Here is a 56,828-nt window from a genome sequence, read left to right as displayed (position 1 = left end):
AGAGAAGATTTCTTCTTCGGAACGGGGCGAGGATGGAGTTTGCGATCGAGGAGCGAAGCGCCGCCGAAGGAAGAGAAGATCACAGAATCCAATGCCTCCGGAGACGGAATTCGCCCGCTGTCAACGCTGCCCAGCGAACCCAAATCGAGCTGCCGCCAGTAGCGGAATAAACTCACGGCACGCGTCGATCGTATCGTAAAATGGCCAGCCCGGGCCGGCTCGGAGCGCCCTGCAACACTCACCTGGATCCGGTCCTCGCCCGCCGCCTTTCCAAACCGGAAAACGTCTGCCCCTTCTACTTGCCGTTCCGACATGGTTCCGCCCACCTCAGGGCAAATGAGGATAGCGGAGGCGCGCCCTCTCTTCGCCAGATTGGCCAGTTCACGTGCATCCGGAATTGCGCGGCACTTGACCACCTCGTATTCGCGGGCCAGCGGCAACAATTGTCGCACCGTCTCCAGATCACGGCGGTTGCGAACCAGAACGATCCATTTATCCTTTGCCTGCAAATCAGCCAGCGGCAGCGGCATCGTACCGCGCTTCTCAAAGCCCGCCATCAGTTTGCGCAGATGGCGGAAGTTGGAACGCGGCCGGAAGTATCCTTTTTCAGGCCTCCGCGGATGCCAGAGATGAACGAGATAGAGGCCGCGGATGAAGGCATCGAGGCCATAAAGGGCAAAAAACGGTCGAAAACCCCAGTAGCTGCGGACGCCATTGTCCCTGTAGTCCCGTAAATAGTCGTTGGGACGCGGACCTTTCGGTGCAAGCGCGGACAGCCGATGCAAGAGATCGTAGTCCTCGCCCCCGTGCCCGGAAAACCGCGTGTCGTGCCCCCCCAAAGACAGGTAGTGATGCCTGTTGACCACCATGGCCGAGCTGCCGAAAGCCGTGAACTGGATACCGGGGTCATCTCGTTCCAAGCTTTCGAGGGTGACGGCGTCAAGAAATAGCTGGCCTGTCGAAAGCCTCGACCTCCAGCGACCGGTCCCCTCCTCCGTCAGAAACAGCACCGGCACGCAAAAGAAATCGAACAGATTGGTCGCGATGTCGCGACGCTCGACCTCCGCATGGATCTGGCGATACATCTCGACGGTACCAGAAAAGTCGATGTCGTTGAACATCACGACGCGTCCGCGCGCCATCTGGACGCCGTAGTCCCGGCTCTGGCCGATCGAAAAAATGGCTGCTGGCGAAGGGTGGCGCACCACCCGGATCCCTTCGGCTTCCAAACCACAAAGCGGACCTGCAAACGCCTCGTCCGTGCCATAGTCGGAGATGACGATCTCATAGAGGTCGCGAGGAACCGTCGCACAGATTCGTCGAAGCCGCGCTTCGCCCTCGAAGGTACCCGCAGTCAGTCTAAGCGGGATGATCAGGGAAATCTTTTCCATGGAATACGGGTAGCGGTTCCTGTTCAGAGTTGATCGTAGCGGCTTCCGCTACGAGGTTTCCATGCCACGCATGCGAGGGCCAATGCAACACCGCGCCAATGCCGTCACCATTCCAAAACTATAAATCAGAGGCTGTCACGCAAGCGGGCCGATTGTTAAATTGCGTTAAATCAACGTGTTCTAAACCATATTGTTGGCACAATGGAAATATAATAGATTGCACCGCGGTTCCGGGCATCGTGCGGCAGTAGCTGGATCGGTGACCAACAATCGGTTCCGGACGTAATCCGACCGGGAGGGAAGAATGAAACATTGCGGGGCACCATAGAAACTCGTATCCGCCGCAGTATTTTCGACCTTCTACCCGATCTTCACCCGTTCCGACTCGATAGCGTCAACTGGATTTTAATATGACTGTTTTGGAAACAACTCGCACCGGCGAACCTGAAGTCAACGAGCCAATCAAATTCCCGGGAACCAAGGACGAACGACGTGAAGAACGTTTGCGCCGGCGGTTGGAGCGCAAGAACTCCGCAGAGACGGATTCCACAGCAGAAGCGCTGAGCGTGCGTGCATTTCAAAACCGCAAACGGGCGCAAGAGACCGAGGCGCCTCAGGAAGAAACTCCGGTTGGGCGGGGCCGAGGGCTACGTCGCAAAAAGCAGCGTGCGGAAGCAGAGGCAGCCGAAGCTGCAGCCGCTATCGCACCGCTAGCTCCGATGAAAATCACGAATCGGCTGTCCTGGACCGCCGTATCGTTTCTGCTGATGGTGTTGATCCCGGCTGCAATCTGCGGGTTTTATTACACCTTCATCGCCAGCCCCCAATATCAGGTCGAGACGCAATTCTCCGTCCGGGGCTCCAGCCAGTCGTCCATGTCGAGCTTTGGCCTCTCTGGTCTGTTTGGAAGCTCCGTGCAATCTGGCGATTCCTACATTGTCGCGAGCTATGTTCAATCTCTGCAGCTTATTCGCGACGTTCAAAGCCAACTCGGTATCGACTTGCGCAAGTATTACTCGCGGGACAATGTTGACTGGCTCTACCGGATAGAACCGAACATGCCTCTCGAAAAGTTCACGGAATACTGGCGTGACATGACAGAGGTTAGCTTCAACTCTACGACCGGCAATACTACGCTCTACATCTACGCTTTCTCCGCTGACGACACCAAAGCCATCGCCGATGCGGTGCTCAAGGTCTCTGAAAAGCTCGTCAACGACCTTTCGGAGAAGAACCGCCAGCAGATGACGATCATGGCATCCAAGCAGGTCGATCGCGCCGAGGACCGGCTGCGGAAAGTCCGGGAAGGCATCCGTGAGCTGCGGACGAAGGAAAAGACGATCGACATCAGCACGATCAGCGCGACTGAAACGCAGCTTACCCAATCGCTCGAAAATCAACTGCAGAACCTAAAAACCCGCCGCAGCGCCCTGCTGCAGAGTGTTTCGGCAGACTCTCCGTCCGCCCGGATGCTGCATAAGCAGATCACCGCAGCCGAAGAGGCGCTCGCCTCCCAGAAAGACAAGCTTGGAGACCCAACGGTCGACGCCAAACACGCCAAGCCCGGAGACGACAGAAATGTTGCCGAAATCCTCAACAAGTTCGAGGAACTGACTGTCGAGCAGGGCTTTGCGACCCAGGCCTACACGACCGCGCTAGCCGCATTCGAAACCGCACTGGCGGAGGCGCAGAAGCAGGAACGCTACTTTGCGACCTTCATCGCACCGACCCGGCCGGAAATCGCGCTTTATCCGATGCGCCTTCTCGATACGTTTATCGCGTTGCTGGTTTTCCTGGCCGTGTGGATGCTTAGCCAGTTCCTCTACCGCTCGTTCCGCGACCACGCGATCTAAGATGAACGCACATAGATGCTGAAACCAGCGCGCGGAAACTGCCGACAGGAGATATAATGGCGACGACCGAAAACGACATGCGGCGCATGTCGGCCGGCAGCGACGCCCTGCGGGGTGCTGCAACGAACCTCAGAGTCATCGTTGCGCTGATTTTCCGCGAAGCGGCGATGCGCTTTGGGTCGAGTCCATTCTCTTATGTCTGGACGCTGGTGGAGCCGGCGATCCTGATCAGTCTTCTGCTGTTTGCCCGTATCTACATCAAGAATGTCAATCCGGCGTTCGGCGAAAGTTCGATTCTGTTCCTGCTCACCGGGATCGTGGCGCTGCGCGCAACGCGCAACATCATCAACAAAGGCGGCAGGGCCATAATGTCAAACAGTGCGCTCTTCGATTTCGGCGCCGTCAAGCCACCGGATGTGGTGATTGCCCGGACCACCGTGGAGTTCACAATCTGGGTCCTTATCCTGGCGTGCTTCTTCACAGCCGTCAGCCGTATCATGGGTCAGGAGGTCATCACCGACTTCCAGGGCTTCGTCATCTCCTTGCTGCTGATATTCTACTTCTGCATCGCCATGGCCATGTTCAACGCCACGGTCGGGGCGCTCGTCCCCATCTGGCGCAGCATCTGGAAGATGATGTCGATGCCGCTCGTGATCACCTCGGGCATCTTGTTCGTGCCGGCACAGATGCCACCTGAAATCCTCAACATCATCATATGGAATCCTTTCCTGCATTGCGTCGAGGCGCTCAGGTCGCACTCCTACCTCGACTATCTCTCGGTCTACGACCCGGAATATTTGCTTGGCTTCACAACAGTGGTTTTCCTGTTTTCGCTGTCGATTGAACGACTGTTCCGAAACGAAATCATCCGCTCCAAGGCCGACGACGACGACGAGGACGAAATTTGATTACCTTCGAGAACACCGGAAAAGCCTATCGCAACCGCAAAGGCGAAATCAGCTGGGTGCTAAGAAATATCAATCGCACGTTTGCCGACGAGGTAAGTAGCGGCATTTTGGTTCCGGAAGGCCAGGGGAAAACGACTTTCATCAATCTGGCTTCCGGCAACATATCACCCAGCGAGGGTCGGATCTTCCGCAACGGCGGCATATCCTGGCCCTACACGTTCAAAGGCAACATTTCCAACAAGCTGACCGGCAAGCAGAACCTCCGGTTTCTGACGGATGTCTATGGTCGCAACTTCGACGAAGCCTATGAATTCGTGCAGCAGTTTTCCGAACTTGGGCGTTATCTGGACCAACCGATGCGGCAATATAATTTCGAGATGCGCTCGCGTCTCTCGATCAGCGCGTTGTTTTCCATGGGCTTCGACCGGATCCTGGTGGACGAAGGTATGGAAGGCGGCGATTCCGCGTTTCGTCGACGCTGCGTGCAGCATCTGGAAGAGAACCGCGACAGAGTCAAATTCCTGATCGCCTCCTCCAAGCCCGAAATAATCACCAAATACTGCCAGGAAGCAGGCGTGCTCAATAACGGCAAACTGACCTTCTATGAAGATATGGCCGAGGCCGTCTCCGTGTTCAACAAGGTCAACCGGATCTTCGCCTGACCCGCCTGCACTCTTGCGTTTCTGACTGAGGGGCGGACGAATTCAGCGCATTAATCGCTTTTTTTCAACGACTTACAGCACGTCGACAAAGACAGATATTTTTTTCGAGTTTTGGCTTGTGGAATTAAAGAAGCTGGTCTATATCACCCTCGCTTGAGTTCGGAGTGTAGCGCAGCCTGGTAGCGCACCTCGTTCGGGACGAGGGGGTCGGATGTTCGAATCATCTCACTCCGACCAAGCTTAAATCCCGATACCCCCCAACATTTCAGAGTAGACGTACAGCGCACGCTGGCGCCGCCTGTCGATGGCCAATGCGCGGTCGTGCGCCTCGTATTACCGAAATTCACACTTCACTAAATTTCTAACCATTACTTTTCGCAGACATAAATTCTCCCCTGCCATGCTCCGGCAACAAACCAACATGTTGGGTGGAGAAAGCGCGTGTCTCAACGTCGCGAAAAATGGCCGGGTGAATGGTCAGGCAATGCCGATGGCTGGAACGCGCAGTCTTGGGCTTGGGCACTCGACTTACATCGTCCGGGCGCTACCAGGATTTTCCAAGACGAATTTGTCTTCAACATGCGGTCCGACGCACTATCCGCGACGCATGGCTTTCACGATGACCGAGGCGCCCTCTCCCCGTATGGCGGCGACCGACAGGGCGCGCATCTGTCTGCCAGCATCGACGGCGGACAGCACGACACCGACCTCCTCGACCTGGTGACCGCCACACACCAAAGCTTACGCGCGCCGGAAGATCATCACGCCGCTCGCCACGACCGGACCAGCCATCACAAGCCCGATGACGGCATCCCGATGGACGCGCCCGCCTTTGCGGCGGCAAAGATGCACAATCCCGCCCGCAGCGCCGGCCTGATCGAACAATCCGGCAAGATCGGCATCGGCACATGGGATTTCGATGCCAACGGCACCGCCCAGGAAGATCTCGGCAGGTTCAATTTTGGCTGGTACTACAACTGGCAGCCATCGCCCCTCTGGTCGCCGACCGCCACGGGCAGGCTTGCCGCTGACGACAGTTTTGTCCCGATGATCTGGGGTGCCGATGACGTAAACAGGGCAGACCTGCGTAGCGCCAAAAATTCATCGTCGAACTACCTGCTCGGCTTCAACGAACCGGACAACCACAGCCAATCCGACATGACGGTCGCCGAGGCTCTGAAGCTCTGGCCCAAGCTGATGGCGACCGGCAAGTTGCTTGGCTCCCCGGCAACGACCCAGGACGAGACGCTGGGCGCGACGTCGTGGCTTGGCAAGTTCATGAGCAAGGCGGAGGCTAGGGGATACGATGTCGATTTCGTCACCGTTCACTACTATTCGGATGACGGCAACCTCGGCGACTTCAAGAACTTTCTGCGCGACGTCTACAAAGAGTATCACAAACCGATCTGGGTGACCGAATGGGCGCTGATTGACTGGGAAAATCCGGACCGCTATTCGGCAAGGGAGGCTGCAAAGTTTGCCGAAGCCGCCACGCAAATGCTTGATGACCTCAGTTTCGTCAAGCGGCATGCCTGGTTTGGAGCCTATGAAGGCGGTGATGGCTGGAACGTCAATACCGAACTGCTTGACAGCAACGGGCATATGACGGCCGTTGGCAACACTTTTGTCGACCTGGCCATTTAGAACTGACTGGAACCTGCTCTTGCCGGCGATGTGGCATGTAAAAGGATTGCATGCTCGGCAGATTTGCAGTTCCCGACAAAAAAGCCCGGCTAAGCCAGGCTTTTACAGACAATGCATGGGATTGTTCAGCAACAGCCGCAATCCTGTTTACCTACATTCTCGGTACGCATTGCGACCTGTGACCGAACCCACTCGGTGAACAGATGTATGGCCCCTTGCCGTAATAGCCGACCACAGACGCGCTCTGTTGCAGGTCCACGTCAACATTGTCGGTTTCGGCCGTAGCGAGTTGCGTCTGGGTGGTCTGCATGCGCCCCACGGTCGCAACCTTGTTGTTCAATGAGTTTGCACCCACAACAGGGGAACCAGCCTTGGCTTCCGGCTGCAAGGAGCAGGATGCCAGCACAGCGACAAGCCCGATCGCCGCTGCAACCTTCACTCCACGCCCAATATCGAAGGAATACGTGCAGCACTCTGCCGCGGCGGTTTTAAACGAATGCATCACGATCCTCATAAAAGCAGTCAACATCAGGATTGGCCGCCCGATTACCGCTCATATTATCCTAGCCATTCATTAACAAGGGCTTCATTAGAGATCCTTCGGAGGTGAGCATGTCGCCTGTTCACAAAAAGAGTCTCATTGTTGCTCCAAATCCGTACGGCAAGGCTTTGCGTGTAAACATAAGTGCCCGGAAAGCGCAATATTTTGATACTAACGACGAATTTTATTCCCAATTTCGCACTAATTTGAAACAGAATATCACCGAAGCTTCACCAACGTGCAACTGGCTGTTGCTCAAAGCAAGTAATACTTTGCAATCTTCAGTAATGTATGAATGCAATTTTTTGTTGATTTTTACCTGCCACTAAAGAATCTTTTATATCAAAAGGTTAAAAATGATTTACCGCTTTGACAGCCTCAGATTTATACTGCATAGTGAATTTAATGTATAGGTAACTATAACTACTTAATCGGGCCGATTTACCTGCCTGACCATTTCAAGTTTATTTTTCACGCAAATGCCAGACCGCTCACTCAGACCATGTTTTGAGAGTGGAAAAGTATTGCCATGAGTTCATGTGTTCATATTTGAGAATGCGCAGTCAAGACTTTGGTTAGTGTATCCATGTAGGAGGCGTATTCATGACGAATACAGGCAGCGTTAATTCCAGTAAAATTGGAAATGTCATTGATTTTCCCAAAGTAAATATTGATAAGCCACTAAAAGTACTTGTCGCCGGCGGCGCCGGTTTCCTCGGTTCACATCTTTGTGAGAGATTGTTGGAACTGGGCCACGAAGTTATCTGCATCGACAATCTCTCGACCGGCAGAATTGACAATGTCCGGCACCTTCTCGACCTGGAAGGCTTCACATTCCGCAAACACGACATTCGTAATCCGTTGCATCAGAAGGTTGATGCGATCTACAATTTTGCCAGCCCCGCTTCGCCGCCGGCCTATCAGGCCGACCCGATCGGCACATTGATGACAAACATCATGGGCACGAAGAACCTTCTGGATCTGGCGCGCCGACGCAATGCAATCATTATTCAGGCATCGACCTCCGAGGTCTATGGCGACCCCCTGATCTCGCCGCAGAAGGAAGACTATCTCGGCAATGTCAGCACCACTGGTCCCCGCGCCTGTTACGACGAAGGCAAGCGTTGCGCTGAAACGCTCTATTTCGACTATGCGCGCCTCTACGGCGTCAAGATAAAGGTCGCAAGGATCTTTAACACATACGGTCCGCGCATGCGGCTGGATGATGGACGGGTCGTGTCCAACTTCATGGTCCAGGCGCTCAGCAATGCACCCATCACGATCTACGGAACGGGCCTTCAGACGCGTTCCTTCTGTTATGTCGACGACCTGATCGGCGGCTTCCTGAAGTTCCTGTCGACGGCACCCGACGTGACGGGGCCGATCAATCTGGGCAACCCTACGGAATTGACGATGATCGACCTCGCCGAGAGGATCATCCGGTTGACCGGTTCCAAGTCCGAAATCGTGCATATGCCACCGGCCGTGGACGACCCCCAGCAACGCCGGCCTGATATCAGCCGCGCCGCTGCCATGCTCGATTGGCGCCCTTCAATCGACATCGAAACGGGGCTTTCGGCGACTGCAGCCTACTTCGGCAGCGCGTTGAGCCGCGCGGCGACCGGGAACTGAGGGCGGTCACATGGACAATATTCTCGTCACCGGTGGCGCCGGCTATATCGGCAGCCACACCTGCAAACAGCTCTACAAGGCGGGCTACATGCCCGTCGTCTACGACAATCTCGCCACCGGCCATGAAGACAATGTCCGGTGGGGGCCGCTGGTCCATGGAGACATTCGCGACCGCGACCAGCTTCGCCATGCGATAAAGCGCTGGCAGCCGCAGTGCGTCATTCACTTTGCGGCATCGGCCTATGTCGGCGAATCCACGGTGGATCCCCGCAAGTACTACAACAACAACGTCGCCGGTAGTCTGGCGCTTCTGGACACCTGCGTGGATACAAATCTCCGCAATGTCGTGTTCTCGAGCAGCTGCGCCACCTATGGCATTCCTTCGAAACTTCCCATCACCGAAGACAGTCCGCTAGCGCCGATCAATCCATACGGGCGCACCAAGCTGATCGGCGAGATGATGTTGCAGGACTATGTCGATGCCTACAGGATGCGCTATGTCGCGCTCCGCTATTTCAACGCTGCCGGCGCCGATCTAGACGGCGAACTGCGGGAAAAGCACGACCCGGAAACCCATCTCATTCCTCGGGCGCTGATGGCTGCCGCAGGCCGCATCGATATGCTCAAGGTTTTCGGCGACGACTATGAGACCCCCGACGGCACCTGCATCCGTGACTACATCCATGTCATGGATCTGGCCCAAGCCCATGTTTCGGCAGTGGAACACCTGCTCGACGGAGGCAAGAACATGGTCGCAAATCTTGGCTCCGGCCAAGGCGCCTCGGTCAAGCAGATCATCGACACGATCGAGCGGCTGACGCATCGCCGCGTGCCGGTGCAGTGCGAACCGCGCCGGGCGGGCGACCCACCTGCCCTTTATTCCGATGTGCATACAGCGACGTCCGAATTGAAATTCATGCCGCGGTTCTCGGATCTCGAGACGATCATCAGGACCGCCGCCCCGACTTTCGGGCTGGAGGTCGCCCATGAACTCGTGGCATGACAACCCACCCCTGAGCGGCGCCGTGCCGTCAAGGCCCTTGCCGGGCGAGGTCGAGGTTGGAGCCAGCCTCGTCCCGGTGTTTTGCGGCAGCAGACGGCTCGCTTATATGGCGGGCGTCGGCTGCTGGCTGGGCGCGCTGGCCTGGTTCTGGGTCTGGTGGTTCCAGCCGGGCCACGCAGAGGGGATCGTCTGGTACGTGGTCCTGAGCGCCATCATGGCCTGGATAACCCTGTTGCCCGGCTATTTCATCTACATGTTTTCGGGCAGCACGGCACCAAAGCCAGTGGCCCACCAGATCGTGCCCGGACGTATCGCCATGGTTGTCACCAAGGCGCCGTCCGAGCCGTTCCATATCGTCCGCAAGACGCTTGGCGCCATGCTGGATCAGATCGATTACGATTTCGACGTCTGGCTCGCCGACGAGGCGCCGGATGCTCAAACCATCGCTTGGTGCCAGCGCAACGGCGTCTATATCTCCTCCCGCCAGGGTGTCGAGGACTATCACCGCAAGGCCTGGCCACGCCGCACACGTTGCAAGGAAGGCAATCTCGCCTATTTCTACGATCATTATGGCTACGAGCGCTACGACTTCGTTGCGCAGTTCGATGCCGACCATGTACCCGAGATCACCTATCTCAGGGAAATCATGCGCCCATTCGCCGATTCCGAAGTCGGCTATGTTTCGGCCCCCAGCATCTGCGATTCCAATGCCGATGAAAGCTGGTCGGCGCGTGGCAGGCTGCAGGCGGAAGCCAGCATGCACGGTTGCCTGCAGATCGGCTACAACAACGGCTGGGCGCCGCTCTGCATCGGTTCACACTATGCTGTCCGCACTGCAGCCCTGAAGGCGGTCGGCGGACTGGGACCGGAACTCGCCGAAGACCATTCCACCACGCTGATCATGAATGCCGGTGGATGGAAGGGCGTGCATGCGGTCGCCGCAATCGCGCACGGCGAAGGTCCCGGCACATTCGCCGACCTCGCTGTGCAGGAGTTTCAGTGGTCGCGAAGCCTGGTCATGATCCTGCTGCGCTATTCCGGGGATTACATTCCCCGTCTCAGCGGCAAGCTGCGGTTCCAGTTCATCTTCTCCCAGCTCTGGTATCCACTGTTTTCGACGTTTATGGCGCTGATGTTCCTGCTGCCGATCATTGCGCTGACGACCGGTCGCAACTTCGTCAACATCGAATATCCGGACTTTCTGGTCCACATCGTACCCTTGTCGCTGGTGCTCGTCGCCCTTGCCTTCTACTGGCGCTCGACCGGCACGTTCCGGCCGCACGATGCCAAAATCCTCGGCTGGGAAGCAACGGTCTTTCTACTGGCCCGCTGGCCGTGGTCGTTCTTCGGTTCGTTGTTTGCTGTCCGGGACGTGCTGGCCGGCTCGTTCGTGGATTTCCGCATCACGCCGAAGGGAAACAAGGTGAGCGCCTTTCCGCCCATCCGAGTCCTGGCGCCCTACATCGTGCTTTCGGGGACCTCCGCCGCGGCGGCACTGCTGGTCTCCGATCCCGGATCAGCCCAGGGCTATTACCTGTTCGCAATCCTCAACTCTGCCGTCTATTTCGCGGTTCTGGCCGTGATCATCATCAAGCACGCCAGCGAAAACGGGCTGTCTTACTTTTCTCGGGCGAATGCCGGTGGATACGCGGCAGCAACAATGGCGCTCTGTCTCAGCCTCACCGGAACCGCAGTTTATGCACGCGGCCTGTCCGGGCTCGAGGCTGTCGCTCATGGCCAGGATGTCGTCACTTTCACCGAAACGCGCTTTGCCGTTGCCGGCGCTGGACAGGGCGGTTCACGTGTCAAGCTCACCCACTTCAAGATCAAATGGCATGGTCTACATTGACAGAAGGAAACGGGAATGAACAAGTTTGCTAAGGCATGCATGCTGGTCGTCACCGCCGTGGGCATAACGGCCGCGACCCTTCCGCCGCTCGCCATCGCCCAACCCAGCAGGATCCTTCCGCGCAACACAGTGCCGATGACCGCGATGGAGTTGAAGAAGCTCTATGGCGACAGGACGTGGCAGTGGGACGCAGGCGGCGGACGCTTCATCAACAAGGATCGACGCTTCATAGCGTGGTCCGAAAAAGATGGTACGCCGACCGTCGCTGAAGGCCACTGGCAGATCAGCGACAAAGGACGCCTGTGCCTCGTCGCCGTCTGGGCTACCAAGCAGGATCAGGCACCAAACAGAACATGTTTCGCACATGTCCGCGACCGCGGAACCATTTACCAGCGGCGCGAGCCGGCGGGACAATGGTACGTCTTCAAGACATACAAGCCGCAGCCGACGGATGAGTACAAGAAACTCGTGAGGGAAGACACAATCTCGCCGAATGTCGCTAAGCTCAAGGAGAGCTTCTGAGCATTCGGCAACCCCAAAGGAGGGTGCCATGAGACATAGATTTACGACAGCAGCAGCAGCTGGAGCCCTGTTCGTGATGCCGATTTCCGGTTTCATCGCGGGCACCGCGGCATGGCCGGCGCAGGCGGAGCAGAAGACCTGCAAACGGCTGCCTGACGGCGACAAACGCCCGGTCGTTCACACCAATGCGACCAAGTTCGGCGCCTACGATCCGCACGGCGACTTCAGCGCCCAGAAGGACGTCGCCACCGAAGCGCTGTTCCTGCCATGGGAGGATGTCGAGCTCGGAACCCTGCAGGTGGCAGACAACTACGCCCACGAACGAAACCGCAAGCTGCTGATCAGCATAGAGCCATGGTCATGGAACGAGGACTGGCGGCTGAGCTCCGACCAGTTACGCCGCAAGGTGCTGGCCGGCGACTACGACGCCAACATCAAGGCGATCTCGGCGATCATCAAGACGATGAAGAGCCCCGTTATCATTCGCTGGGGCCAGGAAATGGAAGACAAGACCGGCCGCTTCTCTTGGTCGGACTGGCCGGCGCAGGACTACATCACCGCCTACAAGCGGGTCGTGGACCAGTTCCGCGCCGACACGCCGAGCGTACAGGTCATGTGGTCCCCGAAGGGGCTTGATGGTCTGGAGAAGTACTATCCCGGCGACAGTTATGTCGACATCGTCGGTCTGTCGGTATTTGGTCTCGAAGCCTATGACGACAAGGCATATGGCGGGCCGAAAACCTTCGCTGAAGCACTGGAACCCGGCTACAAGCGCGTCTCGCACTACGGCAAGCCGATCTGGGTGGCCGAACTGGGATATGAGGGCTGCAGCGACTACCTTCAGTCATGGATGGAAGCGGCCACCGCGAAGAACGACAAGTTCCCCGCGCTCAAGGAAGTCGTCTATTTCAACGACCGCGACGTTCATCCCTGGCCATTCGACCTCGGCAAGCCGAACTGGCGCGTGCGGGACGATACGACCACCAACTGAACCGGCAACAAACAAAAAGAGGGCGGGAACCCCGGGGTTCCCGCCCTCTGGCATTGATCAGATCCGCTGAGATCAGGCGGCAACCGACACGGCGGTCGGCACTTCCGAGATCGTCTTCAGGATCTGCGATGCGATCTGGTATGGGTCGCCCTGGGAATTCGGGCGGCGGTCTTCCAGGTACCCCTTGTAGTCGTTCTTGACGAAGGAATGCGGAACGCGGATCGAAGCGCCACGGTCGGCCACGCCCCAGGAGAACTTGTTCCAGGGTGCAGTTTCATGCTTGCCGGTCAGACGCAGGTGATTGTCCGGGCCGTAGACGGCGATGTGATCCATCAGGTTCTTTTCGAACTGAGCCATCAGCGCTTCGAAATAGGCCTTGCCGCCGACTTCGCGCATGAACTTGGTCGAGAAGTTGGCATGCATGCCCGAACCGTTCCAGTCGGTGTCGCCGAGCGGCTTGCAATGGTACTCGATGTCGATGCCGTATTTCTCGGTCAGGCGCTGCAGGAGGTAGCGCGCCATCCAGATTTCGTCGGCGGCCTTCTTGGAACCCTTGCCGAAAATCTGGAATTCCCACTGGCCCTTGGCCACTTCGGCATTGATGCCTTCATGGTTGATGCCGGCAGCGAGGCAAAGGTCGAGATGCTCTTCCACGATCTGGCGGGCAATATCGCCGACAGCGGCATAACCGACGCCGGTGTAGTATGGGCCCTGCGGAGCGGGAAAGCCCTGCTCGGGGAAACCGAGCGGCCGGCCGTTCTTGTAGAAGAAGTACTCCTGCTCGAAGCCGAACCAGGTGCCTTCATCATCGAGTACGGTGGCGCGGGTGTTGGAAACATGCGGCGTGACGCCATCGGGCATCATCACTTCGCACATGACAAGCACGCCGTTGGTGCGGGCCGGATCCGTATAGATGGCGACGGGCTTGAGCACGCAATCCGAGCTGCGGCCTTCGGCCTGCTTGGTCGAAGAGCCATCGAAGCCCCAGAGCGGCAGTTGCTCGAGCGTCGGGAAGGATGCGAATTCCTTGATCTGGGTTTTCCCGCGGAGATTAGGCGCCGGGGCATATCCATCGAGCCAAATGTACTCGAGCTTGTATTTGGTCATTGCGAACCTCTGATAAGTTACAGTGCGAGGCAGGAAAAAGATCCCAGGACGCCACCCTGTCGAACCGAGGTCCAACGAGGCGGCTTGCATCCTGATATGCAGGAGCCGTGCCAAGTCGGGGCCTTGCGGCATTCCATCCACAGGAATCACTTCGCAGCGCAGCATGAAAATATGCGACAGGCTGCCGCACCCGCTTCCTGATTTTTCTGGTTTTCCAGCACCTTGCGAGCCGCTTGCCTAAAGCCTGAGCGTACCGAAAAGTACACTTCAGACATCAGGGCAAACAGGAGGTTAAGTGCCTCGTTTCACACCAATTTCAGGATATCAGCGATTTCCCGCCGGAGAACAATCTTTCCTGCCGATTGCGACTGCTCGACCGACGGACCAGGAAAAGCGTCCATGCTGCACATTTTTTAGCCAGAATGGATTTTTTTTAGTCAGGTCACGCATTTCTAATGTGCCTGTGCTATGATCGGAATGTGCAATCCAGTTCCCACGGGAGAGGGAGTGAGGTCGGAATGACTACAGGTGTAAACAGGCCCTCCGCAACGATCTACCAATTTCCCGTTGGCGGACGAGCCACGCTGGCGCTTGGCAAGGCTGCCGAAAAAGGCCCGACGGCTCCGATCGAGCCGGTCATTTATGAAAGCGCCTGGTATCACGAGGAAGCCATCAAGGAGTCCGACCCAAAGCGTCCGCAGTGAGCGGTCGCTGCCGAGACTGGCTTGTCAGGCTGATGTTGATTGAATTTCAAAGGGCCTGATTTCGGCCAGTCGATGTGAGGCGCTACATTGCCTCGCCATTGGCGCACCGGATTCCCGAGGGCGATGCTCAAGGCCTTGGCGCTCATCACACCAAACTTTCCGGTACAATCATTCAAAGATGATCACCGCATTCTGTGCGGCGAGGCGCGCGGACGCGCCCCGCCAATTCTCGTTCAGGCCTTGCCGCGCGTGGCGTCGAGGCTGAGCGGACCTGCGCCTGCGAAGACGAGGTAGAGGAAGAAGAAGCAATAAAGGATCGCGGCGTCGCCACCATTCAGAACCGGGAAGAAGTTCTGCGGCGCGTGCGCGATGAAATAGGCAAACGCGCACATGCCGGAAGCAACGAAGGCGGCCGGACGGGTGAAGAGGCCGATTGCGATCAGCGCGCCGAAGACCAGTTCGATGACGCCGGCAATCCACGGCAAGCTACCGGCCGGAGGATTCATATCCGAAGCGGGGAACCCGAGGAGCTTGGCAGTGCCATGCGCCAGAAAGATCAGGCCGGCAACGATCCGGACGATGCTGAGGATGTGCGGCGAGTAAGGGCTCAACCGGTCGAAAACGTTCATGACTTCTCCATGGGTCAGGTGGTGTTAGGATGCGAATCCTATGGCAGAATGTCGCAGGCCTGTCAGTTCAACCCGACATCACGATTGCGTGAAAGCTTCCTTTTGCAGTCATATTTTAACCAGCAGGGCATGAAGGACGAAAGTGGTTGGCTGAACCGACCCCCAGGCCGCCCTTCGACACGGGCAAAAAACGCTACCCCTTCGCTGCAGTGTCGATCTGAACGATCACTGACATGCCTGGAGCCAAGCGCTCGGCGACGGTCTGGCCCGGGTCGATAGCAATGCGGACCGGCAAGCGCTGGGCGATCTTGGTGAAATTGCCGGTGGCATTGTCGGCCTTCAGCACCGAGAATTCGCTGCCGGCAGCTGGCGAGAAGCTTTCGATCCTTCCCGTGAACCTCTCGTGGTTCAGCGCATCGACCGTGAAGGTGACCTTCTGGCCGACTTTCATGCCGGCAAGCTGGGTTTCCTTGAAGTTGGCCGCAACCCAGATCTTTTCCGGCACGACCGCCATCAACTGCGTGCCAGCGGTGACATAGGCGCCGACGCGGGCACCGACCTCGCCAAGACGTCCATCCGCAGGTGCGACGATGGTGGTGTTGCTCAGATCGATCTCGGCCAGCTGCAGGGCGGCCTCGGCACCATCGACGGCCGCCTCGTGGCTCTGGCGCGAAACCTCGATCGAAGCGAGATCCTGCTCGGCGACCTCAACATTCGCCTGGGCTTGCGCCAGCGATGCACGTGCCTGCTCCAGGGTGCTGGCAGCCTGCTCGAAGGAGCTCGTGGCGACGATGCCGCGCTGGGCGAGTGACTGGTTGCGGTCGAAATTGGCTTGCGCCGTTTTCAATGTCGTTGCCGCACCTTCGACGCCCGCCTTGGCCGCATTCAGGCGTGCCCGACCGGACATGCGCTTTTGTTCGAGCGCCGCGACCTGCGCCTTGTTCGAGTGGAGCGTTGCTTCGGCCTGCTTGACTTTCTGGCGATAGATGCGGTCATCGATCCTGACAAGCACGTCACCCTTGCTGACCTTGTCATAATCCTTGACCGGCACGTCGGCGATGTAGCCGGCGAGCTGCGGAGCGACGATCGTCAGTTGCCCCTTCACATAGGCATTCTCGGTCGTCTCGACCGTGCCGTGAAAGGGCGGCAGCTGCCAGGCATAGAGAACGAGGGCGACGCCGGCGATACCAACGAGGATGGCAAGCGCGGTTGCTGTGTGGCGAACAAAACTGGACATTTCAATTACCTGATACTCAAGATTGCGCTGCGGTCGCGGGGTTGGGCTGAAGGCGCGCCTTCAGCGCGTCATACAGAACGTGGATCAGCAGTGCCGCGAGCGCGGCGACACAGATGATGAACGTCAGATAGTAGAGATCGTTGTAGGCGAGGATGTTGGCCTCCCGAGTCGCGAGCTGGCCGAGCAGCTGGACGCCTTCGGCGTTCTGCAGCGCCTTGTCGGTCAGCACCCTTCCATAGGCGCCGCCGAGCTGGCTCACGCGGCTTGCGACCAACGGGTCGGTAAACGGAAGCTGTTCCACGAGATAGCTCGAATGAAACTTCTCTCGCAACGTCACGAACGAGCCGAGCAGCGCTGATCCCAGCAGTCCGCCCAGACTTTGGGTAAACAGGAAGATGACGATGAAGCTGAGAATGTAGTTGGGACCGTTCTTCAGCGCCGACATCAGGCCGAGCCTGAGCGCTGGCGGCAGGAAGAAGGCCCCGCCTGCCGCGATCAGCATCTGGCTCACGATCATCTGGTCGGGCCGTGTCAGGTTGGTCGCGAATGCATCCATGTAGGAGCCGGCAGCGATCAGCACCAGCGCAATAATATGCAGCAGGGGCTCCCTACCCGGCTGCATCAGGAAGGCACAGCCGAGCCCTGCAATGATCGACACGGCGAGCACGGCAACCCACATCCATTGCGCGGTCTCGGGAGCCAAGCCGAGAACCTGAGAAAAACCGGTCGATCCTGAGGTCTGGGCGGTCAGGGCGACGCGGAAGATCAGCAGCACCCCGGTGAGATGCAGGATTTCGCGCGACGTGATCCAGCGGATATCGAGCAGCGGCGATTTGCGGTTCAGCTCGATGACGGCCGCGGCGGTGAGCGCCACGATCGAGGCAACCAGCAACTCGCCCAGCCAGGGCGCTTCCGTCCACCAGTAGAGACGGCCGAGTGTCAGCACGATCGCAAGGCAGCCAAATCCCGCACCGATGAAGAGATAACTGACGATATCCATCACGCCGATAACCTTGGCACGCGGCATCGGCGTCAGCTTGACGAGATAGACGAAAGCAAAGGCAATCAGGGCCAGCGCGACTTCGAACATGTACATCGCGTGCCAGCCGCCGATATCGAGCAGCGTCGGCGAAAGGATGCGGGCGAGCGGCGCGGCAATGGCTATATTGGCGAGCGAGGCGCACAGGCCCCAGTTCATCTTCCTGGCGAGCGGAAAAGCTTCCAGCATGTAGAGGAAGCCGAGCGAAGACATCGGCGAAGCGGCGGCCCCGGCGAAGAAGCGCAGCACCAGCGCGGTATTGAAGTCATCGACGAAGAGGTGGACAATCGAAATCGCCACGAACACCAGAATGCCGATTTCGGCGAAGCTGCGCAAACCGTACTGGTTGCGCACCTTGACCATGATCAGCGAGAGGCTTGCGTTGGGCACCATGTAGGCGGCGAGCAACCATGTCGCCTCGTTGGTGGTGGCGCCGAAAGAGCCCTGGATCTGCAGAATGTTGGCGGCGATGAAATTCATCCCCAGGCCTTGAGAGAGGCTGAGGAAGACAGCTGCAAGAATGCAGACAACCGAGCGCGACAGGGGGATGGGCGCCGGCGCTGCGGCAGGTGCAGGCTTGGCCGGCTCCGGAACAGATTCGGCATCGGATACGGGCTGATCGATGGCCGCCCCGCCAGCAACGGGCAAAGCCGCGCCCGGATGCGCGGCTTCATCGACCTCGGGCGTTGCCGCCTGGTCTTCCGGTTCAGTCGAGGCCTTGAGGACCGTGCCGCTCACTGAAGCAACTCCAGATTCCGGTTCATCTGGGCGATGACCCGGAGCACAACCTGCAGATCATCGGGCGCGATGTCGCCCTGGATGGCCGCCCGGAAATGCTCGACGATTCCCTCTACCTCGGCGGCCTGCCGGATGCCTTCCTCGGTCAGCACGATCTGCTTTGCGCGACGGTCGGTCGCGACTGCGAGGCGCTCGATGCAGCCCTGCGCTTCCAGATTGTCGAGCACACGCACCAGCGTCGGACCCTCGATTTCGAGTTCATGGGCCAGCGTGCGCTGCGTGGCCCCGGCATTGGAATTTGCCAGAAGACGAAGAATCCGGGCCCGCGCCAAGGTCAGTCCCTTTTCCTTGACATGATTGTCGAACAATGTCCGCGCCTTGCGGGTAACATTGTTCATTTCCTCGAATAGCGACGGCGGGGCTGACACTTAATAAGATCCTATATAGTTAGGCAGCTATCATATAATTGACATCAAGCGAAATAGGAAGCCCCCTATCGATTTTTTGAGATACTCAAATCCAGCGGCCCGTCATGCACTGAGCCTCGTGGGCGCCCGCATCCCCAAGCAACATCGCCGGCTGGGGATAAATGACTTTTTCGCGGACTGGTTAATTCGTCGGCATTGGCGACTTAAAACGTTTCAATTTTGCGGTTCCCGATGGTCTATGCAGAGAACCTTACATACAATCGATTTAAACTACTGGCGGCTCTGGCAGTATGGAATGGGATTGGATTTATCGTGGGTCCGGAATGTCGAAATGGGTGCTAAGGTAACCTTGACTTTCCCTGCCCTGCACTGCACCTAGACCCAGACCTAAATATTTTTAGGAAGTTTAAAGCCTTTTCAAATCGTCGTGAGCGCGAAAAAAGGCCTTGAAGTTCGCACTGTCGCTGGCACTATCTATCGAAGGAGGATTTTTCGTGGCACGCATTACCCTAAGACAGCTGCTGGACCACGCTGCTGAATACAGCTATGGCGTTCCGGCTTTCAACATCAACAACATGGAGCAGGGTCTGTCGATCCTCGAAGCGGCGGCGGCAACCCGTTCACCGGTGATCCTGCAGGCGAGCCGCGGTGCCCGCGCCTATGCCAACGATGTGGTACTTGCCAAGCTGATCGACGCGCTGGTCGAAGTCCATCCGGACATTCCGATCTGTATGCATCTCGACCACGGCAACAACGAAGCCACCTGTGCTACCGCCATGCAGCACGGTTTTACCTCCGTGATGATGGACGGCTCACTGAAGGAAGACGGCAAGACCCCGGCCGACTACGCCTACAATGCCGGCATCACCCGCCGGGTGGTCGACATGGCCCATTGGGGCGGCGTCTCGGTCGAAGGCGAAATCGGCGTGCTTGGCTCGCTGGAATCCGGTGAAGGCGAGCAGGAAGACGGCCACGGCGCCGAAGGCGTGCTGAGCCACGACCAGTTGCTGACCGATCCGGAGCAGGCAGCCCAGTTCGTCCGCGACACCCAGGTCGATGCCTTGGCCGTCGCCATGGGCACCAGCCACGGCGCCTACAAGTTCTCGCGCAAGCCAGACGGCGACGTGCTGGCCATGAACGTCATCGAGGAAATCCACCGCCGCCTGCCGGATACCCATCTGGTCATGCACGGCTCGTCCTCGGTGCCGGTAGAACTTCAGGAAATCATCAACAAGTTCGGCGGCCAGATGAAGCCGACCTGGGGCGTACCGGTCGAGGAAATCCAGCGCGGCATCAAGCATGGCGTGCGCAAGATTAACATCGACACCGACAACCGCATGGCGATGACCGGCGCGATCCGCAAGGTTCTGACAGAAAACCCGTCGGAATTCGATCCGCGCAAGTATCTCGCACCGGCCATGGCGGCGATGAAGAAGCTGTGCATCGAGCGCTTCGAAGCCTTCGGTACCGCCGGCAACGCCGACAAGATCAAGATCGTTTCGCTGACCGAGATGGCCAAGCGCTACAAGTCCGGCAGCCTGGCGCCGAAGATTTCCTGACATCGGCTCGCTTGCCCCTCATCCGGCTGCCGCCACCTTCTCCCCGTAAGGACGGGGAGAAGGTGCTCGCGGCGAACTCGGAGCAGATTCCCACTCCCCGTTCTTACGGGGAGAGGTTTGGAGCAATCCGATTGCTCCGGGGTGAGGGGCACCCCTCGACCAAGCCTCAGTGCTTCGTCATTGCCGCAAACACCACGTCATAACCTGGCCGCCGAAAGTGGCCGAAATCGTCGGCATAGTTTTCGCAGCGGCTGCCTGTCGCAACCTCGGCGCCGGCCGCAGCCACTTCCACAGCATCCCCATACCGGCCGCATGTCATTTCCGAGGCATCGACCTCGAAATAGTGCATGAACGGATATTGCCCGCTCCAGTTTCGGATCTCGGCATTGACCGACAGCCGGTCGGCATCCCGGAAGCGGAAGTCGGCGCCACGTGGCGGAATGCCCATTATATCCACCCTCGCTGCCGGCCATTTTGCATGCGCCGCCGTGACGACAGTCTTGATGCCCGCGGCGATGGCGCAGGCCGGCAGATAGTCATGCGTCAGATTGTTGGTGCCGATGAGAACGAGCAGCCGCTTGGGCGCAACCGATGGCGCGTCAATTCTCTCGAGCTGCCAGAGCACTGTCTGGGTCTCGGCCCCGCCGACACCGATGTTCCAGACGCTTTCGGACTTGAACTGCCTGATGACAACGTCCTTCGGCCAGAATTCCACTAGCGAATCCCCGATGAGTATCGTGTCTGCCCGGGCGGGTACCTTCGCCAACAGCAATGCGGCCTTCTCCAGCCCATGCGGATACTGGTACGGCACCGGCGAAGTTGCGACCTCTACAGCATAGGCGTTGCATTCCCCTGCCTGCAGGTCGGCCGCACCAAGCAATGAAAATGCCACGGCCAGCATGATTGCCAAGACCAATCCCGCCCCCCTGAAATTTGCACTCCGCACGTTCAACCCCGCATTACATTGTCAGAAGACGCTGGTTTCCCCGCATCGTCGGCGACTGCCTCCGCCTGATGCCTGTGGCCGAGCAGTTCATAGCCGACGACGGTAACGACAGGCGCCAGCATCAGGATCACCAGACATATCGCCATGTCGACACCGGCCCAGGCGGCTGCGACCGACAGCAGGATGACCAGCGCCGTTGCTCCCAGAAGCAAGGCATGGAACGGATCCCATCGACGGACGAGATATGTGTAGATCGCGTAGATCGACAGCAGATAGACAGCAACAGGCATGGCGACCGTCAGCACGGTCGCCACCGGGCCGATATGCGCCTTGTGCTCGATATAGTAGGCGGCGACGTGCAGGCCGGCGCCGGTCGCCACGATCGAAGCGAAGATGATGATATGGCCATAGCCCCAGGCGAAGGCACGCTTGCGATGCGCATGCAACATCCTGCCGGCAGGGACGATGTAGTAGACCCACCACATGCCGAATGTGAGGCCGGTGCCGGCGATGCAGACCAGCGCCGTATCCATCGTCCAGCCCTGCGCGTCGACCACTGCCGACAGGCTGGCGACCGTGCCGACGACGCCTTCGCCCAACGCGATGATCGCCAGCAACCCGTAGCGTTCGGCGATGTGGTGGGCGTGCCAGGGCGTACCACCATCCCGGGTTTCGGCAATTACCGGCCCGGCCAGCTCGATCAAGATCAGGATGGCGGAGAAGATAAATGTCACGACCAGCGAGAAATCGACAAAAATCAGTACGGTCCAGCCGATCTGGGCGATGGCGATGGCTGTCGCATAGGTCAGGCAGGCGCGGCGGCGGGCCGGATCCTGCCTGGCGGCGCGCAGCCATTGGAAGATCATCGCGACCCGCATGATCACATAGCCCAGCACCATGATGCCGTTGTCGAGATGGGAGCCCTGCTCTATCGATGCGAACATCCTGGGCAGGCCGATCGCCAGGATCAGCACGCCGATCATCTGCACCATGGTGACGACACGGAAGATCCAGTCGTCGGTATCGTAGGCCGAGGCGAACCAGGAAAAATTGATCCACGCCCAGCAGATGGCGAAGCTTACAAACCCGAAGCCGATCAGCGCCGTGCCGTAGTGCCCCTCCGCGAGATAGTGGGCAAGCTGCGATGCGGCAAGCCCGAACGCAATGACAAAGGTCAGGTCGAACAGCAGCTCGAGCGGAGTGGCGGCCCGATGGACCTCATGCGGGTCCCGCCCAAGCATGCGCGCGGCGTGATGATGCAACTCTTCTGGCGTCGGCGCGGTATGGTTCATGCGAGGCCTCTCGATGCGGAACGAGCCACCGACACTAGAGAAATATCCAGCGGGGCGTCAATTGTCTGCGTCTCTCCCGTCCGGCACTTGGTGCTCCCCACCGGTCCGTCACCAGTTGCCCCTCACCCCAACCCACTCCGACGGAAACGCCGCCTCGTGAACCTCGCAAGACTTTGTTGAAATTGTATTTCCCTTTTCAAAGAAACTCAGTGCCGGAGGCGAGGCGCATGAAAACAGCCGGGCCACGACGCAAGGCGGCGGCGCGTAACGCTGGTACGAAGTTGCCGATTGTGGAACCGGCTCTCCAACAACCGGCTTTCACACAGTTTTGAAGCGGGTTTTCTATTGATTGTTTGTCGTAAACGAGGTTAATGCGATCTCACTGCTGACTGCGCAAACGACTGAGATGCAGAGTGTTACACCGATATCAAACCGGCCGTCACAATATCGCGTGCATCCGTCACATATGACCGAGAGAGACCTGATTTGAGTGCTGCCCCGAAGAAGAACGGCGTAGAGGAACTACGCGCAGCCCTAGCCGATAGCCGCTTTGCTTTCATAGCCATCGGGATATTTTCATTTTTTGTGAACCTGCTGGTTCTCACCGGATCGATCTACAGCTTGCAGGTCTACGACCGGGTGCTGTCGAGCCGTTCCGAGCCGACGCTGGTGGTGCTGACCGTGCTGCTGGTGGCGCTATATGCGATCATGGGTGTGCTCGACCACATGCGCGGACGCCTTGCCGCCCGCATCGGCGCCCGATTCCAGTCCAACCTGGAAATGCGCGTGTTCCGCATAGTCACCGACCGCACCATGCTTGCCTCGCAGGGCATCAACGCCACAACCGCGATGCGCGATCTCGATTCGGTGCAGCGGGCGCTTGCCTCGCCGGCGGCGTTTGCGGTTTTCGACGTTCCCTGGACCCCGATCTTCGTCGTCATCATCTTCATATTCCATCCGTTGATGGGCGTGATCGGTGTGGTCGGCGGTCTCATTCTTGTCGCACTCACCTGGCTCAATCAGAACGGCACCAAGGGCGACCAGGAAAAGGCGATGAATACGGCCCGTCTTTCGGAGGAAATGACCGGCACATTGCAGCGCGAGGCTGATACCGTGCGGGCGCTCGGGATGCGGTCCTCGACCGCTACCCGCTGGAAGGCGCTGCGCGAAGATACGCTGATGGCCAATATCCACTACAGCGACAACAACGGCTTTTACTCCACGACATCAAAGACTTTCCGCATTTTCCTGCAGTCGGCCATTCTCGGCGCCGGTGCCTGGCTGGCCATTCAGGGCCACATCTCCTCGGGCGCGATGCTTGCAAGCTCGATCATCATCGGTCGCGCGCTTTCGCCGATCGAACAGGTGATCGGCCAGTGGTCGCTGATCCAGCGCGCGCTGCAGGGCTGGAAGAACCTCTCCGACGTGCTCGCCAAGGTGCCGCCGGAAGGCGCTCGCACCACGCTTCCCAAGCCGCGCGCGATCCTGGAAGTGCAGAACATTTCCGTTGTGCCGCCGGGCGAGCGCATGCCGACGCTCCGCAACCTGTCGTTCGAACTCGGACCCGGCCAGGCGCTCGGCGTCATCGGCCAGTCCGGTTCCGGCAAATCGACGCTTGCCCGCGTGCTGACCGGCGTCTGGCCGATCCAGGCCGGCAAGGTCAGGCTCGACGGCGCCTCGATCGACCAGTACAGCGTCGACGACCTCGCAAACTATGTCGGCTACCTGCCGCAGGACGTCGTCCTGTTCGAAGGCACGATCGCCGAGAATATTGCCCGCCTGGCACTCGAACCGGACTCGAAAAAGGTCGTAGCGGCAGCGCAGAAAGCGGCAGCCCACGATCTGGTGCTCAGGCTCGGCAACGGCTACGACACCAAGCTGCCCGCCCAGGGCCAGCGGCTTTCCGGCGGCCAGAAGCAGCGTATCGGCCTTGCCCGCTCTCTCTATGCCGACCCCGTGCTGCTGGTGCTGGACGAACCCAACGCCAATCTCGACGCCGAAGGCTCAGCCGCGCTCAACATCGCCATCCGCAACGCCAAGAAGGAAGGCCGCTCGGTCGTCATCATGGCGCACCGCCCGGCAGCCATCGAGGAATGCGACCTGATCCTCATTCTCGAAGGCGGCAACCGCGTAGCCTTCGGACCGCGTGACGAAGTGCTCAAGCAGCACCTGCGCAATTACCAGCAAATCGGCACCAAGCCGGCCGATGGACCGCCAGCAGCTGGACCACCGGCAACCACTCCCGCCGCACCTCACCCGACGCCACCCAGGCCTTCCGGCCAGGGAGGAGCCCAGCCGCTGCCGGGAATCCTCGGCACCGGACTGTTGTCCGGCGCAGCAGGGCTGGCGCCGCCGCGCAAGCAGATTGGCGGACCGGCGTCCGACAAGCCTGCCGGCGAAGGCCAAGTTGACGTGAAAGAAGGCACCGAGTCGGGCAAACCCGAGAACGGGGGCGAAAAGTGACTGCAGAAAGAACCCCGCTCCAGACCTGGAGCATGAAGCGCTACCTCATTATGGGTTTCTTCACCCTCTTCGTCCTGGTGTTCGGCTTCGGCGCCTGGTCGCTGTTCACCCAGATGGCGGGTGCGGTGGTGGGCATGGGCGTCATCGAAGTCGAGACCAAGCGGCAGATCGTCCAGCACGCGACCGGCGGCGTCGTCGGCGAAATCCTCGTCAAGGAAGGCGATATCGTCAAGGCCGGGCAGACCGTGCTTGTCTTCGACGATGCCTTCGACAGGGCTGAGCTCGCCGTTATCGAAAGCCAGCTTTTCCCATTGCTCGGCACGCGCGCCCGTTCGATCGCCGAACAGGACGAAGCGCCGAAGGCTACCTTCGATCCGGAGCTAGTCGAACGCGCCAAGACCGACCCGACTGCAGCCGAGATCATTCGCAGCCAGTCCGAACTTCTGCTTGCTCGCCGCGAGACCCGCGACAAACAGATGGAACAGCTCGGGGAACGCCAGGCGCAGATCGGCAAGCAGAATGAAGGCCTCACCGCCCGCATCGACGCGCTGACCAAGCAGCTCGGGCTGCTCGAAGAGGATATCGAGAGCCAGAAGAAGCTGCTTGCAAAGGGGCTCACGCAGAAGAGTCGTGTTTTCGCCTTCCAGCGCGAGGCGGCCCAGGCACGCGGCAGCATCGCCGAATCCCAATCATCGATCAACGAGAACAAGGCGCGCATCGCGGAAATGGAACTTGCGATCATCAATGTCGGCGCACAGATGCGTGAGGAAGCGATCAAGACGCTCTCCGAGACAGATGCACGCGTTTCAGAACTGAAGGAACGCCGGAACTCGATCCAGGAAACGCTTTCGCGCATCGAGGTCAAGGCGCCGATGGAAGGCAAGGTGTTCAACCTCGCCGTCCGCACGGTGCGAGGGGTGGTGCGCGCCGCCGAGCCGATCATGGAAATCGTACCGGATCAGGTGAAGCTGGTCATCAGCGTCCAGGTTTCGCCGGCCCAGATCGATCAGGTACATGAAGGCCAGGACGCGGTCATCCGCTTCGAGGCCTTCGACCGCCGCCACACACCTGATCTCAGGGGTACGGTCAAGCGCGTGTCCGCCGACATCATCACCAATGAGCGTTCTGGCCAAAGCTTCTTCCAGGTCACCCTGGCGCTCAAGCCGGGTGAGGAAAAGTATCTCGGGACGACGGCGGAGATCAAACCGGGCATGCCGGTCGAGGCGTTCATCCAGACGACCATGCGCACGCCGTTCGACTATCTCGTGCGCCCGCTGACCAGCTACTTCGGCAAGTCGATGCTGGAGCGGTAATCAAGCCTCCTCCCCTGCGGGGGAGGAGAATGCTTCCGGATTCTCGCTCGGTTGACCTATTGGACCAGCGTGAACGTGTGATCCACTCGGTCCGCCCAGACGCTTGGGCTGCTAGAGGATGAAATCAGACTTGGCGAGTGCAAGGAGCCCGGACAGTTCGATCTGCAGATCGGCTGCACCGTCTCCGTCAAGGTCGGCCTCCACCAGGGTGTAATCATCGTTGGTGCCCGCATTGTCGACGCGAACAAAATGCACTTCTCCTGCAACATTGTGGAAATTGCGGGCGCCTATATAGGTAAAGTCCTGGTCTCCCTTCCTCGTGCGCGTATCGATATCGCCGAGATCGATGATGTCGGCGCCAATGCCAAAATCTGCAATCAGGTCGTGCGTGACGCCGTCGCGGGAGTCGGCGACGACCCGAAAGATGAACCTGTCGCCAGCCCTACCGCCGGCCAGCGTATCCTGCCCCCTGCCGCCGGCAATGAGGTTGGCGGCGTTGTTGCCGGTCAGCAGATCATCGCCGTCGCCACCGAAGACGGACTCGATGCCCTTGACCAGCATGCTGACGCCATCGACAAGCGCGGTGCCGGCAGCCAGGTCAACCGTCATGGCTCCGGTCACCGCAGCTGCGTTCATGAGGTCTCGCCCGCCATCCCTGTCGTTGAGGTTATTCGAGTGGCTGCCGAGGAAATCCGAAAATTCGTTCGTGTATAAGTAGGTGTCATTCGCTGTGGGCTTGCTGCCATAGGCTCGCACCTTCACATCGGAAACAGCCGTCTGATAGCCGAAGGCATCATCGACAATACGCACCTTCCAGTCGCCATTGCTCATCTCGCCGCGGAATGCCTGGCTGTGGAAAGTATATTTGCCGTCATAGGTCCAGGCCTGGGCATCGGCGATCAGTCTTTGCCTATGCCCCTCCGGCCCGATGAGAAAGACACGCAGATCCGCCGTGTTGGCTACGTCCAGATCGAGGGTCACGGTTACCCGTTCGACCACCAGCTTGCCAGTGAGCCTGTCGGAGAAAAGCTTGCCGTTCAGATCGCCGTCCGGGATGATGACCCGTCGGTCGAGAAGGTCGGCAGTCACGAGTCTCTCGTTGGCCGACGTGGATTGGTCAGTCCAGCTTTCGGCCATGCGAACTGCAGCCAGCGCATCCACCAGGCCGTAGCCGTAATCCTCGCTGTAATGCATGCCACCGCCGTTCCAGTTGGCAGCGCCGTTCCAGTTCCAAGGATTAAGCTCGCTGCCGGCGAGGCTGGATCCATCGACATTGGAGCCGACATGGCGCGCCGAAGCCGCCAGAATACTCTGTATGTCCCGCCATCCGAGCTGGTCATTGGCTTCAAGCATCAGAGCCACGATACCGCTCACCATCGGCGCGGCAGCTGATGTACCGGAGAAGTCAAAAGTAAAATCGCCGGCGTCGTAGCCATCGGCGCCGAGACGATCTGTTGTGACGACCTCGAACTGCGAACCGAACCCCGAGACAAGAACGGGCGCACCATAGCTGCTGTAACTGGAAACATAGCCGTTGCGGTCCACGGCCGCCACCAGGATGTGCCGGCTGTCGTTGTCGGCCTGGTTGTGATTGACGTCGGTGAGCGACGTGCGGAAATTCCCGGCCGACTTGACCAGCGCCAGACCCAGGCCGTCGCGCCCTTCGGAAACGGCATAATCCAGCGCCTTGTGAAACCGCGCAATGTTGGCGGCGCCGTCATAGCTGTCGAAATCGCCGGCACCGCCGAAACTCATGTTGACCACGCCGACGTCGAGATCCACCGCATCCCGAAGCGCACCAATCAGATTTGTCGTCCAGTCGTTTGCGTTCAAGTTGTAGTCGATGCGCGCACCGATCAGGGTCGAATTGTAAGCCACGCCGACCGCGCCGGTACCGTTATTGGCCGCGCCGATCAGACCCATGACCGCCGTTCCATGATTGTCTGATGTATAGAATGGGGCGGCATTGGCGTCGTCATTGCCATAATCGTGGTCATTGGCGGTGTCGTAGTTGGGCAAAAGATCCGGATGGGCGTGATCGAAGCCGTCGTCGATCACCATGACCTTGACACCCCTGCCGGTGAATTCGTCCCAGACGCTGGTGACGTTGAGGTCGTATTCGCCGGCCACCATGTTCAACAGATGCCATTGCTGGGAGAAAAGCGTATCGGTGGGGATGCTCATTGGAAATCCTCCGAATGAGCCTGCATTAGAGCATGGTAATATACCGGCCTTCAAATAAACAATTGGGAGTAATTCAGGCCCATGCATGCAAGGCTGGCTGCCCGTCAGTCAGGCAAGGGCAATGCAAAAAGGAGCCAGAAGGCTCCTTTTTGACAATTTAGGCTAGACGCCGGCTTCTCAACCGTCGATGCCGTCCAACACGTCCCTCGCCTTGCCGGCGCTGAGGCGGCGGATTTCCACTTCGTCGCGGCGGGCAGCGAAAAGCTCGCCACTCATCAACTGGTCGGCGAGATCGGCTGGAAGCGACAGGATCACACGGGCATCGCCGTCATGGATCGAGGACACCGAACTGCGCTTGCCGGTGATCATGCCGCCGGCCACCGTGTTGTTGGTGTCGGGATCGATGAGGATGAAGGCGCCGGTCGAGCGGTTCTGCTCGTAGGTGTCGAACACCGCCTGCTCTTCGAATGCCAGATGCACCTTGCCGATGCCGTTCATCGGCAGGCGTTCGGCGGTGTTCCACTTACCCGACTTGAGGTCGAGTTGCTGGGCCGGTTCGACCAGCACGCGCTGGCGGCGCGAACCGGATTTCAGCCAATAGCGCTTGCCCGGTTCGATGCCTTCCGGCTGCAATGCCACGAGCTGGGCGTCAAAGCCCAATCCCTGCATCGGCTGGCTGTCGATGGTGACGATCATGTCGCCACGGGCAATGTCGACCTGCCGGTCGAGCACCAGGGTGATGGCGTCACCGGCCACCGCCGCATTGCGCACCAGATCGAAGGTGACGATCTTGGAGACATTGGCGATCATACCGGACGGCAGCACGACGATCGAGTCGCCCGGCTTGACCGAACCGCCCGAAACGGTGCCTTGATAGCCACGAAAGCTTTCGCCCGGGCGCGACACGCGCTGGACGCTCATGCGGAAGCCGACAGTCTGGCTGGACCGCACGGTGGCCTTTTCCAGCGCCTCGGCAATGGTCGGGCCGTCATACCACGGCATGGAGGCGCGGCCGTCATAGACGACGTTTTCGCCCTTGAGCGCAGAAACCGGAATTGCGGTGACCTGACGGACGCCGAGCGACAACGCAAGCTCCTTGAACTCATGGGAGATTTCGTCGAAACGCGCCTTGTCGTAGCCGATCAGGTCGATCTTGTTGATAGCGAGCACAAACTGGCGGATGCCCATCAATGTTGCGATCGTGGCATGCCGGCGGGTCTGCTCGAGCAGGCCGGTGCGGGCATCGACCAGCAGAACGGCCAGATCAGCCGTCGAGGCGCCGGTCGCCATGTTGCGGGTATATTGCTCGTGGCCTGGCGTGTCGGCAACGATGAACGAGCGCTTTTCGGTGGCAAAGTAGCGATAGGCGACATCGATGGTGATGCCCTGCTCGCGCTCGGCCTGGAGACCATCGAGCAACAGCGCGAAATCAGGCAGGCCGAGATCGTTCTGCTTGGCGGAATCCCGGTTCAGCGCTGCAGCCTGATCTTCCTTGACCGCCTTGGTGTCCCAAAGCAGGCGCCCAATCAGCGTCGATTTGCCGTCATCTACCGATCCGCAGGTGATCAGGCGAAGCGGACGGGAATCGCGGGTGACTTTCTGGGTTTCCGAAGCCAGCTGCTGCTGTTCGGCAAGATTGGAAACAGTGGTCATGATCAGAAATACCCTTCGCGCTTCTTCTTTTCCATCGAGCCGGCCTGGTCGCGGTCGATGGCACGGCCCTGACGTTCGGAGACAGTGGCGGTTTCGAGCTCGGCGATGATTTCATCGAGCGTGGTGGCGGTGGAGCGGATCGCGCCGGTCAGAGGGAAGCAACCGAGCGTGCGGAAACGAATGACTTCCTCGCGCTTGACTTCGCCGGGCTGCAACTCCAGCCGCGGATCTTCCGCGAGGATCATCATACCATCGCGTTCGACGACCGGGCGTTTGGCGGCGAAGTAAAGCGGGACAATCGGAATGTTTTCGGCCTGGATGTAACGCCAGATGTCGACTTCGGTCCAGTTCGACAGCGGAAACGCACGCACGCTCTCGCCGCGGCGGATCTGGCCGTTATAGATATTCCAGAGTTCCGGACGCTGGTTGCGCGGATCCCATTTGTGATCGGGCGTGCGGAACGAATAGATACGCTCCTTGGCGCGCGAAGCTTCCTCGTCACGACGGGCGCCGCCGAATGCCGCATCATATTTTCCGGCATCAAGAGCCTGCTTGAGCGCCTCGGTCTTCATGATGTCGGTATAGAGTGCCGAGCCATGGGTGAAGGGCGTGACGTTCTCGATCGCACCGCGCGGATTGGTGTGGGCGACCAGATCGAGATCGTAGTCTGCCACCATCTTGTCGCGGAAGGCGATCATTTCCTTGAACTTCCAGCCGGTGTCGACATGCAGCAGCGGAAACGGGATGCGGCCGGGATAAAACGCCTTGCGCGCCAGATGCAGCAGCACCGACGAATCCTTGCCGATCGAATAAAGCATCACCGGACGCTCGAACTCACCTGCCACTTCGCGGAAGATGTGGATGGCTTCGTTCTCCAGCGCCTTCAGATGCGGATCGAGCGGCGGCCGCGCAGCGGCATCCCGCGTGTGGGCATCGAATTCAGAATGGGACATTTCACTATTCCAATCTCCCGGAAATGCCCGGGAATTACGTTATCCAGCTTTCAAGATTTGCCCCTCATCCGCCTGCCGGCACCTTCTCCCCGTTAAAACGGGAGAAGGGACGCGTAGCACGGTCTGCGCTTCTAGCGTCCCCTCTCCCCGAGTGCGGGGAGAGGGTTAGGGTGAGGGTCAATCGACGAATTTCAAAGTTCGCTCGATTCCAGCGACGGTAGGGCCGCCTCCGGCACGTGCAGGCCGCATTCGCGCTTTTCGTCGTTTTCCCACCACCAGCGGCCGGCGCGTTCCGGCTCGCCCGGCTTGATGGCGCGGGTGCAGGGCTCGCAGCCGATCGACGGGTAACCACGGGCGTGCAGGGGGTTGATCGGCACAGCCTCGTCGGCGACGAGACAGTTGATCTTCTCCATGTCCCAGTCGGCGAGCGGGTTGATCTTGATGAGATTGCGTTCGCCATCATACTCGGCAAATGGCGTGTCGGCGCGATTGCCGGATTGGCCACGGCGCAGGCCGGTAACCCAGATCGAAGCGCCGGCAAGTGCGCGTGCCAGCGGCTTGACCTTGCGGACGCCGCAGCAGGCGTGGCGCGCCTCGACACTGTCGTAAAAGCCATTCAAACCATATTGGGCCGCATAGGCGTCGATATCGGCTTTTTCCGGAAAGAAGCGGCGGATTTCCATACCGTAGCGGCTTTCCGTATCGGCGATAAGCTGCACCGTTTCAGGGAAGAGCCGGCCGGTTTCGAGCGTGACGACATCGATATCGAACCGGTTTTCACCGATGAAATGGGTGATCACCTGATCCTCGATACCAAGGCTGGTGGTGAAGACGACACGCCCACCAAGGCTGGCGGCCAGGGAAAGCCGTCCCGCAAGATCCAGTTCCTGCATCCGCTCGTTCAGGGACTGAGCCTCGGTGGAAAGATTGATCATGGTCATTTTTGGATTGTCCTGCATTTCCAATTGGCCGGAATATCGCAGGTCGAGCCGGCCGGGGACAGAAAACGGTTTTCCCTTCCGGATGAATGCAGAGCAAATATCACTCCCGGTTCCGGATTCAGCGAAAAACCTGCTGCATGGCTCGAATTTTTGCCTGATTATGCGGGGACAGATAGGCTTGCGGCGCTGCGTTTGACCCAGAAGAAGGGTAACGTATGCGTGTGCAATAGAATCAATTGTCCAGGCGTCCGGTATGATCTCCCAGAAAGCAAAATATGCATTGCGCGCACTCGCTGCGCTGGCGCGGTCGAACGACAAGTCGCCGATGCTGATTGCCGAGATCGCCGACCAGCAGAAGATCCCGAAAAAATTTCTCGAACAGATCCTGCTCGACCTCAAGCATCGCGGCTTGGTGATGTCCAAACGCGGCAAGGACGGCGGCTATCTCCTGCTGAGACCGGCAGAGGAAATCACCTTCGGCGAGGTGCTCAGGATGATCGACGGGCCGATCGCGCCGCTGCCCTGCCTGTCGCAGACCGCCTACCGCAAATGCGACGACTGTCTCAACGAAACCGAATGCGAGATCCGTCACGTCTTCGCCCGCGTTGCCGACGCCACCCGTGAAGTGCTGTTTTCGGCGACCATTGCCGATACGCTGAACGAGAAGAACCGCTTTACCGTGATGCTGGCTGGATAACCGGCTGGAATGGACGACAAGTTCTTTATACCCGAGCGCCCCACTGCCTATGAACAGCGGACGATTGAGGCGCAAAGCGTTCCGAAATTCGTCGACACCCACCCTCCTGGCCATCAGCCAGAGAGACGCACGCTGTCTGGCGGGCGTATGACTGTCCTGGCCATCATCACGGCGCTGATCCTCGGAAGCATCTTCGGCGGCATCACATGGCTGGCCAGCGCACGAGAAGCTGCCAGGGGCCAAGCGTCAAATGCCGCGTGCCGGAGCGCGACAATAGAGCTTGAAATCGCCCAGTCGGCGGGGCCCTTGGTCTCGCTTGCAAGGCAAGGCGCAGATGTCGTCGCCAAAGTCTCCTGGCGTAGCTGGACAAGGATCAACAGGCAGGCCCAGATCAGCGTCGCCATGGCCGTCTATTGCCTTGCCTCAGGTGAACGGAACGGCGGCATCGCTCTCATTGTCGACCAAAATGACACGGAACTGGGGCGCGTGGTCGACGGCAAGTGGGTTAGCAAACTGTTTGCCGAATAGCCCTGCCCTGCCGAGCGACAACGACGCTGCGACAACACAATTGCGGGCTGGCAACTGGTCCGAATCCCACCGCTTTGACGGCCCGAACAACCCGGATTTCGGACTCCACGCCGCTCAAACGGCTGGCTAGCACGAAATTTCGTACCCCGCCCTGCCACTTTTCCGCCATCTTTATTCCAGCCAATTCGGGCGCGATCTGTCTTGCGTTCCAAAAAACCGGCGCGAAACGAACCCGTTTTGCTTTTTATGTTTAGTTTGTTGACATACTCTACCTACCAGATAGAGTTTAAGCACTAACCAAACTGGAGGGTGACCAAATGGTTTCTGTACTCAACCGACGCAACACGCTGAAGAGCCTGGGCGGCGCGGCACTCGGCCTCGCACTCGCCGTAACCACGGTGCTGCCGGCCTATTCGGCGACCACGCTGCTCAACGTCTCCTACGACCCGACGCGCGAGCTCTACAAGGAATTCAATGCGGCGTTCATCGCCCATTACAAACAGGAAGCCGGTGAGGACGTGAGCGTCGAGCAGTCGCATGGCGGCTCCGGCAAACAGGCGCGCGCCGTCATCGACGGGCTCGATGCCGATGTGGTGACGCTGGCGCTCGAAGGCGATATCGACGCCATCGCCAAGAAGACCGGCAAGATCGCGGAAGACTGGAAGAAGCGTCTTCCGCATGATTCCGCCCCCTACACCTCCACCATCGTCTTCCTCGTCCGCAAGGGCAATCCGAAAGGCATCAAGGACTGGGGCGACCTGGTCAAGGATGACGTGCAAATCGTGACCCCGAACCCGAAAACCTCGGGCGGCGCCCGCTGGAACTATCTGGCCGCCTGGGCCTGGGCCAACAAGGAATTCGGTGGCGACCAGGAAAAGGTGAAGGCCTACATTGCCGACCTCTACAAGCGTGCCCCGGTTCTCGACAGCGGCGCCCGCGGTGCCCTGACCTCTTTTGCCCAGCGTGAAATCGGCGACGTTCTGCTTGCGTGGGAAAATGAAGCCTATCTCGCCCAGGACGAATTCAAGGACGAAGGGTTTGAAATCGTCACCCCCAGCCTTTCGATCCTGGCCCAGCCGTCCGTTGCCGTAGTTGACGGCAATGTCGACGCCAAGGGCACGCGCAAAGTCGCCGAAGCCTACCTCCAGTATCTCTACACTGCTGAAGGCCAGACGATTGCAGCCAAGAACCATTACCGGCCGATCTCGCCCGAACTGGTCAAGGGCATCGCGGAACTGCCGAAGATCAATCTCGTCACCATCGACGATCCGCTGTTCGGCGGCTGGAAGAAGGCTCAGCCGGAGCATTTCGGCGACGGCGGCATCTTCGACCAGATTTACAAGCCAGCAAAGTAAGTTAGTATCCGCTAATTGAGACGGAGGGGTCGCGCTGCTCGAATGGCAGCGCGACTGCTTGAAAAACAACAAAATAAAACTGTTAGGAGAGACACAGGCAAAGCCGGCTCTCCCGCCTCAAATTCAACGGGGAATACCTAATGTACGAACAACCTCTGACCGAGCGTATCGGTTTCAGGAGGCACAGCGTCATACCGGGCTTCGGGCTCAGTTTTGGCGTGACTGTCGCTTGGCTGACGCTGATCATCCTGATTCCACTCGCCGCGCTGGTGCTGCATTCAGCAGCGATCGGCTTTTCCGGCTATGCCGAACTGCTTGCCGACGAGCGCACCCAAAATGCGCTCAAAGTTTCCTTCGGTTGCGCGCTGATTGCCGCGATCATCAATGTGCTGTTCGGCCTGCCGGTCGCCTGGGTGCTGGTACGATACAATTTTCCAGGCAAGCGCATCGTTGATGCCATCGTCGATCTGCCCTTCGCACTGCCCACTGCCGTTGCCGGCATCTCGCTCGCGGCCCTCTACGCCAAGAACGGCTGGGTCGGACAGATCTTCAACTGGTTCGGCATCAAGATCGCGTTCACGCCCGCCGGCATCATTGTCGCCCTGATCTTCATCGGCCTGCCCTTCGTCGTGCGGACGGTGCAGCCCGTCATCGAGGAGATTGACAAGGAGGTCGAGGAAGCTGCGGCCACGCTGGGCGCCACGCGCCTGCAGACGATTTCCCGCGTCATCCTGCCAAGCCTGCTGCCGGCGATCCTGACCGGCTTTGCGCTCGCATTCGCTCGTGCGGCCGGCGAATACGGCTCGGTCATCTTCATTGCCGGCAACATTCCATATGTTTCCGAAATCGCGCCGCTGCTGATCATCATCCGCCTTGAAGAGTTCAACTATGCAGGCGCCACGGCAATTGCGACCGTGATGCTGGCCGTGTCGTTCCTGATGCTGTTCGTGATCAATCTCATTCAGGCCTGGACGCGGAGATACACCAATGCATGATCGCCAATCCCGGCCGCCATCCTACACCGCCCCGAAAAAATGGCGTTCCGCAACCACCGAGCCCTTCTGGGCAAAGGCAGCCTTCATCTTCGCCGCCTTCGCCTATCTGCTGCTGATCATCATCCTGCCACTGATATCGGTGATGGTGGAAGCGTTCCGCAACGGTGCCGGCGAATATATCGCGGCCCTGAGGGAACCGGATGCGCTTGCCGCAATCCGGCTGACATTGCTCGTCGCGGCAATCGCCGTGCCGCTGAACCTGGTCTTCGGCCTTGCCGCCTCGTGGGCTATCGCCAAGTTCGACTTCAAGGGCAAGGCGTTCCTGATCACGCTGATCGACCTGCCCTTCTCCGTATCGCCAGTCATTTCCGGCCTGGTCTATGTGCTGCTGTTCGGCGCGCAAAGCGTGCTGGGGCCGTGGCTGAAGCATCATGGCATCGAGATCCTGTTTGCCGTTCCCGGCATCGTGCTTGCCACGATCTTCGTCACCTTCCCTTTCGTTGCGCGTGAACTGATCCCGCTGATGCAGGAACAGGGCACTGCCGAGGAGGAAGCGGCGATCACACTCGGCGCGAACGGCTGGCAGACCTTCTTCCGGGTGACGCTGCCCAACATCAAATGGGGCCTGCTCTACGGCGTGCTGCTCTGCAATGCGCGCGCCATGGGCGAGTTCGGCGCGGTTTCGGTCGTCTCCGGCCATATCCGCGGCCTGACGACGACGATGCCGCTGCATGTCGAGATCCTGTACAACGAGTACAATCTCGCCGGCGCGTTTGCTGTTGCTTCCCTTCTCGCCCTACTCGCCCTTCTGACGCTGGTTGTCCGTACCGTGCTCGAAATCTGGTATTCGCACGGCATCGCCGGCTCGAACAAACATTAAGGTTTTCACCCCATGGAAATTCGCATCGAAAAAATCCGCAAGGAATTCGACCGCTACCCGGCGCTGCATGAAGTTTCGCTCGGCATCAAATCAGGCGAACTGATCGCGCTTCTCGGCCCGTCCGGCTCCGGCAAGACGACCTTGCTGCGTCTGGTCGCCGGACTGGAGCGGCCCACCACAGGCCGCATCTTCTTCGGCAACGAGGATGCCTCGTGGAAGCCCGTTCAAGAACGCAATGTCGGCTTCGTCTTCCAGCATTATGCGCTGTTCCGGCACATGACGATCCTGGACAACATTGCCTTCGGCCTGACTGTGCGCCCCAAATCGACGCGACCGCCGAAGGTCGAGATCCGCCGCAGGGCGCTCGAACTGCTCGACATGGTGCAGTTGACCGGCCTGGAAAAGCGCTATCCGAACCAGCTCTCGGGCGGCCAGCGGCAGCGCGTGGCGCTCGCCCGCGCCATGGCAATCGAGCCGCGCGTGCTGCTGCTCGACGAGCCGTTCGGCGCGCTCGACGCAAAAGTGCGCAAGGAACTGCGCAAATGGCTGCGCGAATTCCACGACCGCACCGGCCATACCACGATCTTCGTCACCCACGATCAGGAAGAGGCGCTTGAACTCGCCGACCGCGTGGTCGTCATGAGCCAGGGACGGATCGAGCAGATTGGCTCCTCGGACGATGTCTACGATCGCCCGAATTCGCCATTCGTTTTCTCCTTCATTGGCGACAGCGTAAACCTGCCGGTGAGCATGGCGCATGGCGACGTGCAGTTCGGCGGTGAAGCAATCGGCCTGCAGCATCCGACCGACGGCACCGGCCAGATCTTCTTTCGCCCGAGCGATGTCTCACTGGTATCGGAGGGCCCCGGCATATCCGGCAAGGTGACCGCAGCACGGCGTCTGGCGGGTACGAGGATTGTTGAGGTCGACGTCGGAACCTCGGCAACGCCGCATCATGTGGAAATAGAGGTGCCGCTGGACTCATCGGCCGAGCGCGGCACCGAGCTTCGTTTCCGCCCGACGCGCTGGAAGGTGTTTCCTAACGCCTGATGTCAGGTTGCGCACTGGCACCGAGAACCCTCTCTCTGGGAGAGGGTTCTTATGCCGCAGTATCGATGCAAAGTCGGGCACCGGCTGATAGCGCCACGTCCTACTCGAACATTCCCTTCGGCACCTGCCCGTTCAGGAAGGGCTCGATCAAGGCATCCAGCAAATCGACCTGGTTGATCACCGCCGTATGCGATGTTGCCGGCAAGACAGCCAGGCGCGAAGCAGGCAGCGGCTTGCCCATGTCGCCCATTGCGCCTCCACCGAGCAACCGGAACAGTTTGACCGAATGCTCCAGCGTCGCCACGTCGGCATCGCCCGTAATGATCAGCACCGGGGTCTTGAGCGCCTTGACATCCGTCCCCCACGCCATCGGCTCATGCTCAAGCGCGATCAGCTTTTTTACCAAGGCCGGGAAACCATCGGGATTGGCGGCAAGCTTGCGATAGTCCTGTGCGAACGGCATGCTGACGAACATCTCGACTGTCATCTGCGGGATGAAGGCCTTGAACTCCGGTTGCAAGCCCTCCGCATCGTAGGAAACCGAGGCTACGACGAGCTTGCTGACCTTTTCGGGATGGCGGATGGCCAGTTGCAATCCGGCTGCGGCTCCCATGGAATAGCCGAAAACATCGGCTTTCTTGACGCCTGCGGCATCCATGAACGCTGCGACGTCATCAGCCAGGTTGGGATATGTAATCGGCCTGTCTATATCCGTGGTACGACCATGGCCCTGCAGTTCGAGCGCGTAGACCTTATGGGTCTCGGCCAGCTTCGGGATAATCGCACCCATCGACGGGATGTTCATGTAGGCGCCGTGCAGCACGATCAGCGGATCGCCCTCGCCGGAAACCTCGTAGTACATTTGCATGCCGTTGACCTCGACCCGTTTCCCAACTGGTTCGGACATGGCGAAAACAGGGTTTGCGACCAGTAGAGCCACGGCAATCAGCGCGGTGCGGAACATCTGTATCTCTCCTCTTTTTCTGCGCGGCTCATGCCTGCGTCGATGTTAAGACGAGCCAGGTCTCCACGATCCGACATGGTCGTTCAAATTTTCTCATCGCCGGAGCCTGCTGCGCTCCGGCCTGCCGGGCCTCCCTAAACCGATCACCGGCATCGCGGCATGCGCCGCGACCCCGAAACTATTGCACATTGAGGCCGAGCTCGGCGAGCAACTGACCCGCCTGGGCGCGCGAGATCGTCGCTCCCTTGAACTGCTTTGCATCGAACAGCCTGACACCACCAAGATCGGCGCCGCGCAGATCGGCGCCGTCGAAACGGCAGCCGGCAAGGTTCGCATCACGAAGGCTGCATTCCTCGAAAACCGCCTGGCGGAAATCACCGTTGCGCAGGTCCGCCATCTGGAAATCGAGTTTCTTGAGAACCACTTTGCGAAACGAGAAGTTCGGCAGCCTGGCATCGGCAAACAGCGTCTCCTCGAATGACGTATTGAGCGACTTGACTTCGGCGAGGTTGGCGCCGGTAAGCTTGCAGCGGAGAACTTTCGCGGCGGTCAGATTCGCTCCGCGAAAATTACCATTGTTAAAATCGCAGCCGGTAATTTCGGCCTCGCGCAAATCGCTGCCGACGAATTCGGCAAAGCCACCCCTGCAGCTGGCCCAGACCGACGCCTGCAATTTCGTCCCCATGAGCTCTGCCTGCTTCAAGGTGCAACTGTCGAACCCCCACCCGGTCAGCGTCAGGCCCGAGAGATCGAGTTCGGCGAGATCGCAGCGCAGCAGCCTGCAGGGCTTGCCATGGCGCGACAAAGCCTCGATCTCTGCGCGAGAAAGACGCTTGTCTTCGACGACTTCAAGGTATTCATTCTGCATATTGACCATCTCGGAACCAGAATCGTGGCGCATCTTGCCGCCATTTCAGTAAGAATATAGTCCGGCGCGGACCGTGAGAATGACGAGAACGCTTATTCTGAGAATTTTTTTTCTTCCTGCATTCATGATGAGAATATTTTTCCACATCCCCTTGCGCATTGTTAAGATATGGGCTAGATAAGCAGCATCGATATTTGCTAGCGACCTTCGTTCGAGCCAGAGGCCCGTCAAGTTTTCCTCTCAATTTTCGATACGCTGCCGAGTGTTTCGTCGGCGTAACATAACGATTGAAAAGGAAATCGTCATGAACGTAGGAACCGTAAAGTTCTTCAACAGCACCAAGGGCTTTGGCTTCATTCAGCCGGACAACGGCACGACCGACGTGTTCGTGCACATCTCCGCTGTAGAGCGTTCCGGCATGCGGACGCTGGTCGAAGGCCAGAAGGTACAGTTCGAAATCGTCAAGGACAACCGTTCCGGCAAAAGCGCCGCGGAAAACCTGCAGGCGGTTTAAGTTTGTCATTCGCCCAGCTGACCACGGATGTACTGGCAGCATAGGGCTGAGTGACGGGAAGAGGTCGGGCAAGCCCGGCCTTTTTATTTGGGGCAAGGCGCTCGCGTCCTTGCCAGAACATAGAACGAGCCGGATCGAAGCGATCTTCGGCAATATTGCGATTTCGATGCCGCAGGCCTTGCAGCAGCCCTCGCATATCCAACGTTTTCAATCCCTCGTGTCCGCGGACGCAACTGCAGTCCGCATTAAGGAGCCAATTTGCAAGTTCTAGTCAGAGACAACAACGTCGACCAAGCTCTCCGTGTACTGAAGAAGAAGATGCAGCGCGAAGGCCTGTTTCGCGAAGCCAAGGCGCACACCGCCTATGAGAAGCCTTCCGAAAAGCGCGCGCGCGAAAAGGCCGAAGGCATTCGCCGTCAGCGCAAGCTCGCCCGCAAGAAATTGCAGCGCGAAGGCCTGCTGCCTGCTCCCAAGAAGGCTGTTCGGGCACGCTAACAGACCGGCGCCAGCGCGGCCGCGCGATCAAGCGGCCGCCTCGACAACATCATTCCCTATGGAAGGAGAAGCGATGGCTGCCACCAAGGATACGCTATTCAATCCCGCCAAGCTCACCAGTCAGCAGAAAATTGCGCAGACAGATGGTGCCGCCAGGCAGATTATCGATGCCGAACTCGCAGCACGCGAAAAGAAGACCGAACGGTTGAAGAAGCTGCGGCTCGAACAAGAGGCCGCTGCAGCGGAAAATGCGCCCGCAAAGCCCGCCGCCAAGAAGGCGAAGCGCCAGGCCTAGGCTCGAATTCATTCAAAGATCAAAGCCGTGGTTACATCAGATAGCCGCGGCCGCCGCGCCCCCGCCAGGTGCCTTGCGCATGACCACCAGATAGCTCAGCGCGCTGATAAACAGAGCCAGTACGATCACAATCGGAAGCGTGCTCTCCTGCCCCATCGACAACAGTTCCCGCAGCTTCTGCTGAAACAGGATCGTAGCCTGCACCATGTCCTCGGAGCCGGTGAGCATCCGCACATAGGCTCGGAGCGACTCGGCATTCGCAACTGTGAATGAAAACGAATAGGACGCGGTGAAACCGGCAACGTAATAGATCAGCCGCAGGCCGCCTTGCGGCGATTTCTTGTAGAGTTCAACCGGAAAGCACATGAAGAGCACCAGCGCGATCAGGAAAAGCGCTTCGACCGGCAACCCCGCGACAATGTCGGCGACATTCACATTGGCGAACCAGAGATTGCCAAAGGTGAAGAAGAAATTTGACGATGCGCCGAACCAGATGAACAATGCCAGGCCCCAAAGCGGGCTCATCTTGAGGAAGTGAATGCGCAAGACGCCACTTGCCAGAACGATGATGCCGCAGGCCAGCAAGCCATAGGGGCGGACCACCGCGTTCAACTGCGTCTCCAGAGATCCGCAATGTCCAACCACAGCAGAGCAGCCTGATACGCGGATTGCCAGCCACGACACATAGTAGAAGTAGATGGAAAAGAACAAATACCCCGCGGCGGCAATTACATTCCACCATAAATATCGTCCGGCATACATGGCTTATGTCTCCCCGACTGCGGATACTGAAGTAGAACTGTAATCAGGTTATATTATCAAAACAGAAAACTCATTGCGGATTCAGTTGAAAAACTGGTTTCCGGACTTTCCTAGGGCAGAAGCAATGGACGCTTTTTGTCTCAAACTGGAACAAACAGGGCGTCCGTTATCTCCACCCGACCGACTTCCATACCGTTCCAGTTGCGCATGGTGTGATTGGCCATTTCCAGGAGTTGTGCGGATACATCGGCATCCTCGGCAAGCAAACGTGCAAGAATGCCGGCAACCATCGATTCGGCCGCTCTCGTGGCGCCGTCGTCACACTTGAGCGCGACGGCATAGCCGAGTTCGGGAACCGCTGCGCAAAACACGCCTTCGGCACCGGTCTTGGCGAAAATCCGCCCTGGCGCGACCTTCATCAGCCGGGTGCAGGCGCGATCCGTGCCGGCGACGAAAAAAGGCTCGGCCATGCAGGCTTCCATGATGCGCCTGGAGGCCTTCGCACGCTCGGTGCCAATGCCTTGTCCTGTCGTCATCTTGGCAAAGCCGTGTGCCAGAGATTTCAGCGGCACGGCATAGGTCGGGATGGAACAGCCATCGGTCCCGCAATTGTCGCGATCGAGCGGGCTGCCGGTCAGATCCGCCATGACGTCACGGATTTCGGCTTGCAGCGGATGCTCATAGGCGACGTAACCCTTGGGATCCCTGCCCGAGTGGCATACGGCGCAGATAAAGCCGGAATGCTTGCCCGAGCAATTGTTGTGGAGGGCGGTAGGACGCTCCAGCGTACGCGCCTGATTGTTGAGAACCTTCTGCTCAAAGGACCAGTGCGCGCCGCATTCGAGATCGGCCTCACTACGGCCCGCAGCCTTGAGCATCGCTGCGGCAAGTGCAGCATGTTCCGGCTCGCCGGAATGAGAGCTCGATGCCAGTGCCAGTTCACGATTGCCGAATCCATAGGCATCCGCCGCACCGCTTTCCACCAGCGGCAGCGCCTGCATGGCCTTGCAGGCGGAACGCGGAAAGGTCGCGTGATCGACATCGCCTACGGCAAACACCGTACGCCCCGCGCCATCGACGACAATGACGGCACCCCGGTGGCGGCTTTCGACCCTGTTGCCACGGGTAACCTCGACAAGAACCGGATTTGACATCATTCTTCCTTCAATCGGCCGGATTGTCCGATGAAGTTCTGGCATCGGGCATTTCATCAGGCACTATCAACACACCACCGGCAATCATTACACCATGATAGCGGGAATGCGAATCCTTGCCGTGCTGTTTATCGCCTACCTCGTGCCGGGGCTCGTCTATGATGGATCGGGGTGGCGGGCCGTGTCAGTGGGCATCGAAAGCGACTTCGAACTGCATTTTTGGCGGGCATCCAGCAAGCCGGTGGAGAGCAGATGGCAACCCCTTGCCCAGATGATTCAAAGCAGCGAATTGCTAGCAGAGGAGATAACGAGTAGAATCCCGGACTTCAACTCGACCGAAGGGAGTGGGCAATGAGCAGACTGTTGATCCTGTCAGCTGGTACCATCCTGGCACTGGCGTCCGTGGCATTCGCTGCGCCGGCTATGCAACCCCTCAAGATCTCTAAGGAATGCAGCCAGTACACCGGCGATACCCCGAGCTTCTGCACCATTACGGAATCGAACCTCGCGGCGATCCCGTCGGGCACCAAGATCCTCTACTATGGGCCGGTGACCGGCAGTCCCTATTTCGGCAGCAGCACGGCGGTCATTGCCGTCGCAAACGGCGACTCGGCGCTCGGGTACTGCGTCACCTACGACACGGCCAGCCCGCCGTTCGGAACCTGTGCGTTCCATGCCGGCAGCGGGACGCTCGCCGGATTCCAGGCGATCGTCAAGGTCACGGTCGACGACAAGCAGATCTGGCACTGGGACGGAGGCTACTTACTTGGCGCTGCCAAGTGAGAGCCAGCGAAATGCTGCCTGGCTGCTTGAAGTGAATTCGTGCCAGGTCTCATAACCAGTAAGTGACGGTGACCGCGAGGCAGACGGCCGCGAGGAAGTTCGCGAGCAGAATCCTACCCGCAGCAATGCTCGGCTTTCCCGGCAACGCTCTCGTACTCGTCGTGCCGGCGCCACCATTGGTAGGGTGGTGTTTGCGGCGTGCCTTCGGGCGAGACTTCCCAGGTTTCCTGCCGCCCATAGGGGGTCAGGTCGAGGAAGGTCCACGCGGTTCCAAGGGTTTCGGCGCCCCTGCCAGTGGTGAAATAGGTGTGGTAGATCGCACCGTCGCGCCGAAGAAAGACATTGATGCCGAAACCGCCTTCCACCCCGAAGTCGCTGCCGAAGCTGTCACGGCTGGAATAGAATGGCAGCGTCCAGCCCATCCTTGCCTTCAGCGCCTCGATCTGGTCGACGGGCGCGCGGGCAACAAACGCCAGCGTCGTGTCGCGCTGATTGAGATGCACCATATTGCCGACATTGTCGGTGAACATGCAGCAGCCCTGGCAGGGCGACGGATCATCCTGCTTGAGCATGTGATGGTAGACGATCAACTGGCTGCGGCCTTCGAACAGGCCTTCCAGATCGGTTTGCCCGGCCGGATTTTCGAAGACATAGCGCCGTTCGACGCGCTCCCATGGCTGGCGGCGGCGTTCGGCGGCGAGCGCGTCATGGGCGCGGGTCAGGGCTTTTTCTTTCTCCAGAAGCGCCTTGTGCGCGATGAGCCATTCGGCGTGGCTGACGATATCGGGTGAAGGCATGATCTTTCTCCCTGTTGATGTCAGAGATGGCGGCCAAGCAGCAGGCCGACATATCGCTTGAGATGATCGAGACTTTCGGCGGCAACCGCAGAGTCATTCCTGGCCTTGGCGAGAATGAAGGCACCCTGGATGACCGACTGCATATGCAATGCAAGGCCTTCGGCGCTCCAGTCAGCATTGGCTGCATGGAGCTGCTTGGCAGCCTCCAGGTCATGCAGCAACGTTGCGACATGGGCCGCTATGCTTTGCTCGCAGGCAACCCGGATTTCCGGACTGCTGTCGTAGACTTCCTGCACCATCGTGCCGACAAAGCAGGTGTATTCGGCAAGCGTGCCCCGCAGCAGCGACTTGCGGAAGTCGATGTACGCCAGCACCCGGTCCGCCGGGTCTTCCAGATCGTGATAGGGCGCGGCCTCGAACAACCGTCCCGTCATGCTGGTCCAATGCTCCGCCGCCTTGAGCGCCAGATCTTCCTTGCTGCGGAAATGATGAAAGAAACCACCCTTGGTCAGCCCGGCGGCGGCACAGATGTCCTCCACGCGCGCCGCATTGTAGCCCTTGGCACGAAAGACGCTGAGCGCGGCATCCAGAAGCCTTGTGCGTGAATCGGGCTGGATATTCATGGCACCGCCATCCATCGACAAATTCTCACATACCATACCAACCAGTCGGTATGGCGTCAACCAAAGGGAATGATCACGTTCGACGATGGCCTTCATCAGATGAATTGGCTTGATAAGCCGCCGGCAAGATTGAATATGCGCCTTTGTTTACGGTCCGAGTCCATGCTTTCCGCCTTCCTCATCGTGCTGAGAAATCCGCCCATCCGCGTGGCGACCATTGCCTTGTTCATAAGCGGCATGACGGGTGGCGCCACCCTGCCCTATCTGTCGATCGTCGGCGTCAGGCAGTTCCATCTCAGCGACCAGGCACTGTCGCTGCTGCTGTTCATGATCGCACTCGCCAACCTGATCTACGGCGTCACCGTGGCAGTGTTCTCTGATCTGATCGCCGATCGCAAGCCGTTGCTGCTCGGCGTGCTGCTTGCCGGTATCGTCGGCTTTGGAGCGATCTATCTTGTCCCCGACATCCGCGTCTTCGCACTATGTGCCGTTCTGCTGGTGCCGCTGTCCAATTCCAGCTACTCGCTTGGCTTTGCCACCATCCGGTCATTGAGCAACAGGCTGGCGGCAAGCGAGGCGCGCGCCATCACATCGGTCGTTAGGGCTGTGTTTTCCGGCTCATGGATCCTTGTGCCTGGATTGGTCGGTTTCTGGCTCGCAAATACCGAGACCATGCTGGGCGCCTGGGGGTTTTCGGCTGTAGCCTGCCTGGCAGGTTTCCTGGTGATCCTGACCATGATGCCGCCGATGCGGTCCGCACCGAAACAACAGGCAGGCGGCCCGTCGTTCTTTGCCTCGCTGAGGCTGGCCACCACCCCGATCATGCTGACGCGCGTCACCTCGATGTCGCTGATAACAGCAGCGACGCGGCTGATCGCCATCATCCAGCCGCTGATCATGACCGGCATTGCCGGCGGTACGCTGATGGATGTCGGCATCGTGGCCGGCCTCTGTGCGGCGCTCGAAATTCCGTTCATGTTGATCTGGGGACGCCTGCTGAAGCGGCTCACTGTGGTTCAGGCGCTGGCGATCGGCGCATTGATCTATGCCGGTTTCATGGCCGCCCTCAGCTTCGCCACGCAGCCTTGGCATATCTACCTGCTGCTGGTTCCCAATGCTTTTGGCATTGCCGCCATCCTGTCGCTGCCGCTTTCCTATTTCCAGGATTTGTGGCTGGACAAGCCGGGACTGGGGACATCGCTCAACCAGATGACCTCGTTCCTTTCGAATGGACTGAGTGCCGCCGCCTTCGCAATCGGCGCGCTTGCCTTGGGCTATTCCAGCACTGCCTGGCTGGGTGTGGCCATGGCGCTCGCAGGTGTGGCTGGTCTGCTCATTCTCGAAAAACGGCAAGCGGCAACTGCGTGAGCATCGCGGCGCCTCAAGGCATCATCTGGCCGCCATTGACGTCAATCATCTGACCCGTCACATAGCCCGACAACGTTTCAGAGGCGAGAAACAGGTAGGCGCCGACGCAATCCTCCGCCGTCCCGACGCGGCCCAGCGGCACAGCCTTGGCGACGGCCTCGCCCTGCCCCGGCAGCGAATAGCGATCCTGGAACGGCGTTGCGATATAGCCCGGCGCGACAGAATTGACCCGAATGCCATACTTGCCGAGTTCGAGCGCCAGCCCTTTGGTCACGGCGGCGACGAACGCCTTGGAGGAGCCATAAGGGCCAGAGCCTGCGGTGCCGCCGGTTCGGGCCGCGACAGAGGTGGTGTTGATGATGAACCCGCCTTGCTTTTTCAGATAGGGGATTGCTGACGTAGTCGTCGAAATCACCGAGCGGCCGTTCAAATCCATGACAGCATCATAATGCGCATCGGTCATGTTCTCATAGGTCAGGCGCGCAACCATACCGCCGGCATTGTTGATCAACCCGTCCAGCCGGCCAAATGCCTTGGCCGCTTCCTCGACCACCCGTGCCATGTCGCCCGATTGCGTCGCATCGCCCTTGAGCAGCACGACGCTGCCGCCAGCCGCCTCGATCTCGCTGGCGACCGCGTGCGCCGCTTCGACACTGGAATTGTAGTGCAAGCCCACCATCACACCCTGGGCGGCGAATGCCTTGGCCAGCGCCGCGCCGATGCCGGTAGACGCCCCCGTGATCAATACCGCCTTGCCGGCGAGGTCGGGAATGGTAAGATCGGATACAGTCATCGCTAGCCTCCTTCACCACGCCGAACCGGCGCTTCCTGAATTGTATGATTATAAGCAACAGGCGTAGTGGATGCCAGCTCGGCTGTCCAGCGGCTCAGCCGTCGATTTCAAAGGTGATGGTGTACTTGCAGATCTCGTTGCGTCGGGCGGCATTGCGCATGAGATAGACCATGGCCTTGTAGTTGCCATCCACGGTCAACGTGCCGGAGAAATCCCCCATGGTCATCGACCCGTTGAACTGCGCCTCCTCACTGTCAGGCCCCTGAATATTGAAATAGCAGCTGCTATTGCTGGCTTTCAGCACGACTTTCAGCACCTGTCCGGCATTGGCGCCGAGCATGTAGTTGTTGGTGTCGTAGCCCTTCAGGTTTCCCTTGATCGTAGCCGATGTGGTTTGCGGCTTGAACTTCACCACGGTGGTTTTGTCGGCGGCCTGCGTAGGGGCAAACGGAAGTGCGGCCAACGTTGCCGCAATGAATAGAGTCCTGCAGATATATTTCATGACACCTCTGTTAAAGCTCCTCGTCCGGCCCTTGGGCCACCTTCGCCCTGATGGGAGAAGAGGTACGCAAACCACACTATCAAGGTGCGAAAACGCCGAAGCAAGCCATCCGGCAATTCTATTTCTGGTCCCGTTAACAGCGCTGGAGGCCACAGCACCTCTCCACGTGTCTTCCTCGGGCTTGACCCGAGGACCCATGATCCAGAGGTGTGAAGCTTGAAGATGGGTCCTCGGGTCAAGCCCGAGGATGACTCGCGGCGGGGCCGAGGATGATCCGCGCGGGACATATTCCGGATGGTCGCGAGCGCAGCACCGAGATCACTTATCCAACAGATGCTCGTACCGCTTGTCCGTCAGTGTTTTCAGGAATGCCACCAGCGCATCGACGCGTTTGTCGTCAAGGCCGGGACCTGTCTCCAGTTCCTTTCTGGCCAGATTGTCCGATATCTCGGCATCCGCCCAGCGCTGGCCGGTCTCGGGGTTGATCTGGCGGCTCTTCTTCTTGGAATTGTACTTGTTGTAGAACAGGATCACCGTGCGCAGGTCGCCGAACACGCCATTGTGCATATAGGGACCGGTGACAGCGACATTCCTGAGGCCCGGAACCTTGAACTTGCCGCGCTCCATCGGGTTGCCGTTAACCAGCGGATTGGCGGCAAGCCCGGCATCGACGAACCCGGAACTGGTGCCGTTCGTTGCCCGGATCGCCGCATTGGCGGGAACCCCGATGTTGAAATATTTGTGCGAAGAGAAAGTCGACGTCTCGAACTTGCCGCCGGCGCCCTTCACGTCGTGGCAGAGATTGCAGTTGGTGAACTGCGTCGAGAAGAACAGCGTCCGGCCAAGCTCCTCCTGCTCGGTGAACTTCACCTCGCCTTTGAGATAGCGATCATAACGGGAATCGAACGGTGCAAATTCCGGTGTGCGCTCGAAGGCGGCGATCGCCTCCGTGGTTGCCCGGAAGGCCTGATTGGGATCCTTCAATACGTCGGCACCAAAAAGCGCGGAAAATGCCGCGACATAGTCCGGGTTTTCCTTCAGCCGTTCGGCCACGGCCTTCGCGTCCGGCATGCCCATCTCGCCCGGGTTGAGCGGCGGCCCTGCTGCCTGGTCCTCAAGCGAACTGGCGCGGCCATCCCAGAACTGGCCACCCAGATAGGCACCGTTCACATCCTTGTGAAAGGGCGGAGTCAACGCGGCATAAGCGGCCGAAGGCGCGTTGCGATCCCCAACAGACTTGCCGTCGTCGCCCACGGACACCGCGTTGCCTGCAATCGCACCCTGACGGTCGGAAAAGCCAATGTCGGGCATGTGGCATGTTGAACAGGACTGCGTGCGGTTCTTCGACAGGTTCACATCGAAAAACAGGGCCTCGCCGAGCTTTTCCCTTGTGGGAAAGGCGACGTCCGCGGCCTGAGCCACCGTCCCCGATGACAGAACCGCAACAGTGAGAATGGTAAGAGCACTACGCATGGATGAACTTTGGAATTGTCCGATGACCCGGGTCGAAAGCAACTGGAACACAGCGAAAACAAGTGCTGCGCCCTCATGTTTCGAGTGACTTATACAGCAAGACAATCGGTAACGCGCTGATAAAATCGACCTGCGACATCGAGACCTGCGGCACGTTTTCAGATCGCTTTGCCGACCGTCATCGCCGCGCGAAACGCCGCGTCCCCGCTGAGATAATGCGCTTCCGGCCCTGCTCCAACGGCATCGAAAAACCGGCTGACGAAGGAACGGAAAGATGCACAAAGCGCAATGTCCGAGATCTGCTGGTCTGTGAACCCCACTGCACGAAGGCGATCGATATCGCCTTGTTCTACCGATGAAGCGGCGCGGGTGATCTTTTCGGCATAGGCGAGCATTTCGACATCAGCCACGCTCAGGCCGGCATTGCGGAAATCGCGCTGCACCGCGAGCACCGCTTCGGTCGAACCGAGATCGGCGATGAGTTGCTTGCCGTAGACATGCGAGCAATAGGTGGATGGAATATCGCGCGCGGCAATGAAGGTGATGAGCCGCCATTCGCGCATGCCCAGCGAAAAACCCGCCCGGATAGCATCGTTGAAATCGGTATAGATCGGCAGCAGGTCCGGCCGTGTCGTGAAGCATTTCGTTGCCTCCATGACAAACCTCTGCGCGTCCAGCTGCTTTCGGTAGATTTCACCGACCCGGCCGGTTCCCTCGTTCTCTTCCACGTTTTGCAAGAACATGTCGTGCCACTCCGACTGGAAAGATCAGAGCGGATGATAGCAGTAAAAGCTGTGCTCGCCCACGACCGTCGCCTCGGGCATCGTCTGCCGGCAGACATCCGTCGCATAGGCGCAACGCGGATTGAACGGGCACCCCGGCGGCGGATTGAGCGGAGAAGGAAGTTCGCCCTTGAGTTCGATGCGACGCTTCTTGCGGGTCGGGTCGGCAATCGGTGTCGCCGACAGCAGCGCGGCCGTATAGGGGTGGCGCGGATGATTGTAGACCTCCTCGACCGGGCCTGATTCAACCGGCTTGCCGAGATACATCACCATCACGTCGTCGGCGATATGGCGCACGACAGACAGACCATGCGAGATGAAGAGATAGGCCAGTCCCATTTCCTTCTGCAGATCCATCAGCAGATTGAGCACCTGGGCCTGGATAGACAGATCGAGCGCCGAAACAGGCTCGTCAAGCACCAGCACCTTGGGCCTCAGCATCAGCGCGCGGGCGATGGCGATGCGCTGGCGCTGACCGCCCGAAAACATATGGGGATAGCGATCATAGTGCTCGGGGCGCAGCCCGACCTTCGACAGCATGTCGAGCGCCTTGGCGCGGCGTGTGGCGGCGTCGTCAGGCAGGTTGATCTTCAGCGGCTCCTCGAGAATCGCGCCAATCTTCTTGCGCGGATTGAGCGAGCCATACGGATTCTGAAAAACGATCTGAACGGTCGAGCGCAATGTCTTGTCGGACGGGTCGGCCTTTTGCCCCTTGATCGTCAGGCTGCCTTCAGTCGGCTCCTCGATCATCGTCACCAGACGCGCGAGCGTGGATTTTCCGCAGCCGGATTCGCCGACAACGGCAAGGGTCTTGCCCGACTCCAGCGAAAAGCTAAGCCCGTTCAGCGCCTTTACGGTGGCTGGCTTGGAAAGGAGCCCGCCTCCGACTTGGTAGAAACGCTTGAGATCGGTGCCGTGGATGATGGCTTCGGTCATGCCAGCTCTCCCTGATATGCGGGATGGCCGGTCGGCCTGCCTGATTTGAGTGGGTAGTTGCACAGCGCCGAGCCGTATTCCGTCCCCTGCCGGGACACCGTCTTTCGACAGAGCTCGGTGACGAATGCGCAACGCGGCGAGAAGAGGCAGCCGGTCGGCCTGTCATGATGGCCCGGAACGACGCCAGCGATCGACGGCAAGCGCCCGCCCGCAACGGCACGCTCGGGAAGAGCCGCCAGCAGAGCTGCGGTGTAAGGATGATGCGGATCGCCAAACAGTTCGATCACCGTCTGTTCCTCGACCTTCTGGCCGGCATATTGCACCTGCACACGCTCGGCGGTTTCTGCAACCACGCACATGTCGTGGGTGATCAGCACCAGCCCCATGCCTTCTTCCTGCTGCAGCCGAATGAGCAGGTCAAGAATCTGCGCCTGGATGGTCACGTCGAGCGCAGTGGTCGGCTCGTCGGCGATCAGAAGCTTGGGATTGCACGACAACGCCATGGCGATCATGACCCGCTGGCTCATGCCGCCCGACATCTGGTGTGGGAAATTGCTCAGCCGGCTCTCGGGCGCTGGGATACCAACCTTGCGCAGCAACTCAATGGCGCGCGTTCGGCGGGCCGCCTTGTCCAGACCAAGATGCACCTTGAGTGCCTCCTCGATCTGATAGCCGACCGTGAAGCACGGATTGAGGCTGGTCATCGGCTCCTGAAAGATCATGGCGATGTCCTTGCCAATGATCTTGCGGCGCTCGTCGGCCGACAACGTCTGCAAATCCCGGCCATCGAACAACATCGCGTCGGCGGTGATGTTTGCCGTCCAGGGCAAAAGGCCCATGACGGCAAGCATGGCAACGGACTTTCCTGAGCCGGATTCCCCGACAATTGCCAATATCTCGCCATGGTCGCAGGCCAGCGATACGCCGTCTACCGCGCGGAACAGGCCAGAAGTGGTTTCGAATTCAACCGTCAGGTTGCGGATTTCAAGCAGGGCCATTTGCAACCTCCGTCCGCTTGGCGGGAATGGTCGATAGTTTTTGGCCACGAGGCTCCGCCCCGACCGCCGTACCGGAGAAACCCTGCTGGGTAACTGACCGCCGTTGCAACGTCGTCAGCTGCTTGCCTGCAACCATCGGACTGGCATCTTGGGCATCTGGCTTTGCATGCGCCACCGTCGTGTCCAGTTGCAGTGTCAAGGCGCTGGCCATCGTCTTCAGGCAGGCCGAATTGCCGCTGGCAAACTGCACCACCAGCGCCATGCCGGCAGCCCAGGCGAGGAAAAGCAACGACATGACAAAGAGCCGGCGGGTCCGGACGACACCAATCGCCCGCTCGAGTATTTCGCTTGCGTCGGATCCATGTTCGATCATGGATCGGGCCTGCCGCATGAGTGCAGCGTAGTCATGCGCGAGCCTGCGTATACGGAATCCGCCGCCAATGCCGGACAGGGCAACGGCCCGCCTCATGGTGTCGCCTGCGTGCATCATACGCCAGACCAGCGTTGCAGCCAGCAACAGCGAGAGCACTGTTGCCAAAAGCGGATAGCCCGAGAAGATCAGAGAGCAATTCATCGTCACGACCTCTTGAGCTTGGGGTCGAGCGCATCGCGCAGGCCATCGCCCATCAGATTGATGGCAAGCACCGTGATGAGGATCGCCAGACCCGGAAAGGTCACAACCCACCAGGCGCGCTGGATGAATTCGCGGGCCTCTGCCAGCATGGTTCCCCATTCCGGAGTCGGCGGTTGCGCTCCCATGCCGAGGAAGCCGAGAGCGGCCGCATCGAGGATCGCGGCGGAGAAAGCCAGTGTCGCCTGAACGATCAGTGGTGCCAGGCAATTCGGCAGGATGGTCAAGAACATCAGCCGCAGCGTACCAGCACCGGCAACACGCGAGCCGACGACATAATCCTTGTTCCGCTCGATCATCACGGCAGCGCGCGTCAGGCGGACGAAATGCGGTTGGTTGACAAGGGAAATCGCGATCATCGCATTCAGCAGTCCCGGCCCAAGCACCGCCACCAGCACCAATGCGAGCAGCAGAGACGGAAATGCCAGGATGATATCCATGATCCGCATGATGATCGTATCGATCTTGCCGCCGAAGTAACCGGCGATCAGACCGATCAACACCCCGGAGAGCACTGACAGTGTCACCACGACAAGACCGATGAACAGCGAAAACCGTGCACCATAGATAAGGCGCGAGAGGATATCGCGTCCGACCGCGTCGGTGCCGAGCAGAAAGCTCGTCGTGCCACCTTCCATCCAGAAGGGTGGCAGCAAGAGCTTGGCGCGATCCTGGTCATGCGGCAGATATGGCGCCACCACGGGCGCGAAGATCGCAATGAGCAGGACGGCTGCGAAGATGACGAGACCGATAACGGCCCCTGTGTTGTGGGAAAAATAGAACCAGAACTCGGCGAGAGCCGAAGGCGGGGCGGTTCGAGTGGTTTCGGTGCTTGCCATGAGCTCTATCCTACCGCCCGATCCGCGGGTTCAGGAACCCGTAGAGAAGATCCACGATCAGGTTGACCAGCATGATCACCGCCGCGATCAGCAGCAGTCCACCCTGCACAACCACATAGTCACGCTTGAACACCGCGTCGACCATCCACTTGCCGATCCCCGGCCAGGAGAAAATCGATTCCGTCAAAATCGCGCCGGCCAGCAACACGCCGACCTGCAGGCCGATGGTGGTGACGACGGGGATCATGGCGTTGCGCAATGCATGCACGCCGACCACGCGGAACGGCGACAGCCCCTTGGCGCGCGCCGTGCGAACATAGTCTTCGCCCAGCACTTCCAGCATGGCCGACCGAGTCTGCCGGGCGATGACGGCCAGCGGAATGGTCGCCAGCACGATCGACGGCAGGATCAAATGGCTCAGCGCCGATTTGAAGGCGCCGGCCTGACCAGACAGCAGGCTGTCGATCAGCATGAAGCCGGTAACCGGTGGGAAGAAATACATCAGGGAAATGCGGCCGGAGACGGGTGTCCAGCCGAGATAGCCCGAGAAGAAGATGATCAGCAACAGGCCCCACCAGAAGATCGGCATGGAATAACCGACCAGAGCCGTGCCCATGACAGTCTGGTCGAGCCATGTGCCTCGCTTCAGCGCAGCGATGACGCCAGCCGGAATCCCAAGTCCGACCGCCAGGATGATGGCGCAGAAGGACAGCTCTAGCGTTGCTGGAAACAGCGTCATGAAATCTTCGAGCACCGGTCGTTTCGTGACGATCGAATTGCCGAAATTGCCACTGACGATGTTGGTGAAATAGTCGACGAACTGCACGTAGTACGGCCGGTCGAGCCCGAGGTCATGCATGACCTTGGCATAGCGCTCGGGAGCCATGACCCGTTCGCCCGACATCAACATGACAGGATCGCCGGGTAGCAGGCGGATGAACGAAAAAGCAATCAATGCGACGCCCACAAACGTGGGTATCAGGACTGCAAGCCTGCCAAGCAAAAATCGCAGCATGGGGAACTATCCAATCTATTACGGCGGGGTGACCAAAGCCACCCCGCCGGACCTGCCGTCTTTATGCGGCATTCCTTATTTAGTTACTCAGCAACATCTACACCGTCGAAACGGTGAATACCAAGGGGGTCCATGAAGTATCCAGAGACCTTTTTGCTGACCGGCGTAAAGCCGACAGAGTGGTCGATCGTCGCCCACGGCGCTTCGCGCTTGAATACCACCTGAGCTTCTTCATAGAGCTTGGTGCGCTCGGCCAGATCGGCAGTCTGCTTGGCCTTCTTCACGAGATCGTCGAACTCCTTGTTGCACCATTGCGCGCGGTTGTTGCCACCCACGGCCGTGCAACCAAGAAGCGTATCGAGGAAGTTGTCCGGATCACCATTGTCACCCGTCCAGCCGAGGATGACCGCACCGTCGCGCGCCTTGTCAGACGAACGCTTGAGGTATTCGGCCCATTCGAAAGACACGATCTCGACTTCGACGCCGATCTTGGCAAGGTCGGCCTGCATCAGTTCAGCCGCACGACGCGCGTTGAGCATGTACGGACGCGAGACCGGCATTGCCCAGAGCTTCATCTTCAGGCCCGCAGCGCCAGCGGCTTCGAGTTCCTTCTTGGCGGCTTCCGGATCGTATTTGTCGTCCTCGATCTTGTCGTTATACGACCACATCGTCGGCGGGATCGGGTTCTTGGCGACCTGGGCCGCGCCCTGGAACACGGCGTCGACGATCGCCTGCTTGTTGATCGCCTTGTTCAGCGCACGGCGGACTTCCGGCTTGTCGAACGGTGCAACAAGCGTGTTGTAGGCCAGATAGGAAACGTTCAGGCCTGGCTGCTCGATGACGTTAAGGTTCGGATCCTTCTTCAGCTCAGCAACATCGGCCGCATTCGGATACGGCATGATGTGGCATTCGCCGGCCTTCAGCTTCTGAGCGCGAACCGCTGCATCCGTGGTGATGGCGAAGACGAGATCGTCAATCTTTTCCTTGCCATGCCAATAGTCGGGATGCGCCTTGTAGCGAATGACCGCATCGGTCTGGTAGCCGACGAACGTGAACGGACCGGTGCCGAGCGGCATCTGGTTCAGCTGGGCCATCTTGCCATCAGCTTGCAGCTTGTCGGCATATTCCTTGGACATGATCGAGGCGAAGTCCATGCCGAGGTCGGCGAGGAACGGCGCTTCAGGACGGTTCAGGACGAACTTGACCGTGAGATCGTCGACCTTCTCGACCGACTTGATCAGTTCCGGAAAGCCCATGCCGGCGGAATATTCCCAGGCAGCGCCTTCAACATACTTGTTCCACGGATTGTCCGCCTTGAGCTGACGCTCAAAGGAGAAAATCACGTCGTCGGCGTTCAGTTCGCGAGTTGGCGTGAAAAAGTCTGTGGTCTGGAACTTCACGCCGGCGCGGAGCTTGAACGTGTATTCCTTGCCGTCGTCGGAAACGGTCCAGCTTTCGGCCAGGCCGGGCTCGAGTTCGGTGCTGCCGTGCTTGAATTCGACCAGGCGGTTGTAGGCGGTACGCGAGGACGCGTCAAAGGTCTGACCACCTGTGTAAAGACCAGGATCAAATCCTTCCGGCGAAGCTTCGGAGCAGTAGACCAGCGTTTTGGCAGACGCCGAATAGGCAAAAACGGACGCGATGGCAGTTGCTGCCAGCAGAGTGGTTAGCTTTCTCATGTCTTTCCCCAAGTTATATCCGCACCGGCTTCTCTACCGGCCCGGTTGCGTGGAATGGACCGCATTTAAAAGCGAAATGCAATATGGACCCGGAGAAATATTTTCCGAAAGGTCAATTCTGTGGAACAAGTTGTAACAAATGAGACAAGAAAAGAACAAAAACGGCTGTTGACAACCAAAATCCAGTTCCGTTTTTGCCAACAGCATATTATGGCGTTTGTCGGCACCTCCCACCGTATCGACGCCGGCTTGCCCGGCAACCAACAAGGATCGTTTCAGGCATGAATCTCCGTTCGCTGTTTCTCGCCGGCATGGCACTGACCCTCGCCGGATGCACCACCACCGCAAGCCTGTCCACCGATCCTCTCAGCGCGCGCTGGGTCGGCACGGAAGCCGGGAAGTTCTTTGCCGCCTACGGTCCTCCGGTATCGGACGAAGAGACCGGCTCGTCGACGACCTATGTCTGGCGTGGCGGCTACAAGACAGTCCGCATCCCCGCACAGTATGAAGGCGAAGGCAAAAGCCGCAAGCGCGTGGCCTCGGCGCGCACGCAGTACCTTTCCTGCACGGTCAAGCTGACGGTCGGCGAGAACTACATGATCAGGTCGATCACCAAGATCGTGGACAAGCAGACGGGCGCCAAGGGCGAACCGACCTGGTGCGAGCAATTTCTGGACGCCGCCAAGTAACCAGCGCGGAAATATTCGATGTATCGGAAAGCGTCGGGTCTGCCCGGCGCTTTTTTCGTTATGAAGTAAGTAAACCTCCACCTACGGTGGAGGACTGGACGTGTTCTACATCGTAGTTGAGAGACCTCCGTGCTTGGACCGCTATTTTATGCGCGACACAGAACGGAGGTTCTATGGACGA

55 protein-coding genes and 1 tRNA gene (1 of these 56 running past the window's edge) are annotated in these 56,828 nt (G+C 59.2%); 27 read left to right on the top strand and 29 right to left on the bottom strand.

Going from position 1 to position 56,828, the window contains the following annotated elements:
• Nucleotides 1-1,391: the 5' portion of a galactosyltransferase-related protein gene (locus tag JJB09_RS02960; RefSeq protein WP_201652891.1), read on the bottom strand. It extends 37 nt beyond the left edge of the window; the window shows 1,391 of its 1,428 coding nt (coding positions 1-1,391); its start codon is at nt 1,389-1,391; its stop codon lies off the left edge, out of view.
• 719 nt (nt 1,392-2,110) lie between these two features.
• Here JJB09_RS02960 and JJB09_RS02955 point away from each other — a divergent pair.
• The 5 genes from JJB09_RS02955 (at nt 2,111) to JJB09_RS02935 (ending at nt 6,458) form a co-directional block, all read left to right on the top strand.
• Nucleotides 2,111-3,244: a KpsE/RkpR family capsule polysaccharide export protein gene (locus tag JJB09_RS02955; protein ID WP_201652888.1), complete on the top strand. Its 1,134-nt coding sequence runs from the start codon at nt 2,111-2,113 to the stop codon at nt 3,242-3,244.
• A gap of 56 nt (nt 3,245-3,300) precedes the next feature.
• A complete protein-coding gene (locus tag JJB09_RS02950) occupies nt 3,301-4,152 on the top strand; it encodes an ABC transporter permease (protein WP_201652885.1) in 852 nt (283 codons plus the stop codon).
• A complete protein-coding gene (locus JJB09_RS02945; protein ID WP_201652882.1) occupies nt 4,149-4,814 on the top strand; it encodes a P-loop NTPase family protein in 666 nt (221 codons plus the stop codon). Before JJB09_RS02950 ends, JJB09_RS02945 begins: the two co-directional genes overlap by 4 nt.
• A 160-nt stretch (nt 4,815-4,974) precedes the next feature.
• A tRNA-Pro gene (locus JJB09_RS02940) sits at nt 4,975-5,051 on the top strand.
• Nucleotides 5,052-5,255: 204 nt separating this feature from the next.
• A complete protein-coding gene (locus JJB09_RS02935) occupies nt 5,256-6,458 on the top strand; it encodes a glycosyl hydrolase (protein WP_201652879.1) in 1,203 nt (400 codons plus the stop codon).
• 151 nt (nt 6,459-6,609) lie between these two features.
• On the opposite strand, the gene JJB09_RS02930 is transcribed toward JJB09_RS02935, so the two are convergent.
• Nucleotides 6,610-6,960 carry a hypothetical protein gene (locus tag JJB09_RS02930; protein WP_201652876.1) on the bottom strand — a complete coding sequence of 117 codons (351 nt, stop codon included), beginning with the start codon at nt 6,958-6,960 and terminating at the stop codon, nt 6,610-6,612.
• A 642-nt stretch (nt 6,961-7,602) separates the two neighbouring features.
• Here JJB09_RS02930 and JJB09_RS02925 point away from each other — a divergent pair.
• The 5 genes from JJB09_RS02925 to JJB09_RS02905 all read left to right on the top strand — a co-directional run bounded on the left by JJB09_RS02925 (nt 7,603) and on the right by JJB09_RS02905 (nt 12,996).
• Complete coding sequence (locus tag JJB09_RS02925; RefSeq protein WP_201652873.1) at nt 7,603-8,631, top strand: UDP-glucuronic acid decarboxylase family protein; 1,029 nt, start codon at nt 7,603-7,605, stop codon at nt 8,629-8,631.
• A 10-nt stretch (nt 8,632-8,641) separates the two neighbouring features.
• Nucleotides 8,642-9,634, top strand: coding sequence for a UDP-glucose 4-epimerase GalE (gene galE / locus JJB09_RS02920; RefSeq protein ID WP_201652870.1), 993 nt, complete (start codon nt 8,642-8,644; stop codon nt 9,632-9,634).
• Nucleotides 9,618-11,483 carry a glycosyltransferase family 2 protein gene (locus JJB09_RS02915; protein ID WP_201652867.1) on the top strand — a complete coding sequence of 622 codons (1,866 nt, stop codon included), beginning with the start codon at nt 9,618-9,620 and terminating at the stop codon, nt 11,481-11,483. Before galE ends, JJB09_RS02915 begins: the two co-directional genes overlap by 17 nt.
• Nucleotides 11,484-11,498: 15 nt before the next feature.
• Nucleotides 11,499-12,005, top strand: coding sequence for a DUF995 domain-containing protein (locus JJB09_RS02910; RefSeq protein WP_201652864.1), 507 nt, complete (start codon nt 11,499-11,501; stop codon nt 12,003-12,005).
• A gap of 76 nt (nt 12,006-12,081) precedes the next feature.
• Entirely contained in the window at nt 12,082-12,996 is a 915-nt protein-coding gene (locus JJB09_RS02905; protein WP_425523681.1) for a glycoside hydrolase family 26 protein, read from the top strand.
• 72 nt (nt 12,997-13,068) lie between these two features.
• On the opposite strand, the gene JJB09_RS02900 is transcribed toward JJB09_RS02905, so the two are convergent.
• Nucleotides 13,069-14,103: a glutamine synthetase beta-grasp domain-containing protein gene (locus tag JJB09_RS02900; protein WP_201652858.1), complete on the bottom strand. Its 1,035-nt coding sequence runs from the start codon at nt 14,101-14,103 to the stop codon at nt 13,069-13,071.
• A 518-nt stretch (nt 14,104-14,621) separates the two neighbouring features.
• On the opposite strand from JJB09_RS02900, the gene JJB09_RS02895 reads away from it, so the two are divergent.
• Complete coding sequence (locus JJB09_RS02895; RefSeq protein ID WP_201652855.1) at nt 14,622-14,807, top strand: DUF2735 domain-containing protein; 186 nt, start codon at nt 14,622-14,624, stop codon at nt 14,805-14,807.
• Between the two features lie 233 nt (nt 14,808-15,040).
• Here the strand turns inward: JJB09_RS02895 and JJB09_RS02890 are convergent, their stop codons facing one another.
• From JJB09_RS02890 to JJB09_RS02875, 4 genes are all read right to left on the bottom strand, one after another.
• Nucleotides 15,041-15,436, bottom strand: coding sequence for a DoxX family protein (locus tag JJB09_RS02890; protein WP_201652852.1), 396 nt, complete (start codon nt 15,434-15,436; stop codon nt 15,041-15,043).
• Nucleotides 15,437-15,629: 193 nt separating this feature from the next.
• Nucleotides 15,630-16,673: an HlyD family secretion protein gene (locus tag JJB09_RS02885; protein WP_201652849.1), complete on the bottom strand. Its 1,044-nt coding sequence runs from the start codon at nt 16,671-16,673 to the stop codon at nt 15,630-15,632.
• 16 nt (nt 16,674-16,689) lie between these two features.
• Nucleotides 16,690-18,336, bottom strand: coding sequence for an MFS transporter (locus tag JJB09_RS02880; RefSeq protein ID WP_201654123.1), 1,647 nt, complete (start codon nt 18,334-18,336; stop codon nt 16,690-16,692).
• Nucleotides 18,337-18,446: 110 nt separating this feature from the next.
• Nucleotides 18,447-18,878 carry a MarR family winged helix-turn-helix transcriptional regulator gene (locus JJB09_RS02875; protein WP_343228976.1) on the bottom strand — a complete coding sequence of 144 codons (432 nt, stop codon included), beginning with the start codon at nt 18,876-18,878 and terminating at the stop codon, nt 18,447-18,449.
• A gap of 494 nt (nt 18,879-19,372) precedes the next feature.
• Between JJB09_RS02875 and fba the strand changes: the two genes are divergently transcribed.
• Nucleotides 19,373-20,437 (top strand): class II fructose-bisphosphate aldolase, encoded by a 1,065-nt coding sequence (gene fba, locus JJB09_RS02870; RefSeq protein WP_201652846.1) that lies wholly within the window; start codon nt 19,373-19,375, stop codon nt 20,435-20,437.
• A 166-nt stretch (nt 20,438-20,603) separates the two neighbouring features.
• Here fba and JJB09_RS02865 read toward each other — a convergent pair whose 3' ends face one another.
• The gene (locus tag JJB09_RS02865; protein ID WP_201652843.1) at nt 20,604-21,353 is read right to left on the bottom strand and encodes a GDSL-type esterase/lipase family protein; all 750 of its coding nucleotides are present in this window, start codon (nt 21,351-21,353) and stop codon (nt 20,604-20,606) included.
• A 32-nt stretch (nt 21,354-21,385) separates the two neighbouring features.
• A complete protein-coding gene (locus tag JJB09_RS02860; RefSeq protein ID WP_201652840.1) occupies nt 21,386-22,675 on the bottom strand; it encodes a low temperature requirement protein A in 1,290 nt (429 codons plus the stop codon).
• Nucleotides 22,676-23,161: 486 nt separating this feature from the next.
• Here JJB09_RS02860 and JJB09_RS02855 point away from each other — a divergent pair, with 486 nt between their 5' ends.
• Nucleotides 23,162-25,138 (top strand): type I secretion system permease/ATPase, encoded by a 1,977-nt coding sequence (locus tag JJB09_RS02855; protein WP_201652837.1) that lies wholly within the window; start codon nt 23,162-23,164, stop codon nt 25,136-25,138.
• Nucleotides 25,135-26,451, top strand: a complete 1,317-nt coding sequence (locus JJB09_RS02850) for an HlyD family type I secretion periplasmic adaptor subunit (protein ID WP_201652835.1) — start codon at nt 25,135-25,137, stop codon at nt 26,449-26,451. The genes JJB09_RS02855 and JJB09_RS02850 overlap by 4 nt, the downstream gene beginning before the upstream one ends.
• A gap of 111 nt (nt 26,452-26,562) precedes the next feature.
• Here JJB09_RS02850 and JJB09_RS02845 read toward each other — a convergent pair whose 3' ends face one another.
• The 4 genes from JJB09_RS02845 to JJB09_RS02830 form a co-directional block, all read right to left on the bottom strand.
• The gene (locus JJB09_RS02845) at nt 26,563-28,635 is read right to left on the bottom strand and encodes a S8 family serine peptidase (protein WP_201652833.1); all 2,073 of its coding nucleotides are present in this window, start codon (nt 28,633-28,635) and stop codon (nt 26,563-26,565) included.
• Nucleotides 28,636-28,812: 177 nt separating this feature from the next.
• Nucleotides 28,813-30,288: a sulfate adenylyltransferase subunit CysN gene (cysN, locus tag JJB09_RS02840; RefSeq protein ID WP_201652830.1), complete on the bottom strand. Its 1,476-nt coding sequence runs from the start codon at nt 30,286-30,288 to the stop codon at nt 28,813-28,815.
• A gap of 2 nt (nt 30,289-30,290) precedes the next feature.
• Nucleotides 30,291-31,241, bottom strand: coding sequence for a sulfate adenylyltransferase subunit CysD (cysD, locus tag JJB09_RS02835; RefSeq protein ID WP_201652827.1), 951 nt, complete (start codon nt 31,239-31,241; stop codon nt 30,291-30,293).
• A gap of 191 nt (nt 31,242-31,432) precedes the next feature.
• On the bottom strand, nt 31,433-32,182 hold the full coding sequence (locus tag JJB09_RS02830; protein WP_201652824.1) for a phosphoadenylyl-sulfate reductase: 750 nt from the start codon (nt 32,180-32,182) through the stop codon (nt 31,433-31,435).
• Between the two features lie 253 nt (nt 32,183-32,435).
• Here JJB09_RS02830 and JJB09_RS02825 point away from each other — a divergent pair, with 253 nt between their 5' ends.
• The 6 genes from JJB09_RS02825 (at nt 32,436) to JJB09_RS02800 (ending at nt 37,687) form a co-directional block, all read left to right on the top strand.
• Nucleotides 32,436-32,879: an RrF2 family transcriptional regulator gene (locus JJB09_RS02825; protein WP_201652821.1), complete on the top strand. Its 444-nt coding sequence runs from the start codon at nt 32,436-32,438 to the stop codon at nt 32,877-32,879.
• A gap of 9 nt (nt 32,880-32,888) precedes the next feature.
• Nucleotides 32,889-33,407, top strand: coding sequence for a hypothetical protein (locus tag JJB09_RS02820; protein WP_201652818.1), 519 nt, complete (start codon nt 32,889-32,891; stop codon nt 33,405-33,407).
• 317 nt (nt 33,408-33,724) lie between these two features.
• Entirely contained in the window at nt 33,725-34,762 is a 1,038-nt protein-coding gene (locus tag JJB09_RS02815) for a sulfate ABC transporter substrate-binding protein (protein ID WP_201652815.1), read from the top strand.
• 140 nt (nt 34,763-34,902) lie between these two features.
• The gene (cysT, locus tag JJB09_RS02810) at nt 34,903-35,757 is read left to right on the top strand and encodes a sulfate ABC transporter permease subunit CysT (RefSeq protein WP_201652813.1); all 855 of its coding nucleotides are present in this window, start codon (nt 34,903-34,905) and stop codon (nt 35,755-35,757) included.
• Nucleotides 35,750-36,637: a sulfate ABC transporter permease subunit CysW gene (gene cysW / locus JJB09_RS02805; RefSeq protein WP_201652810.1), complete on the top strand. Its 888-nt coding sequence runs from the start codon at nt 35,750-35,752 to the stop codon at nt 36,635-36,637. Before cysT ends, cysW begins: the two co-directional genes overlap by 8 nt.
• Nucleotides 36,638-36,649: 12 nt before the next feature.
• The gene (locus JJB09_RS02800) at nt 36,650-37,687 is read left to right on the top strand and encodes a sulfate/molybdate ABC transporter ATP-binding protein (RefSeq protein WP_201652807.1); all 1,038 of its coding nucleotides are present in this window, start codon (nt 36,650-36,652) and stop codon (nt 37,685-37,687) included.
• A 100-nt stretch (nt 37,688-37,787) separates the two neighbouring features.
• On the opposite strand, the gene JJB09_RS02795 is transcribed toward JJB09_RS02800, so the two are convergent.
• Both JJB09_RS02795 and JJB09_RS02790 read right to left on the bottom strand, forming a co-directional pair.
• Nucleotides 37,788-38,651: an alpha/beta fold hydrolase gene (locus JJB09_RS02795; RefSeq protein WP_201652804.1), complete on the bottom strand. Its 864-nt coding sequence runs from the start codon at nt 38,649-38,651 to the stop codon at nt 37,788-37,790.
• A gap of 178 nt (nt 38,652-38,829) precedes the next feature.
• A complete protein-coding gene (locus JJB09_RS02790) occupies nt 38,830-39,552 on the bottom strand; it encodes a pentapeptide repeat-containing protein (protein ID WP_246748557.1) in 723 nt (240 codons plus the stop codon).
• A 271-nt stretch (nt 39,553-39,823) separates the two neighbouring features.
• Here JJB09_RS02790 and JJB09_RS02785 point away from each other — a divergent pair, with 271 nt between their 5' ends.
• From JJB09_RS02785 to JJB09_RS02775, 3 genes are all read left to right on the top strand, one after another.
• Nucleotides 39,824-40,033 (top strand): cold-shock protein, encoded by a 210-nt coding sequence (locus JJB09_RS02785; RefSeq protein WP_201652801.1) that lies wholly within the window; start codon nt 39,824-39,826, stop codon nt 40,031-40,033.
• A 258-nt stretch (nt 40,034-40,291) separates the two neighbouring features.
• Nucleotides 40,292-40,528, top strand: a complete 237-nt coding sequence (gene rpsU / locus JJB09_RS02780) for a 30S ribosomal protein S21 (protein WP_201652798.1) — start codon at nt 40,292-40,294, stop codon at nt 40,526-40,528.
• 73 nt (nt 40,529-40,601) lie between these two features.
• Nucleotides 40,602-40,823: a hypothetical protein gene (locus JJB09_RS02775; protein WP_201652795.1), complete on the top strand. Its 222-nt coding sequence runs from the start codon at nt 40,602-40,604 to the stop codon at nt 40,821-40,823.
• 36 nt (nt 40,824-40,859) lie between these two features.
• On the opposite strand, the gene JJB09_RS02770 is transcribed toward JJB09_RS02775, so the two are convergent.
• Both JJB09_RS02770 and JJB09_RS02765 read right to left on the bottom strand, forming a co-directional pair.
• Nucleotides 40,860-41,435, bottom strand: coding sequence for a hypothetical protein (locus JJB09_RS02770; RefSeq protein WP_201652792.1), 576 nt, complete (start codon nt 41,433-41,435; stop codon nt 40,860-40,862).
• Between the two features lie 290 nt (nt 41,436-41,725).
• Nucleotides 41,726-42,739, bottom strand: a complete 1,014-nt coding sequence (locus JJB09_RS02765; RefSeq protein WP_201652789.1) for an asparaginase — start codon at nt 42,737-42,739, stop codon at nt 41,726-41,728.
• A 106-nt stretch (nt 42,740-42,845) separates the two neighbouring features.
• Between JJB09_RS02765 and JJB09_RS02760 the strand changes: the two genes are divergently transcribed.
• Together JJB09_RS02760 and JJB09_RS02755 are read left to right on the top strand one after the other, a co-directional pair.
• Entirely contained in the window at nt 42,846-43,094 is a 249-nt protein-coding gene (locus tag JJB09_RS02760) for a hypothetical protein (protein WP_201652786.1), read from the top strand.
• Nucleotides 43,091-43,522, top strand: coding sequence for a hypothetical protein (locus tag JJB09_RS02755; protein ID WP_201652783.1), 432 nt, complete (start codon nt 43,091-43,093; stop codon nt 43,520-43,522). The genes JJB09_RS02760 and JJB09_RS02755 overlap by 4 nt, the downstream gene beginning before the upstream one ends.
• Before the next feature lie 113 nt (nt 43,523-43,635).
• On the opposite strand, the gene JJB09_RS02750 is transcribed toward JJB09_RS02755, so the two are convergent.
• Both JJB09_RS02750 and JJB09_RS02745 read right to left on the bottom strand, forming a co-directional pair.
• Nucleotides 43,636-44,319: a DUF899 domain-containing protein gene (locus JJB09_RS02750; protein ID WP_201652780.1), complete on the bottom strand. Its 684-nt coding sequence runs from the start codon at nt 44,317-44,319 to the stop codon at nt 43,636-43,638.
• Between the two features lie 20 nt (nt 44,320-44,339).
• Nucleotides 44,340-44,942, bottom strand: coding sequence for a TetR/AcrR family transcriptional regulator (locus tag JJB09_RS02745; protein WP_201652777.1), 603 nt, complete (start codon nt 44,940-44,942; stop codon nt 44,340-44,342).
• 162 nt (nt 44,943-45,104) lie between these two features.
• Here JJB09_RS02745 and JJB09_RS02740 point away from each other — a divergent pair, with 162 nt between their 5' ends.
• Nucleotides 45,105-46,310 (top strand): MFS transporter, encoded by a 1,206-nt coding sequence (locus JJB09_RS02740; protein ID WP_201652774.1) that lies wholly within the window; start codon nt 45,105-45,107, stop codon nt 46,308-46,310.
• Nucleotides 46,311-46,323: 13 nt separating this feature from the next.
• Here the strand turns inward: JJB09_RS02740 and JJB09_RS02735 are convergent, their stop codons facing one another.
• The 10 genes from JJB09_RS02735 to JJB09_RS02690 all read right to left on the bottom strand — a co-directional run bounded on the left by JJB09_RS02735 (nt 46,324) and on the right by JJB09_RS02690 (nt 55,958).
• Nucleotides 46,324-47,103, bottom strand: coding sequence for an SDR family NAD(P)-dependent oxidoreductase (locus tag JJB09_RS02735; protein WP_201652771.1), 780 nt, complete (start codon nt 47,101-47,103; stop codon nt 46,324-46,326).
• A gap of 94 nt (nt 47,104-47,197) precedes the next feature.
• Complete coding sequence (locus JJB09_RS02730) at nt 47,198-47,605, bottom strand: hypothetical protein (protein ID WP_201652768.1); 408 nt, start codon at nt 47,603-47,605, stop codon at nt 47,198-47,200.
• A 318-nt stretch (nt 47,606-47,923) separates the two neighbouring features.
• Nucleotides 47,924-49,078 carry a cytochrome-c peroxidase gene (locus JJB09_RS02725; protein ID WP_201652765.1) on the bottom strand — a complete coding sequence of 385 codons (1,155 nt, stop codon included), beginning with the start codon at nt 49,076-49,078 and terminating at the stop codon, nt 47,924-47,926.
• Between the two features lie 158 nt (nt 49,079-49,236).
• Nucleotides 49,237-49,821 (bottom strand): carboxymuconolactone decarboxylase family protein, encoded by a 585-nt coding sequence (locus JJB09_RS02720; protein WP_201652762.1) that lies wholly within the window; start codon nt 49,819-49,821, stop codon nt 49,237-49,239.
• Between the two features lie 24 nt (nt 49,822-49,845).
• Nucleotides 49,846-50,796 carry a dipeptide ABC transporter ATP-binding protein gene (locus JJB09_RS02715; RefSeq protein WP_201652759.1) on the bottom strand — a complete coding sequence of 317 codons (951 nt, stop codon included), beginning with the start codon at nt 50,794-50,796 and terminating at the stop codon, nt 49,846-49,848.
• On the bottom strand, nt 50,793-51,794 hold the full coding sequence (locus tag JJB09_RS02710) for an ABC transporter ATP-binding protein (RefSeq protein ID WP_201652756.1): 1,002 nt from the start codon (nt 51,792-51,794) through the stop codon (nt 50,793-50,795). The genes JJB09_RS02715 and JJB09_RS02710 overlap by 4 nt, the downstream gene beginning before the upstream one ends.
• Nucleotides 51,781-52,368 (bottom strand): hypothetical protein, encoded by a 588-nt coding sequence (locus JJB09_RS02705; protein ID WP_201652754.1) that lies wholly within the window; start codon nt 52,366-52,368, stop codon nt 51,781-51,783. The genes JJB09_RS02710 and JJB09_RS02705 overlap by 14 nt, the downstream gene beginning before the upstream one ends.
• Nucleotides 52,369-52,370: 2 nt before the next feature.
• Nucleotides 52,371-53,264, bottom strand: coding sequence for an ABC transporter permease subunit (locus tag JJB09_RS02700; RefSeq protein WP_201652751.1), 894 nt, complete (start codon nt 53,262-53,264; stop codon nt 52,371-52,373).
• Between the two features lie 10 nt (nt 53,265-53,274).
• Nucleotides 53,275-54,279: an ABC transporter permease subunit gene (locus tag JJB09_RS02695; RefSeq protein ID WP_201652748.1), complete on the bottom strand. Its 1,005-nt coding sequence runs from the start codon at nt 54,277-54,279 to the stop codon at nt 53,275-53,277.
• An 83-nt stretch (nt 54,280-54,362) separates the two neighbouring features.
• The gene (locus JJB09_RS02690) at nt 54,363-55,958 is read right to left on the bottom strand and encodes an ABC transporter substrate-binding protein (protein WP_201652745.1); all 1,596 of its coding nucleotides are present in this window, start codon (nt 55,956-55,958) and stop codon (nt 54,363-54,365) included.
• Between the two features lie 281 nt (nt 55,959-56,239).
• On the opposite strand from JJB09_RS02690, the gene JJB09_RS02685 reads away from it, so the two are divergent.
• Nucleotides 56,240-56,647, top strand: coding sequence for a hypothetical protein (locus tag JJB09_RS02685; RefSeq protein WP_201652742.1), 408 nt, complete (start codon nt 56,240-56,242; stop codon nt 56,645-56,647).
• Nucleotides 56,648-56,828: the final 181 nt, after the last annotated feature.

This window comes from Phytoamicus setariae (assembly GCF_016722925.1).
In the GTDB taxonomy this organism is placed as follows: domain Bacteria; phylum Pseudomonadota; class Alphaproteobacteria; order Rhizobiales; family Rhizobiaceae; genus Rhizobium_E; species Rhizobium_E setariae.
This window is presented reverse-complemented; position numbering and strand designations above follow the sequence as displayed.

Bases quoted from the DNA above. Each gene is read 5' to 3' on its own strand.
- JJB09_RS02700 (WP_201652751.1), bottom strand. From the start codon at position 53,264: ATGGCAAGCACCGAAACCACTCGAACCGCCCCGCCTTCGGCTCTCGCC.
- JJB09_RS02885 (WP_201652849.1), bottom strand. From the start codon at position 16,673: ATGTCCAGTTTTGTTCGCCACACAGCAACCGCGCTTGCCATCCTCGTT.
- cysT (WP_201652813.1), top strand. From the start codon at position 34,903: ATGTACGAACAACCTCTGACCGAGCGTATCGGTTTCAGGAGGCACAGC.
- JJB09_RS02735 (WP_201652771.1), bottom strand. From the start codon at position 47,103: ATGACTGTATCCGATCTTACCATTCCCGACCTCGCCGGCAAGGCGGTA.
- JJB09_RS02695 (WP_201652748.1), bottom strand. From the start codon at position 54,279: ATGCTGCGATTTTTGCTTGGCAGGCTTGCAGTCCTGATACCCACGTTT.
- cysW (WP_201652810.1), top strand. From the start codon at position 35,750: ATGCATGATCGCCAATCCCGGCCGCCATCCTACACCGCCCCGAAAAAA.
- JJB09_RS02745 (WP_201652777.1), bottom strand. From the start codon at position 44,942: ATGAATATCCAGCCCGATTCACGCACAAGGCTTCTGGATGCCGCGCTC.
- JJB09_RS02950 (WP_201652885.1), top strand. From the start codon at position 3,301: ATGGCGACGACCGAAAACGACATGCGGCGCATGTCGGCCGGCAGCGAC.
- JJB09_RS02730 (WP_201652768.1), bottom strand. From the start codon at position 47,605: ATGAAATATATCTGCAGGACTCTATTCATTGCGGCAACGTTGGCCGCA.
- JJB09_RS02925 (WP_201652873.1), top strand. From the start codon at position 7,603: ATGACGAATACAGGCAGCGTTAATTCCAGTAAAATTGGAAATGTCATT.
- JJB09_RS02765 (WP_201652789.1), bottom strand. From the start codon at position 42,739: ATGTCAAATCCGGTTCTTGTCGAGGTTACCCGTGGCAACAGGGTCGAA.
- JJB09_RS02705 (WP_201652754.1), bottom strand. From the start codon at position 52,368: ATGAATTGCTCTCTGATCTTCTCGGGCTATCCGCTTTTGGCAACAGTG.
- cysD (WP_201652827.1), bottom strand. From the start codon at position 31,241: ATGTCCCATTCTGAATTCGATGCCCACACGCGGGATGCCGCTGCGCGG.
- JJB09_RS02775 (WP_201652795.1), top strand. From the start codon at position 40,602: ATGGCTGCCACCAAGGATACGCTATTCAATCCCGCCAAGCTCACCAGT.
- JJB09_RS02690 (WP_201652745.1), bottom strand. From the start codon at position 55,958: ATGAGAAAGCTAACCACTCTGCTGGCAGCAACTGCCATCGCGTCCGTT.
- JJB09_RS02815 (WP_201652815.1), top strand. From the start codon at position 33,725: ATGGTTTCTGTACTCAACCGACGCAACACGCTGAAGAGCCTGGGCGGC.
- JJB09_RS02820 (WP_201652818.1), top strand. From the start codon at position 32,889: ATGGACGACAAGTTCTTTATACCCGAGCGCCCCACTGCCTATGAACAG.
- JJB09_RS02740 (WP_201652774.1), top strand. From the start codon at position 45,105: ATGCTTTCCGCCTTCCTCATCGTGCTGAGAAATCCGCCCATCCGCGTG.
- JJB09_RS02790 (WP_246748557.1), bottom strand. From the start codon at position 39,552: ATGCGCCACGATTCTGGTTCCGAGATGGTCAATATGCAGAATGAATAC.
- JJB09_RS02710 (WP_201652756.1), bottom strand. From the start codon at position 51,794: ATGGCCCTGCTTGAAATCCGCAACCTGACGGTTGAATTCGAAACCACT.
- JJB09_RS02915 (WP_201652867.1), top strand. From the start codon at position 9,618: ATGAACTCGTGGCATGACAACCCACCCCTGAGCGGCGCCGTGCCGTCA.
- JJB09_RS02905 (WP_425523681.1), top strand. From the start codon at position 12,082: ATGCCGATTTCCGGTTTCATCGCGGGCACCGCGGCATGGCCGGCGCAG.
- JJB09_RS02685 (WP_201652742.1), top strand. From the start codon at position 56,240: ATGAATCTCCGTTCGCTGTTTCTCGCCGGCATGGCACTGACCCTCGCC.
- JJB09_RS02955 (WP_201652888.1), top strand. From the start codon at position 2,111: ATGAAAATCACGAATCGGCTGTCCTGGACCGCCGTATCGTTTCTGCTG.
- JJB09_RS02910 (WP_201652864.1), top strand. From the start codon at position 11,499: ATGAACAAGTTTGCTAAGGCATGCATGCTGGTCGTCACCGCCGTGGGC.
- JJB09_RS02755 (WP_201652783.1), top strand. From the start codon at position 43,091: ATGAGCAGACTGTTGATCCTGTCAGCTGGTACCATCCTGGCACTGGCG.
- JJB09_RS02750 (WP_201652780.1), bottom strand. From the start codon at position 44,319: ATGCCTTCACCCGATATCGTCAGCCACGCCGAATGGCTCATCGCGCAC.
- galE (WP_201652870.1), top strand. From the start codon at position 8,642: ATGGACAATATTCTCGTCACCGGTGGCGCCGGCTATATCGGCAGCCAC.
- JJB09_RS02720 (WP_201652762.1), bottom strand. From the start codon at position 49,821: ATGTTCTTGCAAAACGTGGAAGAGAACGAGGGAACCGGCCGGGTCGGT.
- JJB09_RS02930 (WP_201652876.1), bottom strand. From the start codon at position 6,960: ATGCATTCGTTTAAAACCGCCGCGGCAGAGTGCTGCACGTATTCCTTC.
- JJB09_RS02785 (WP_201652801.1), top strand. From the start codon at position 39,824: ATGAACGTAGGAACCGTAAAGTTCTTCAACAGCACCAAGGGCTTTGGC.
- JJB09_RS02725 (WP_201652765.1), bottom strand. From the start codon at position 49,078: ATGCGTAGTGCTCTTACCATTCTCACTGTTGCGGTTCTGTCATCGGGG.
- JJB09_RS02830 (WP_201652824.1), bottom strand. From the start codon at position 32,182: ATGACCATGATCAATCTTTCCACCGAGGCTCAGTCCCTGAACGAGCGG.
- JJB09_RS02825 (WP_201652821.1), top strand. From the start codon at position 32,436: ATGATCTCCCAGAAAGCAAAATATGCATTGCGCGCACTCGCTGCGCTG.
- cysN (WP_201652830.1), bottom strand. From the start codon at position 30,288: ATGACCACTGTTTCCAATCTTGCCGAACAGCAGCAGCTGGCTTCGGAA.
- JJB09_RS02860 (WP_201652840.1), bottom strand. From the start codon at position 22,675: ATGAACCATACCGCGCCGACGCCAGAAGAGTTGCATCATCACGCCGCG.
- JJB09_RS02845 (WP_201652833.1), bottom strand. From the start codon at position 28,635: ATGAGCATCCCCACCGATACGCTTTTCTCCCAGCAATGGCATCTGTTG.
- JJB09_RS02795 (WP_201652804.1), bottom strand. From the start codon at position 38,651: ATGTTCCGCACCGCGCTGATTGCCGTGGCTCTACTGGTCGCAAACCCT.
- JJB09_RS02895 (WP_201652855.1), top strand. From the start codon at position 14,622: ATGACTACAGGTGTAAACAGGCCCTCCGCAACGATCTACCAATTTCCC.
- JJB09_RS02760 (WP_201652786.1), top strand. From the start codon at position 42,846: ATGCGAATCCTTGCCGTGCTGTTTATCGCCTACCTCGTGCCGGGGCTC.
- JJB09_RS02900 (WP_201652858.1), bottom strand. From the start codon at position 14,103: ATGACCAAATACAAGCTCGAGTACATTTGGCTCGATGGATATGCCCCG.
- JJB09_RS02890 (WP_201652852.1), bottom strand. From the start codon at position 15,436: ATGAACGTTTTCGACCGGTTGAGCCCTTACTCGCCGCACATCCTCAGC.
- JJB09_RS02715 (WP_201652759.1), bottom strand. From the start codon at position 50,796: ATGACCGAAGCCATCATCCACGGCACCGATCTCAAGCGTTTCTACCAA.
- JJB09_RS02800 (WP_201652807.1), top strand. From the start codon at position 36,650: ATGGAAATTCGCATCGAAAAAATCCGCAAGGAATTCGACCGCTACCCG.